Source organism: Streptomyces sp. NPDC018029 (assembly GCF_044327655.1).
In the GTDB taxonomy this organism is placed as follows: domain Bacteria; phylum Actinomycetota; class Actinomycetes; order Streptomycetales; family Streptomycetaceae; genus Streptomyces.
In genome coordinates this window covers 1-57106 of the sequence record NZ_JBIRFV010000006.1, presented here as the reverse complement: position 1 = coordinate 57106, position 57106 = coordinate 1, and the positions used below count along the sequence as shown (strand labels likewise).

Genomic DNA, 57106 nt, shown 5'->3' with positions numbered 1-57106 from the left:
AGGGACGAAGGCACGGTCGGCGAGGGCCACCTCCGCAACGGTCCCGACGAGCAGGCAGACATGAAGGGCGATCATGACGGGGTAGTGGCGTTCCCCGTACTCGATGCCGCCGCGGTCGATGGCCCATCGCGCGTTGCGGCGGGCAGTTGTCAGTTCGACCAGGCGCACGACGGTCACCGCGGTCACGAGAACGTACAGACTTACGGGGATCGTCACCCAACCCAGGGGCATGTCGGATCGTCCTTCTCACTCCCGGACAGCGGAATCTTCGTCTTACGCGTTCGCGAGCCGGTCGAGGCGTTCGGCCAGGGCGCGGTATCTGCCGGCACGGTCCTCTGATGCGTCCATGTGCGCGGCGATCTCCTCCTGGGCGCGCTGTCCGACCGGTGTGAGTCCGGAGGTGTCGAGAGCGCCGAGCATGCGGACGAAGGGAAGGGCGATGTCCTTGTAGTAGGTCTCCGGTGAGAGGATGCCCGACCTGGCCAGGGAGCTGACCAGCCGGCCGAAGCCGGGTGCGGCGTGGCCGGGGGGACGGAATGTCTTGAGCACTGTGGCCACAGCCTGCAGCGTGCGGTCGGGGTGCATGCGCATACATGCCTGGAGGGCGGTCCGGTAGAAGAGCATGTGCCGGTTCTCGTCGTGGGCGATGCGCTGCATCAGAGCCCCGCACACCGGCTCGTCGCACAGTCGGCGGATCCCCTGGTAGCTGACGCGGGTGCCGAGTTCCTGGAGGGTGACGTAGACCAGAGAGGCGATGAGGTCGCCGCGGTAGTCGATGTCGTAGCCGTGCTGCACATGCGCGGCGCGGGCGTCCTCCAGAAGCACCGGGTCGGCGCTGCGGGTGACCACGAGGTAGTCACGGATGGCGGTGCCGTGCCTGGCTTCCTCCATGGTCCATCGATTGACCCAGACGCCCCAAGGTCCGTCGAGCGACAGCATTTCCCCGATCACCCGGTGGTAACTGGGCAGGTTTTCCTCGGTGAGCAGAGTGTAGAGAAGGCCGTCCCGAGCGGCCGCCTTCAGTTTCTGCTGGGAGGAGTCCCATGGCTCTCCCTCGAGGAGACCGTCGTAGTCACGGCCCTGGCTCCACGGGACGTACTGGTGCGGGTACCAGTCGACGGTCGTCCGGAAATGCGTGTCGAGAGCGTCGGCAACCACTGGTTCGAGGTCGATCAGGATGCGTACGTCTGCGGGGATGGCGGGCACGGTCCGTGACACCTTTCTTGTCAGGCGGTCGGCAGGTTTCGGTGGCGGCGGGCGGCCTCTACCAGCGGAGGAGGACCAGTTCGATGGCGAACCCCGGTCCCATGGCGGCGACCAGGCCGGGTGTGTTCGCGGGGGGCGGTGTCTCCATGGCCGCGTGCAGGATGTCCAGTACGGAGACCGAGGAGAGGTTGCCCCGCTCGGCCACGGAACGCCTGGTGAGCTCCAAGGCGCTGGGCTGCAGGCCCAGGGCTTGCTGCACACCGGTGAAGACCTTCGGTCCGCCACCGTGGATGATCCAGCTCGCGATCTGGTCCGGCGACAGTTCATGCCGCGCGAGGAGCCCTTGGACGGCCGTGGGCAAGTGCTTCTCAGTGAGCGTCGGGACCTCGGGCGACAGCAGGATCCGGAAGCCGTGGGAGCCGATGTCCCAGCCGAGGACGTCCTCGGTGCCGGGGACCAGCAGGCTGTGGGTGTCCACCAGCTCGGGCCCGGCTGTGCGGCCGCCCCGCCGGGCTCCGAAGGCCACGACGGCGGCCGCACCGTCCCCGAAGAGGCTGCCGGCGACGATGTTCGCGACGGAGCCGTCCGCGCGCTGGTGCGCCAGTGTGCACAGTTCCACAGCGAGCAGGACGGCCACTTGGCCGGGGTGGGCCAGCAGGTAATCATGGAGCCGGGCCAGACCTGCGGCGCCTCCAGCGCAGCCGTTGCCGAACAGCGGGATGCGTTTGACGTCAGGCCGTAGCCCGACCCGGTGGGCGAGCCGGGCCTCCAGCGACGGCACGGCAAGGCCGGTGACGGTGGTGCTGATCACCGCGTCGACCTCCTCGGGCCGGACGCCTGCGGTGCGCAGCGCGCCGGTCAGCGCCTGTTCCCCCAGCTCCATGGCGGTGTCGAGCCAGATGCGGTTCTGCTCGGTGAAGTCCTCCCGGTGGGCGAGCTCGACGAGCTTCTCCAACGGCAGGGACAGCGAGCGGGTCTCCACACCCGAGTTGGCGTGGATTTTTCGGAGTACCAGAGCGCCCGTCTCGGACTCCAGCAGCGTCGTGCGGGCCAGGGCGGCCAGGATCTCCTCCTGCCGGTACTGATACGGCGGGAAAGCCGTCCGGATCGCCACCACCTGTGGGCCGGCGGCCCCCGACTGCCGGGTGCGGTCATGCGTCGCCTGACGCGTCGGCATCAGCTTCCGCCTTTCTTCACAGGTGTAGTGATCAACAACGGGGGCCTGATGCGGGCCGGGGCCCACCAGTTCGCCGGGCCGAGGGCCGCCATGACGGCGGGCACCAGGACTCCCCGCACCAGCACGGCGTCCACGAGCGCGCCGAGTGCGACGCCGATGCCGATGAACTTGAGCAGGGCGACGTGGGAGGTGGCCATGGCCGCGGTCGAAATCGCCACGGCTGCCGCAGCGGACGTCATCAGCCGGCCGGTGCGGGCGACGCCCTCGACGATCGAGGTGCGGTTGTCGCCGCAGCGGTCGTACTCCTCGCGGATACGGCCGAGCAGGAAGACCTCGTAGTCCACCGACAGGGCGAGCGTGATGAACAGGACGAACAGCAGAGTCGAGGCGTCCAGTGTTCCCGTCGCCGTGAAGTGGCCGAGTACCGCGCTGCCGTGGCCGTCCTGGAAGAGGACGACGAGCGCGCCGAGGCTCGCCCCGAGGCTGGCGGTGGCCACGAGCAGGGCTTTCAGGGGGGCGACCAGCGTGCGGGTGAAGGCGCCGAGGAGGGCCAGGAGCCCCACCGTCAGCAGAAACAGGCACCACGGGAGGGCGTCGAGGACGGCGTCCGCCGTGTCGACGACCTCGGCGGCTCGCCCGCCCACCGCCACGCTGCCCGGGGCGGAGGTCTGTCGTACCTCGCGCACCACGGTGTTCGCCTCCGGCGTGCCGGGGGCGGCGGACGTGGCCGCCAGCAGCACGAGGGCCTCACCGGACGGAGCCACACGCACCACGCGGACGCCGGTGATGCCCGGGACACGGCTGAGTCGGTCGCCGTATGCAGGGTCACCGTCCGTCGCCCGTGGTCCGGTGACGACCACGGTGAGGAGCCGCTCCGGTGGCGCGGTGAACTCGGCGCGTACACGCTCGGCCGCGACGGCGGCCGGAGCCGACGAAGGCAGCGTGCGTTCATCCACGACGCCGAGCTGTGCGTGGGTGAAGGGCAGGGCCAGCAGGGCAAGGAGCAGCACCGCCAGGCCGCCCGCCAGGAGGGGCCGTGCGGTGACCGTGGACGTCGTGCGATGCCAGAAGCGACTGACGTCCCCGGTACGGGCACGCCGCCACCGCGCCAGCGGGTCCCACGCCTGGGCCCGGGGGCCGAGCAGGCGCAGACAGGCGGGCAGCACGGTCAGGGCGACCAGCGCCGCCAGTACGGTGACGATCATGCCCGCCAGGGACAGTGCGCGCAGCATCGGCACCGGCACCACCAAGGCGGTGGCGAGGCATACGGTGACGGCGGCGGCGGAGAACGCGATCGAACGGCCGCTGGAGCGGCGGGCGGCCGCCAGCGCCGTGTGCAGGTCCGCGCCCCGCGCGGTTTCCTCCCGTACGCGGGCCAGCAGGAAGAGGCTGTAGTCGACGGCCAGGCCGAAGCCGATCGCCGAGGCGGCGTTCACCGCGACCCGTGACACGTCGGCCACCTGCGCGAGCAGGCCCAGGACCGGGATGGTGCAGCCGATGGCCAGCGCGGCCACGACGACGGGCAGCAGCGCGGACACCACGGACCCGTAGGCGAAGACCAGGACGATGAAGAGCACCGGCGCGGCCAGCAGTTCGGCCCGGCTCAGATCGCGCTCGATGGTCTCGTCGATCTCCCGGTTGGCCCACACCTCTCCGCTGGGCTCCACCCGCATCCCCGGGACGGCCGAGCGGGCGGCCGCCACCACACCGGGCGCCACCTGTCTGCGTTCCTTGTCCGTGCCCTTCAGCCGTACGGCGACCAGCTGGGTCCGTCCGTCCTTGGAGCGCAGCCATGTGTCACCGGTGGTCTGTGCCGACCACACGGTCTTGACGTCGCGCTGCCCGGCCAGCTTCTCCGTCACCGCTGTGGTGCCGTCCCGGACGCCGGCCTCGCGTTCACCGCCGCCGCGCTGGGAAACGGCCAGGAGCAGATCGGGCGTGGGCACGCCGAGCCGCTCTGCCTGCCGTCCGGCACGCGTCGCCTCCGTGTCCGTCGCGACGGCGCCGCCCGTGCTCAGCGCCGACAAGGCAACCGGGGCAAGTGCCCCCGCGCACACCGCCGCCAGCAGGGCGATCACCACCACGAGCCAGGCCCGGCGCCGCACCGCATCCATCCGTGTGCCTCCGTCCCGCATCCGCCGGAGACGGCGTCCGGCTCCCACTAGGAAGCCGTGAACAACAGAACGGCGTTCTGGCCGCCGAAGCCGAAGGAGCAACTGATGCCCACACCGCCGCGCGTGGGGCGGGGACGGCCGGCGACGATGTCCAGCTTGTCGTCCCCGTTCTGGCCGTCGAAGTTCGCCACGGGCGGCACGGCCGCATGGCGCAGCGCCAGAACCGTGTACGCCGCCTGGATCGCCCCGGCCGCCCCCAGCGCGTGCCCGATCACGCCCTTGGACGCGGTGACCGGCGGCCCGTCGTCACCGAAGACGCGGACGAGGGCGCGTGCCTCGGCCGCGTCGTTCAGCGGGGTGGAGGTGCCGTGCGCGTTGACGTGGCCGATGTCCCCCGGCCCGCACCCGGCGTCGGCGAGAGCGGTGTGGATGGCGCGGACCGCGCCGTCGCCCTGCGGGTGCGGGGCGACGGGATGGTGTGCGTCGGCGCCGGCACCGTAACCGCGCAGCAGTGCCAGGACGGGAGCCCGGCGGGCCCGAGCCGCGCACGCGCGTTCGAGGACGAGGATGCCGGCGCCCTCACCCAGGACGAAGCCGTCACGTTGCGCGTCGAACGGCCTGCTGGCCAGGGCCGGTTCGGCCCTGCGCCGGGACAGTGCCCGCATCCGCGTGAAGCACGTGGCCGTCATGCGCGAGCGGGCCGACTCGCTGCCGCCCGCCAGCACGATGTCGCAGGTACCGGATCGCAGCAGGTCCCGGGCGACGCCGAGCGCGGTGGCACCGGACGCGCAGGCGCTGGCCGTGGTGAAGTTGGGGCCGCGCACGCCCAGGTCGATGGCGACCTCGCCCGCGGCCATGCTCGGCACGCTGCGCGGCAGCGCGAGCGGCGAGACCCGCTCCGGCACCCCGGCGCCGAGGTGGCCGAACTCAGTGACGTAGGTACTCAAACTGTTCGACCCGACACCCAGCACGACACCGACCCGCTCCGCTTCCCAGGTACGACGATCGAGGCGCGCGTCGGCGACGGCCCGCCGGGCGGCGACGAGGGCGAACTGGATGAAGCGGTCCAGGCGCCGCGCCGGCGCCCGGCCCAGCTCCGTCTCGGCGTCGAAGTCCGTCACCCGGCAGGAGAAGTCGACCGGCAGCCCCGCCAGGTCGGGGTCCGTCGCGGCCAGCGAGCGCCCCCGGCACAGGGCCGCCCAGTTCGCCTCCGCCGTGTGCCCGGCCGGAGTCACCAGCCCCAGCCCGGTGACCGCGATCTCAGCGCGCATGCTCGAACGCCCGAGCCGCCTCGCCCAGGGTCGAAGACGGGCGCAGGTCCAGGGTGTTCTCGGGCAGGACGATCCCGTACTCCTCCTCCGCCGCCACCACCAACTCGAACAGCGACAGCGAGTCCAGGCCGAGACTCTCGAACGTCATCCTGCCGGAGAGCTCACCGGCATCCGCCTTCACATCAAGGTGGCCGGTCAGCAGGGCCACCAATTCCTCGGGAAGGTCCGACTCCGTCGCGTTCTCCGCCGCCTGCGTCATGCCTGGGTCTCCTGTTCCTCGCCGCGAGAGGGCCCTGCGGCGCGCTGCCCGCGTACATCCGTCTGAAGGCCACGCGCGGGAACCTTGCGTCTCAAGCCACCCCACGTGCCGACCGAGCCGGTCCTACGCCTGCCGCCCGGCCGCACCCAGCTTGAACTGCGCGCCACTGTGTGAACACCAGCGACGGGTGGAGGGAACGATCTGTCACTCGTTAGGCCCCGTAAGGCCGTTCCAGCCATGGCCATCCAGGACCAGTACTTGCAGGCGGGGTCTTCCGGCGCCGGTCCGCGCCGGAAGACCCCTTACCCACAGGGATCTCAGGCGCGGAGGGTCACCAGAACGATGCCGGCCGTCGCGGCGCCGAATGCCACGGCAGCGAGGCCGTGGGAAAGCCGGTGTGCGCGCAGTACGGGGAGGAGCCGGTCGGCCGCGAACCTACCGGGTCCGGTCAGTGCCAGGCTCGCGGCGGCGGCGAGGAGCAGCAGTTCGAACTCGATGCCGGCGGGGCTGAAGAATCCGCCGCCCCACTTGACGGCGACGACGTTGAGCATGACGCCCACGACGCCCGCCGCGGCGAGCGGGGTGAGCAGGCCGATGACGAGCCCCAGGCCGCACAGGGTCTCGGTGAGCCCGGCGATCACGGCCATGGTGTGCGTGGCCTCGTAACCGTTGCCCGCGAAGAACCCCGCGGCGCCGTCCAGGCCGCCGCCGTCGAACCAGCCGAAGAGCTTCTGGGTTCCGTGGGCGGCCATGGTCAGGCCGACCGTCCAGCGCAGCAGCAGGAGCCCGAGGTCACTGCCGGACCAGGAAGGCGCGGGAAGGGATGTGGCGTCGTTCGGGGACGTGGCGCCGGCAGGTGTGCTGTTACTGGCGAAAACGGACATGAGTGTCTCTCCTGTAGGGAAGGGCGTACGTGAGGCTGCTGCTCCCGGAGGCGCAGCGAAGCGACGCCGACCAGCGCTGTCGGGCACTGTCGGCTTGCGGGTGGAGAGACCCGTCTACGTTCTGATGATCTGGATTCCGTACAGGTCGACCGATGTGACGTCCTGGTGCGAGGTTCCGGCGAGGACCGGGACGACGTGCGGAGGGCTCGGCGGCGTGGACGTCGACTTGGGGGTGTGCGACCCCGGCGGGTCGGGACACGGCACGACTCCGCCCCTCGGATCCGCCGGCTGCCCCTCGTGGCAGCCGCGGTCCTCGGCCTGGGAGTCGGCCCGAGGCGCGACGGAAACGGCGGTCGCGCGGCGTGCGGTCTCGGGTCCGACAGAAGCGGAAGCCGATGCCCCGTCGATGCCGAACAGGGGAGCCAGGAAGACGAAGATCAGGGCGATCAGCGCCACGCGGACGGCGTGCCCCCGGGGTCGTGCCGTCCGCGTCGTCATGCCCCGGCCGGTGCGGGGACGGCGCGGGCAGCTCTGGCTCATGGCGGACACGCTACTAGCCTTGAACTTTCAAGTAAAGCGGCGTGAAGATCGGCGGACTCGTCCGCGATGCTCACCGCTCGGGCCCGGAGCTCTGCTGCGACCGGCTGAACGCCGCTAGCCGCTCGTGCTGCTCGCCTACGCTGTCGGTCATGAGTCGTTGGGAAGAGTTGACCGGTGGGACGTCCGGAGAGGACTACGCCGCCCGGTTTGCCGCCCTGGCCGGCAGCGGCAGGGACATGCACGGTGAGGCACGGCTGTGCGCCACGCTGGTGCCCGCCGGAGCGAGGGTGCTGGATGCCGGGTGCGGTACCGGCCGGGTCATGATCCGGTTGGCGGAGCTCGGGTATGACTGTGTCGGAGTCGACCTCGACGCTTCCATGCTGGCCGTGGCGCGCAAACAGGCACCCCACCTGCCCTGGATCCAGGCCGACCTGGCCACGTTCGACCCGGCTGAACTTCATGGTGGCGCGGACTTCGACCTCGTGGTGGCCGCCGGCAACATCTTCCCGCTCCTTGCCGCGGGCACGGAGGCCGCGGTGGTCAGCCGCTTGGCCCGGAGCCTGCGCCCGGGCGGCCTCATGGTCGCCGGATTCGGCCTGGACGAAGCCCACCTGCCGGTATCGCCCACCCTGACCCTGCCGGAGTACGACGCCCACTGCGCCGCGGCCGGCCTCACCTTCGTCGACCGCTTCGCCACGTGGGACGCCCACCCCTACGAGGGCGGCGGCTATGCCGTCAGCGTCCATCGGGCGCATCACGGCTGAAAGGGAACGACCGAGAAACCGTCAGCGCCCGACGGTTCCCGAGCTTTCGGGGTGCGCCGGGGCGGGGGCTCCGTCGAGCTGAACGGGATTAGCCGGCCCAGTAGTGCAGCAGGGCCCGGACCGCGCGTCGCGGTCCGGGCCCTGCCCCATGTGGTGCCGCCCCGCGGCGGCGGTGCGTCAGTTCTGTGCGGTGTCGTCGCTCGCCTGCCCGGCGTCGCCCTCGGCCGTGCCGACCTTCTCGCGCATCTTGCGCACCAGCTCCGCCTTCTGGTCGGCGGCACCCTGACGGTCGAGGTTCCGGTGCGGACCGTTGTTCTGCCGCTCGGCGCGGGACAGCCTCTTGCGCTTGCCGCCGCCCATGCCCACAGGGTTGTTGATGTTCTTGCTCACAAGTTCTCCCAAAATGGTGTGAAGTGCCTAAGTATTCATCGGAGGGGACGGGCGCGGCCCCGTCGAAGGACGTCAGCGGAAGCCCGTCACGCTCTCACTCGTAAATCGGCGTCTGGAAGAACATGGCCAAGACGTTACCTGGTTCCGTCGGCCCCGCACACCAAGTTGTTCGTGCCTAAGCGAGCCGATCCGACCCCCGTCGACACATGGCCCCTGTCATCCGGTGTGGACTTTCAGTGCTGTGCGGATCGCGGATTCGAGGGCTCCTTCGATCCATGCGGGCTTGAGGGAAGTGTGGCAGCCCGCGAAGTGCAAGGGGCCCTCGGAGGCAGGGATGTCGGGGAAGAGTTCGGTGTGCTGACCGGGAAGGAGGACGGATGCTTCCCCGTAGGCGTAGGGGTCGCGCATCCATGACTGGGTGCGGCCCTTTCCCGTGTAGAAGATTTCGGTGCGCTGGCCGTACACCTCCTGAACACCGGTGAGCGCCAGGGGGTAGCGCTCCTCGTCGTCGTAGGCGTCCCACTTCAGGGCGTCGTCGGACCAGGTGTAGGAGGCGAGCAGAACTCCACCCGGACTGCCGGGAACGGGGTGGGAGGGTTCATAGATGAAGCGATTGGGATTGTCGGTGATCGAGCCGCCGCCGATGACCCGCGCCGCTTCGGGTTGGTTTCGCTGGGGGGAACGGTGCGCTGCGTAGTGGATGCGCTGGCGCTCGGAGACCTGGCCCTCGGGGACGGAGGGGTGGGCGCCGAGCAACGAGCCGTCCGTAGGCGCTTTCCCGGCACGGTATGCCTCGTACAGACCGGGGCGTACGGCGTCGAGTTCGCGTTTCCAGTCCTGTTCGCTGAACTCCCACCAGCGGCGTGAGAACTCCAGGAGCACCTTGGTGGCCGCGTCGTAGTGGAGTTCGGTGATGGCGCGCCGTTTCCGGTAGGAGATGGCGGGTGTGAAGGTGACGTGGCGCAGCCCGGAGAAGGGCACGGTGATGATCGCCTCGTCGCCGGTGAACTCTTCGGTCACGGGCCGGCTCGTGCGGCTCTCGGAGACGGTGTGCACGGTGACGCCGCCGCCGGGCCGGTAGTCGATGCGCACGGCGCGCCGGTCCAGGTGTACGAGATCCCTCACTTGCTCGTAGAGGGCGTCGACGAGAGTGGCGGTGCCTCCGGGCAGCTCGTAGAAGGCGGTGCCCGGGCTGATCAATGCCGCGGAGAGGAAGCTGTGGAGGAAGGAGAGATGCAGGCGCGAGGTGAGGTTCTGGACGGTGCCGATCAGGTCGATGGTGTTCTCGTCGAGTCCGGCTCGTTCTTTGAGGTAGCGGTACATCGACCAGTGCCCGTACGTGTGGAGCACTCTCGCCCAGCCTTCGACGAGTTCGCGGCCGCTCTTGCCGTCGACCAGTGCTCTGGCCGGTGCCAGTGCGGCGCGCAGCAGGTCGGCCGCCGGGGTGTTCTCATGTCGCGCGGGGACGCCGAAGGAGCGGTTGATCCGCCGGGGCCTGTCCTGATAGTCGGAGCGGCGGGCGCGGATGCCGTTGACGTGGATCCATGTGCGGTTCGCGGGCTTCCCCGAGGCGTCGATGTCGATGAGGTGGAAACGTCGACGCTCGAGGCCGAGCGCTTCCATCAGCCCGGTGACCAGAGGGTGGCTGTCGGGGATCCGCATCGCTCCGGCCTCCGCGTACTGAGCGGGGTCGGCGAACGGCTGGTCGGCATTCTCATGGCCACCGGCGCGGAACGTCTTGATGCGCCCGCCGACCCGGTTGGCGTTGGCTTCGAGCACGGTGACGTCGTGCCCGGCCTCGCGCAGGAGGTGGGCGGCCACCATGCCGGCCGGGCCGGCCCCGATGACCAGAACCTTCCTTCTCACGCCCCCACGGGGCAGGCCCTTGCGGAGCAGGATGTCGGTGTACGCGGGGGTGAGGGGCCTGTTGTCCTCGTCAAGGACGAGGATGGCCCGGGCGACTGCCAGGCAGGTCTGCCAGTCGGCGCCCCCGGCCGGCGTGGAGGGTGCGGCCAGGGGCGCGAGAGCGGGCGCGGCGGCCGCCTGCGGGGCGGAGCCGATGAGGCCGGCAGTCAGAGTGGTGCTGCCGGCCGCGGCCATGACGGCGCGCCTGGAAGGCTGTGCGTTCATGGTCACAGCCTCGCCCGGCGACCGTGTTGTCCTGGCCGGGACACCGCGCCGGAGAGCGCGGGTCACCCGGTCGGACACACGTCCTTCCTCACAGGCCTGACTCCGCGCAGGATCCTGCCCGGCGACCGGGCCGACCCGCAACGCAAAAAGGCCATGTTCCTGGCCATCTCGCTTCTTGGGGACCCGAGCGGCGCAGAGCCGCCACCCCGGCGCTCAGGACTCGTCGTGTGTGCCGGCCGACAGAATGATGATCTGGTCGTCCTTCGTGTAGCTGACCCGTTCCGCCTTGTCAGGGTTGATCAGAACCCCGTAGTCGGGAGGCAGTTGGGCCCGGGCGCGAATGCGGTGGCCGAGGGCGATCTCACCGCACCGGGCGGCCGCGGCGGTCACCGTGAAGAAGTCGGTGTCCGCCCCGGTCCGTACATAGCAGGCCATGGGGCGCAGGCTGATCTGGACGCCCCGCGGTCCGAACAACTCGTCGAAGATCTGGCTCAGTCGGGGGTTCTCGGAGAGCTGGGCGAGGCACAGGCTCACCAGCTCGCTGCTCACGATGAAGTCGTCCGCCTTCGCCGCCCGGGCCAGGGCGCGGTTGCGGTCGTCGGCGATCTCCGTGGCCAGGGAGAAATCGTGGGAGTGCCGGGCCGCCAGATCGCGTAGCTTCAGCAAGGTGGTGAGGGTGCGGGCATCGGAGCCGCGGGGGTCCCGCTCGTTCGGGCAGACGACCATGACGTGGTCGTAGGCGCCGAGGCCGGCGGACTCCAGCACCTCCCGACGGGTGGTGTCGGCCTGGCGGAAGGACACTTCGGGGACGCTGTCGCCCGCGCCCGTGAGCACTTTCTCGGCGCCGGTGAGAACTTTCGCGGCGCCGGTGAGGTCGGTATCGGCGATCACGTCCACCCGGGATCCGGCAGGCAGCTGCGTCTGAAGCTGGCGGACGATGTCGGGCGCGTGTCGACTCCAGCCCACCATCAATACCCGGCGGCCCGGCCGCTCGGGGACATCGGGGGGTGAGATCGCCGTCTCGTCGACGACGGGCACCGTTTCGGACAACACCACTGTGCCGTCGTCCTCGCTGATGGCGACGATCTGGTCCTGTGTGCGGAGCACTGTGTCGTGGCGGGGGTTGAGCCGTACGCGGCCGGACGCGTCCATCAACCCGATCACGCACGAGGTCCGGTAGGCCCCCAGCGTCTCCCCGAAGGTCCGCCCGACCAGTTCGGGCTGCGGCTGCATGTAAATCTCATCGCCTTCGAAGTCCAACAGGTCGGTATAGACCGCGGACAGGCCGCACTGAAGGCTCATCTGCACCATCAACCGGGAGATGAACCCCTGAGCGCTGATGACATGGCAGGTGGCACCGCCGGCCAGGCGCGCCACGGACAGGTTCTGTGCCTCCTGGACGCTGGCCACGATCACCGGTGCGGCACTGGCCCCGCTCCGCCCCCGAGGAGCCTGGCTACTCCCCACGGCCAGCAGCGACTTGACGACCGCGATGTCAGGGTCGTCACCCTCTGGCGGGATCACGATGATCGAGCGTGCGGTCGAAGGATTGACGATCGCGATGTCGACCGGGTCGGTGGGGTCACCGCTGCGGCACACAACTCTGGTGGTTGCGGTATGTCCCACCCGTTCCCGGATCGCGGCTTCCATCTCCGGGCGGTCCTTCTCCGCGAGGATGGCCACACAGGCACGGCGCCGGCTGCGATTGGCCTCCACCAACTCGCTGAGCACGGTGTAGACATGGGGAGACCAGCCCAGTACGACCGTGTGCCCGCTCTCGGCGACGGGTGAGCGGCCGCGGCGCAGGCGGGCCAGCTGGTTCTGGAGCCCCGCGCTGATCACCGGGATGAGCGTGCTCATCAGGAAGATCCCGCCGAAAGCCATCAGCGCCGCAACGGCCAGGAACGGAGCCGGACCCCTGTCCCTGGCAATCACCGCTGGGCTGATGACCCGCAGGAAACCGGACCACAGCCACGATTCCCCACCCTGCGAAAACGCCCCCGTCGGAGCGAGCAACAACAGCAGCGCCCCATTGAGCAACACGAGTACACAGCAGGCAATGGCCAGCACTCCGATGAGGGCCGGCGTTCCGCGCGCCATGACATTGTCGAATCTGTACTGCAACCGCTGAAGCAACGTCGCCCCTCGACCTCGGCCCCGACCCGCGTCTCTTCCGCCACCCGAGCTCAGCCCAGCTTGCGCCCCACCCCGAGGCTTGATCATTCGGCATGGGCCCGATCGCCCGCTCGGACGATGTCGTTCATCCATCCGCCCCACACCGACGACGGAGAGGCCGACCGCGTGGCGACCTCGTTGGAGTCGTGGGTGCAGCGGTGTGCTGGACCGGCTGTCGGCACCCCCGACCCTCGGACCGGGCCGTTCGGGTGACCGGCCCGGGGCCTGGCGAGGAGAGGAGACGGGGCTTCCCGAAGGGCCCCTGATGCGCTACCTGACGGCTCTGGAAACGTTCGACCGGCACTTTCCCACGCCGATGAGGTGAGGTCGGCACGAGGCCACAAGGGTGATTGTCATACCGCAACGGAGACAGCGGGCGCGTTCCTTTCCGTGGGCAATGCGGTCCTCGTCGAGCATGGCGGCATGCGTATCCGCTGGAGGAAGGCGTTGGTGTGGCCCTTGCACGTATCCGCACTGCTGATTCTGGCCTGCGCTGTCGCGGTGCCCGGTGGAGGACGCGCGAAGGCCGACGGCGCGGGGAACGGCGGTCTGGCACTGCAAGTGAACGTCAACTCCCGGCCGGGCACCGGGGCACTGCATCCCGGCATCCGGGTCGGTGACCCCGTTCACAAGGTCTACCGCCTGATCAATCGTACGGGGGCCGACCTGTTGAACGTGCGGGTGACCGACCCTGCCCTCCCCCGGGGCGTGGCCGTCAACTGCGGGGGACGGCACACGGTGGCGATGCTGCGGGGTCTCAGCTCGGCCACGTGCATGGCCGAGACGCGGGCCGCCCCGGGCGTCCAGGCAACGGACGTCACCGCCGTCGGTGCTGTCCGCGCCATGAACACGGAGTCCCGGGCCCGCGCACGGGCGGGATACCGGGGGGTGGGAGGAGTCCTGGCCCTCGTCCAGACGGTCGAGGTGGCCCCGCAGCGGGGCGTCATCAATTACACGGTGACGAATCGGGGCGACCTCACCGTTCACCAAGTCCGCGTCAGTGACGCGCTGCCGCAGGCGAAGGCCGTCGACTGCGGGGCCGGCCGGCCGGTGGTGCCCCAGATCGCTCCCGGGCGCTCCGCTTCATGCCGTTCCATCGCCCACGCGGCGCCGGGCATCTATGAGAGCAGGGGCTTCGCCGAGGCCAACGACCTCACGCGGACGCTGGGACGTACCGGCGCGCTGGTCCCTCCCCCGCGCCTCACGGCACACTCCTCGGTGCGGTTCACCCTGCGGGCCGCTGCTGTTCGGCCCCCGCCTCCCCCTCCGCCCGGCGCCCGGACCGGGCAGCGGACCGCTCCTCTTCCTCCCGGCGCGCGACCTGTCCCCGCAGTGCCCGCGCCCGGCCCGCTCCCCGTTCCCCCGGAGGCCCGGCTCGCGCCACCGCGTCTCTCCGTCGCACCCCCGGGGATCCCACGCACCACGCCGGGTCTCTTCCTCGCGCCACCAGCGGCGCCGCCCGCTCCGCCGGGGCCGCCGGGGCCGCCGCTCGCCCCGCCGGGTCTCTTCCCCGCTCCCCCAGGTACGGTCCCGTTCGCGCCACCGGGTCTCTTCCCCCTGCCTCCGGGCACGGCCTCTTTCGCGCCACCGGGTCTCGCGCGACCTCCAGCCGCTGCGGTCCGGCCACCTCTGCTGCAGCCAGTGGTCCCGCCGCCTCTCCTGGACCCCGATACCTCCAGCGTGACACCGGTGCGCCCCGAACACACCGCCCAAGATGTGGAGCTCCTGGACCGCCTCTATCGTCCAGGACACGGGCCCACCGGGACCGGCCTGGTGGCCCTCCTGTTCCTGATCGTGTTTCCGGCGGTCCTGGCAGCAGTCCTGCTCGGCTCGCGCCTGAAGTGACGCACGGACGCCCCGGTAGCCGCGCCGTACGCAGAAGGAGCGCTCATGACCGAAACGATCGCGCTGGTCCTGGGTGTGTCCATGCTCGCGGCCGCGAGCGTGCTCCTGCGTCACCGCTACTGGCCGAACGACGACGCCGAGCCGCGGGAGGACGTGGCCGAGTACATCGCCATGATGGTCGGCGTCCTGTACGCGTTGCTGCTGGGACTGTCGCTGGTGTCGGTCTGGGAAGGTAGGTCCAGCGCGGAGGAGCACGTCCAGAACGAGGCGAACGCGGCCCACGAGATCTACCAGCTCGCCGGGGGCCTGCCCGAGGCCGACGCGGTGCGTCTGCGCGAGAGTGTGACGCAGTACGTACACCACGCGGTGCGCACCGAGCTCCCTGCCATGGCGGCAGGAGAACCTCCGGGGCAGGAGGGCTGGCGTCTCCTTCAGAATGTGCGCACTGCGAACCGGGCTCCCGCCGACGCGAAGGCAGTGGAGCAGGTCACCGTGCAAGAGGTGGCCAACCAGGTCTCGGTCATGGGGGACGCGCGCCGGGGCCGGGAAGCTGACGCACGTAACGGTCTGTCACCGGTCCTGTGGTTCGGCCTGCTGAGCGGCGGAGTGCTCACCATCGCCTTCATGTTCATGTTCGGGATCCAGCGCAGCGTCTCCCATGTCGTCATGGTGATGGGTCTCACCGGCCTGATCACCCTGACTGTTCTGCTCGTCTACCAGTTGGACCAGCCTTTCACCGGCCTCATGGCAGTCGACTCCTCATCCTTCAACCGGTACTTCCCCGGCGCGTAGCCGATGTGCCTCCGGGACGTCGCGAGGGTTCGCTGATCAGGCCGCCGTTCGCCGTGACACCGAGGCGGGCCAGGTTCGACAGCGTCCGCGCCACCGGGGCCGCGGCGCCTACAGCCCACGGCCCACAGCCCACGGTGGGCGACGCAGGGCGCGTGTCGAGGCCGCTGTCGCCGACCACCCTGACTACTCGTCAGGAAGGTCAGCAACCTCCGAACTTGCAAAACCCGCCGCACGCGACCGGTGTGCCGGTCCCCCCCCCGGGGGGGGAGCCCGTCGGCCACCACGGGATGACCTGGGTCAGGCTCGGACGAGTGAGTCGATGAGCCCGCCCCATGCGGGGCCGTCCCACGAGATGATGACGTGGGTGCCGTCCTTGAACTCGAGGGTCCCTCGGGAGCGATCGGGTTCCTTGGTCTGGCAGTTCAGGGTGATGACCGTTTCTTTCTTGTTCTTGTTCGGCTTGAGGGTGCCCGGGCAGGCGAGCTTGCCCGTGGTGGTGACCTTGTTTCCGGCGATCGTCATCGTCGCGATCGGGCTCTTATTGATCGGCTTCCACGTCCCGTCCATGCCGGCGGCTTCCGGAGCGGCGCTCTTCCTCTCCTCCTGCTGCGGCTTCTTACTGCTCTGGGCGGCCGGCTTCTTGGCCTCGTCGTCCTTGGAGTCGCTTCCGCCGCAGCCGCTCAGCAGCATGGCGGAGAGCCCCAGTGCTATCCCGGCGGTGGTCTTGCGCATCGAGTTTCCCCTTCATGACGGCGTCGCCGCACCGTCTTGTACGTTCGCAAAGTCTGTACTGCCGGTCGCGAGCTCAGCCCGAAGTCACGTCAGCACCATCACGCACGCTATCGCCTGGCCTGCAGGCGCGACCGCCTTGGTGGGTTCGTCAGGCAGCAGTTGCGGCGCGTGATGGAGGAGACTGCAGTGTTCCTCGCATACGTTGCCGGACTGCGCGTGACATCGGCGTGCGGGTGATCAGCTGCGGTCTGCGGCGCTGTTGTCGGTGATCGCTCGGAACAGCTGGCGAGCCCGCTCGCAGAACTGCTCGACCTCCGTGATGTCCGGCTCGTCTCCGTCCACCAGCATGCGGGCCTGGAGTTGCTCGGACCGCAGCCCGCCGTAGCGGGCCCGCACCTCAGCGGTCACCGGCTGGACCGCGATGTGCAGGTGCTTGCGCGCGTCGCGGCCGTGCGACCACATGCAGACGTAGGTCTGCTCGGGCCGGCACAACGTCTCCACGACACGAGCGGTATCGCGCAGCAGGGGGCCGAGTTCCGCCGCTGCCATATCGTCGAGCTCCGCGATGGCCACGACGTGCTCCCGCGGACCGACGATCAGGGTGCCGAGATTCATCGGGCCGACGACGTGGTTCACCACCCAAGCGGCGGTCTCATGCAGGACGCCCCCCGGGTAACTCCCGGCGCCCGGTCAGCAGGTCACACCCAAGACACCCCGTCACATCCACGCGCACCAGCCTATACAGAGCCCGCAGCGACGATGTCGATGGCCAACTTGGCTGCCGAATCTGCAGGTTGGCCTGCGCGTGCGATGGATCTCCCGCAGCGCACGCTGGGGACATGAACGGTGCCCTGATCGTCGTGCACCCGCCATCCGGCACGGGAGGCCGGCGTGGGTGACGTGGCGGGCCGGGCGGGCGCACCACTACGAGGCAGCCTGACGCTGCTCTGGTGATGTGCCGCGCCGGAACGCGGGTAACCGACCAGCAGCGGCCACGGTGGACGGAGCGTGGCTCGCCACCGACGGAGGAGGCCAGGCTGTGGAGCACGTGTACTTAGCCGCCGATAACCCCACGCCGTTCTGGCCCACGGGGGCAATCATGCTCGTCGTCATCACGCTCATATCCGGATCGATCGGAGTCTGGCGAACCCGCAGGATGAAGAGGGGCAAGAGGTACTGATCGCGACCGAAGGGCCGAGCCCGGGGCCTCCTGGCTGCCTAACGCTCCGGGGTGGCCGCCAGCGACGGCACGTGGACCGCCGCCGGAGCCCCCCTACGAGAAGGTGGCCCCCAGGATCCTCGACTGGGCGCAAAGCCCGGCCTCGGAGCGGCGCACCAACCAGTTGACGCTCGAGGACCTCAAGGCGATACAGCGCGGCTGACTGACCGTGCCGGCACGCGCAAGCCGCGATCCGCAGTCGGGCCGATCACATCTGGGATCGGCCCAACCCTTGGGTCCGGGCTGCGCCCGCTGGATCTCGATGTCGAGGTCCTCAGCTGGGCGCCACCGACCGCCCCGTCCGGATGCCTCCGTGCGGTGGGTGTGCTTTGGGTGGCACCTTGCCGAGACCGAGCTCTCGCACCGGGCGGCCATCCGCGCGCGGGTCGGTGTCAGGTCCAGCTCACGACCGTCCGAGGGTCGGTGAACCCCATGATGAAGGAGACAGTCGTACGGTTGCCGGTGTTGGCGTCCACCGCGTGCACGAAGGCACCGTTGAAGGCGTAGATGTCACCCTCGCGTATCTCCAGGCGCAGCTCCTCGAAATCCGCCAACGCCTCGGCCGCGTAGGGCAGCCCCGTCCGCTCGATGCCGAGCGAGTGTCGGGTCTCGTCGTCGGGACGGATGTTCCAGATCACCAGCCGCCCCCCGTCGCTGTGTTCCGTGCACATGTTCACCGCGCAGATCTGGTGGTCCAGGACCCGCTGGATCTCGAAGCCGACCTGTCGTGGGTCCTTGCACTGCGCTTCGTCCTCGTGCGGGTCGAGGGAGAAGTCCCCCTCCTTGTCCCACGCGCGGATCAGTGCGGCGCACGCCGAGCGGCCGTTCGTCCGGGCCACCCGCAGGGACGCGCCCTCCTCACGGAGGGCCTCGTTCACGCCCTGGCGGAACAGGTGCCAGGGCGAGTCCGGGGCGTCGATCACCTTTCGGACGTGCTCGGCCACCTCGGCGGCCTCGCCGAGGTAGGTGTCGGTGTCCTTGTTCCAGTGGTAGGCGCCGACATAGTGCGACGGCTCGCCCTCGCGGTGCTGCCGGGCCGGGCTGGCCCAGAACCGTTCGGTCAGGCTTTTTCGCGCCGCCGGAGGGATGACGTCCCGGAAGATCACTCCGAGCCTGCGGCCGTGCAGGACGTCCAGGACGAGTCCGTAGTCCAGTTCACCGCGCTCCTCGAAGCGGAAGAACTCCTTGTCGGCCTGACGTCCACTCAGTCGTATGGTGCTCTGGTGCATTTGTTCTCTCTCTTTCACGCGTACACCACTGCCTTCACTTGAGCCAGGGTGGGGAGAGGGTGAGCGGGCAAGGCCCCTGAATCAGCTCTGCTGTTCGTATTCGACGAAGAGGGTCCGGGCGAGGTGGGCCCGGTAGGCCTCGGCCTCGGCGTCCGTCGTGTGCCGGGAGATCACCATGACCGGGTAGCCGGAGAAGTCCGGGTAGGGGCGCAGCACTGCGCCGGGGCCCACTGCCTGCACCACGTAGTCCACTCTCGGGTCGTCACGCACCGAGTCCAAGCCGCACACCTGCTTGACTCGCCCCCCGTCGCCCACTGGCACCTGATAGGCCGCCACGTGCCCGACCGGTACGGGCTCCGCACGCCAGCAGAGCGGTTCCCTGCCGATGTGGATGCGCAGCGCCTCAGCGGCGAGGTCGACCCCGCTGCTCAAGTGGACCAAGTGGTGCATAAATCCCCCGCCACCGATGCGGGCGCCCATCTCCAGCAGCACCGGCCGCACCCCGCCGACCAGTCGCAGTTCGGTGTGCGTGGTGCCTTCCGTGACCCCGAAGGCGTGGTGGGCGCCGATCACCTCCGCCTCGATCGCGGCGAGTACCTCGGCGGGCAGCTGGGCGGGGGCCCGCAATGTGGTCTCCTCGAAATAGGGCCCCACCAACTGTCCCTTCCAGCTGATGCCGCAGACCCGTACCCGCCCCTGGTGCACGAGGGATTCGGCGGAGACCTCGGGCCCGTCGAGATACTCCTCGACCAGTACGCCGGTCTCCGGAGCCGATCCGTCGGCGGCGCCCAGGTGGTGGGTCTCGATGAGCTTCCAGGTGCGGGCCACAGCTTGCTCAAGGCCGTCCCTGTCATCTACACGGATGACCCCGAGGCTGGAGTGGCCGTTCGCGGGTTTGACCACGACGGGGAACCGCAGGGACAGCGCGTCGGTCCAGGCGTCCGGAACGTCGACGACCACGAAGCCCGGGACGCCGAGGCCCGTTTCCAGTAGCCGACGGCGCATGCTGCGCTTGTCGCGGACCACGGCCGCCGCCTGCTCGGTGAGGCCGGTGAGACCCAGCTCCCGAGCTGCGCGGGCCACGAAGGGCACGACCCTCTCGTTGCCTGCCATGATTCCGTCGAAGGGTTCCCGCTTGTAGCGGTCGGCGAGCGCGGCCAACGCGCTCTCCGGGTTCTCGTCGATGTCCAGGGGCAGCAGTTCGACCACCGCCTCGGCCCGCTCGGCGGACTCCGCGGAGTCGTCGCCCCTGGGGACGAGGATCAGGTCGATACCGGCACGCACGGCTGCCTCGAAGACCCAGGGATACGAGGACAACTGGCCGACGAGAACGAGCTTCGGGCGCTGTGGCATGGTGGTTCTCCAAGATTCGGTTCCGGGACGGGTATGGACGGGGTGCGTCAGCGGGCGGTGGGTTCGTGGCACGTCGGAATGCGTCCGTGCCAGCCGCGTGGCCGTCAGGCCGAGCACATGACCGACCCTTCGCTCTGCCGCGCCGCGAACCGGCGTATCCCGGGCTCCCACTCGTAGGAGAACCGGCCATTCGCGCACGGCCGCCGTGCGCGCAGCAGATAGCTCTCCGACAGCTCCTCCAGCAGATCCTCGGCCTGCTGGTCGCCGATCCCCAGCGACGCAGCGACAAGCGCCGGGGTGAGCCGGTCGGGGATACCGGGAGACAACAGCGTGTAGGCCGGCCCCCTCGACGCGGCGGGCAGCATCGCGAGCGTCCGGTCGAAACCGGCTCGTATGCCGAGCGGATCGTTGTCGGCGCTCCCGGACGCGAGGACCCACGCGGCGGCCTGCCGCGCAGTCCAGTGCGGACGGCGGCGCAACTGCGCGGCGACCGCGAAGAGCGCGCCCGGCAGCCCCTGGCACAACCCTGCCAGCCGTCGCAGCCCCGCCGGGTCCCTGGTGGTCCGGTGGCTCGGCACGGCGGATCCCAGCAGGTGCAGACAGTCTTCGAAGGGCAGTCCCGCCAGTTCGACGTGGACCGCCGACGACGACACGAACAGCCGCCGTCTGCTGGCGATGAGCACTCCGCAACCACTCCCGGACGGCAGCAGCGGCGTCAGCTCCCGTAGGTCGCAGACGTCGTCGAGCACCACCAGAACGCGCCGGTCGGCGGTCCAGCTACGGAACAGCAGGCTCAGGTCGGTGGTCCCCAACCGCAACTGCTCCTCCGTCGCGCCGAGTCCGCGCAGGAACGAACGGAGCGTCTCGGCGGGCCGCACCGGTCGGTCGACGCCGTCACGCAGACGGGCGTAGAGCCTTCCGTCCGGGTAGTGACAGCTCACCTGGTGCGCGGCGTGCAGGCACAGCTCGCTCTTCCCCGTGCCGGGAGCGCCCCCCACGATCACGACCGGCCGGTCCGTGCCTGTCCGACCGGCCAGCACCGCGGTGACACGGACCAGTTCGTCGGCGCGTCCTGTCAGGCGTTCGCGTGGGGCGGGCAGATGGCAGGGCGCTCGGGTGTCGGCAGTCATGGCCGTGGACCGCCCGGTGGGACGCAGTAGTCGCTCGTCCGACGTGAGCACGGCCGTTTGCAGGGCCTGGAGTTCCGGGGAAGGGTCGAGGCCCAGGTCGGCGGCGATCCGCGTGCGTGCCCGTTGGTAGACCTGGAGCGCCTCCGCCCGGCGGTTCAAGCGGTAGAGAGCCGTCATCAGGTTGCGCTGGGCCCACTCGTCGGTGGGCTCCCGTCCGGCCATCGAGGTGAGCTCACCGAGCACCTCGTGGTGCCGGCCGAGGTTCAGGTCCGCCTCTATCCGCAGGTGGTGCGCGCTGGTACGCAACTCCTTGAGACGGACCGCCTCGACCCGCAGGGCGGGACCCTTGCGCACATCCACCAGGGCGTCGTCCCGCCACAGCCGCAGCGCCGCGGCGGCCGTGTCACGGGCCCGTGCGAAGTCCTCGTCACGGAACTCCGCGCGGGCCCGGGCGACCAGTGGTTCGCACCGGAAGACATCGACGTGGTCGGCGGGCACCGACAGCTGGTAGCCGCCGTCGACCGTGCCCAGCAGTGGGCCTGCCGCACGCACCGCGCCGCCGCTCCTCGGGTTGCCGAGGGAGAACCGCTTCCTGAGCTGGTACACGTACGTCTGCAGAGCGGTGTGCGCGCTGGCCGGCGGATCGCCGTCCCACAGTTCGTCCATGAGTTGCTCGAAGCGCACCACCCGCCCTGTGTTCAGCACGAGCAGTGCCAGTGTCTGCCGTACTTTCTGGGCGGCCGGCGCCAGGTCGACGCAGTGATCGTCCCCATAGGCCTGGAGCGGCCCGAGAAGGTTGACTCTCATGAAATTCGCCTTGCCTCATGTTCCTTCGGCCCCGTCGGAGATGTCCCGGCCCGTATGGGGCTTCACTGCCGGTGTGCGGCTCCCGGTCAGGCGTTCTTGGACCCCGCCGACGCGGCCAGCGTCGGGTGGTGCCTGGCCACGATCTCGGGGAAGGAGCGGACCAGCCCCTTCATGACGTTGTCGCCGTACAGGGCGAACAGCGGGTTGTCGGCGTCGGCGACGACTCCGCCGGAGGCCGCGACGTAGGGGCTGGGCAGCGGTTGCATCGTGGCGTCCAGCCGGGGGTTGTAGAAGAAGGGGATGGAGTATCGGTCGACGCCCGGGGCGGGCCGGATCACCCGGTGCTTGGTGGCACGCAGGTAACCCCGGGTGGCCACCTCCAACAACTCGCCCAGGTTCACCACGAACGCGCCGGGTATGACCGGGACCTCGGCGAACCGGCCGTCCTCGACCGCGACCTGGAGACCGCCGGTGTCGTCCTGGACGAGCAAGGTGAGCAGGCCGAGGTCGTTGTGTATGCCGGTCCCCTGGCCGTTGCCCGCCTCCTCGTCGGTCCGCGCGGGACCGGGATAGTGCAGGAGCTTGAGGTGGATCTGCGGGTCCGGGTCGACCACGTCGTCCAGGAACCCGGCGGGGGCATCGAGCGACTCGAGCAATAGCCTCAGCAGCCGGTGCGACAGGTCGGTCAGCCGGGTGATCCAGGATTCGACGGCCGGCCGCAGCTCAGGCATCGCCCCGGGCCACCGGTTCGGGCCGATCAGGCACTGGTGGGCGGGATCGCCGGGCGCGGGCGGTCGCGCGGGCTGCTCGGGCCCGATGTCCAGCTGTAGGCGTTGGTCGGGGATGCCCTTCGTGTGTTCGCGTCCGAGCTCCGAGTAGCCCCGGAAGAGCGGCGAGTCGAGGATGTTCAGCGCGAGCCGGTCGGCCTCGGGGAGGGCGAAGAACCGGCGGGTCAGGTCGAGCATGTCGTCGGCATCGTCGACGCCGTGGCCGACGAGCTGGAAGAAGCCGACCTCGTGGACGGCCACGCGCAACCGGTTCAGGAACTGTGCGCGTGCTTCTTTCGAACCGGTGGCGTCACGGAGGTCGAGCACCGGAAAGGTGTCGGTCATGGCAGCTCCTTCGCGGGGCTCGTGCGGTAGGTCGTCGGGTCGGTCACGCCGGCGTCTCGGAACGCTTCCTGCCGGTCCCAGCAGGAGGCGCACCGGGCGCAGTGCCGCGCACCGCCTCGCATGCAGGTCCAGGTCTCGGTCCAGGGGACGCCGAGCTCCTCCCCGAGCGACACCACGCCGCTCTTGCGCAGCTCGGCCAGCGGTGCCAGCAAGGTCAGTTCGGGGTGTGCGTATCCGCAGGTCGCGATCTTCTCCATGGCCAGGAAGGAGTCGAGGAACGCTGTATTGCTGTCGGGGGCGGCCTGCGCGTCGTCGATGACGCCGATGGCCACCGCTTCCGCCTTCTCGGCGACGGCGAGCGCGAAGGCGACGGACAGCAGCAGGGCGTTGCGGTTGGGCACGACGTTAGGGCTCTCGCCGGGCGACTCGCTCTGCTGGTCCGGCACGTCGACGGCCGGGTCGGTGAGCGAGGAACCGTGCATGAGTCTGCCGACGGGGCTGAGATCGACGATGTCGTGCGGTGCCCCGAGCGTCCGGGCCGCCTTCGCGGCGAACTCGTGCTCGATGAGATGGCGTTGTCCGTAGTTCACGGACAGCAGGTGGAGTGTGTGGCCTTGTGCCTGGAGGTGGTAGGCCATGGTGACCGAGTCCAGGCCGCCGGACACGATGGCGACAGTTTTGGGCATGCGTCACCTTCCGGTGGGTGAGAAAGGAGGGGGCACGGTGGCGGTCAGGCCGCCGGTGTGGCGGGGACGGACAGCCGGCTCGTCCGCCGGCCTCTCCGGTAGGCCAGTTCGACGTGGGCCCGTGGGGCTGCCGGCCGCGTCGTCACGGTTCGCTCCTCGCTCCACCCCACCAGGCGGTACTCGCCTCCGCCCAGGGGCACCAGCGGGAACAGGTGGTCCCGGGGGGAACGAACGGCCAGGCCCGTATCGGTATCGACGATGCTGAAGGTGGCCTGCGGCTGCGGGCCGGTGAGTGACCCGAACTCCTCCACCTCCAGCAGGTGCGCCGGCGCGTCGAAGGAACACCGGGCAACTTCCCGCTCGGCGTCGGTGAGTGCCACGGCGGGCCGGTTGTGGAGCACGTCCGAGCCGTTGAAGTAGTCGGCCCAGTCGGCCGGGAACAGCTGTGCCAGCTCGGGCGTGACGAGCACGTCCACGACAAGGTGCACCCGGTGCTCGGTGCCGAGGTTCTGGATCTGGTGCATGCGGCTGAAGTCCCCGAACCAGAACTCACCGGGCTGCCACTGATGGGTCACTCCGTCAAGAACGAGGGTGGCCTTCTCGTGGGTGATGACCGGGATGTGCAGCCGGGCGACACCCCAGTCCGGGGCGAACTTGTGGTCGCGGTGGGGGTATCCGACGGTGTCGGGTCCGAGATCCATGAACCGGGCCGCGAAGAGGGGCCCCGGAATCGAGCGCAGGACCTCCCGCACGTACGGCATGTGGTCCAGCCACTCGGTGTCGGCGAACTCCGCGCCTCCGGGGCCGCCCGGGTCGGTCCGCGTCTTGTCGCCTCCGGGACTGCGCACCGCGAGGCAGCGCCAGTCCTCTTCGGCCTGTCTGACCACGACCCCGTCCCGGTACACGCGCTGTTGGTCCCAGAGGTGGTCGCGCGCGGTCATCAGGTCGGCCACCAGCCGGTCGGCGTCGAGTACGGGGAGAAGACGAACCGCTTCCGCGGGCGTCGAGGAGCTGTACGTGTTCATCGTTGTCCTTCCATGTCGACCCGCGGTCGAACGGCTGGTCACACCCGGAGCAGGTCGAACAGCTCGGCCCGGAGCCCGGCGTCCGTGCTGAACTCCCCGCGGTACGCGGTGGACGTCATCTGCGCGGGCGCCTTGATGCCGCGCATCGACATGCAGAGGTGCTCACCCTTGGCTATGACCGCGACGTCCGGAGTGCCGCTCAGCGTGCTGATCTCCAGCGCGATCTGGTCCACGAGACGCTCCTGTACCTGGAGCTTGTGCGCGTACTGATGGGCGACCCTGGCGAACTTCGACAGGCCGAGCAGCTGGCCCGTCGGGCGGTACGCGATCGTCACCGAGCAGTTGAACGGCAGGAGGTGGTGCTCGCACAGCGACCAGACCTGAATGTCCGAGACGACGACGAGCTGGTTCGTGCCGATGGACTCGAATAGCGTGCCGAGCGAGCCCGGCTCGTAGTCGATGAACTCTCGCCACCAACGAGCGAACCGCGCGGGTGTGTCGCGCAGTCCGTCGCGGTTCGGGTCCTCGCCGATCTCCTTCAGCAGTTGGCGGGCGATCCCGATCAGCGGGTCTTCGGTCGTCTTCGAAGCCGATGAGCCATTGTGTACATTAAATTCCGTCACCGACATGCGGTCACCTTTCGTCCGGGATGCTTCGAAATCACTGGCCTCACGGCCGGTACTCGGCCCACGTCTTGGGCGTTTCTGATATACGCACGCAGGCCAGCTCGGGAAACTCCATCGACCATGTCTTGTATATCCAGGACGCCATGTTCTCGGCTGTCGGATTCTCGTCCATCACATCGTTCAGGTGGCGATGATCGAGGTGGTTGTCCAGCCACGCCTTGAACGCGGAAAGGTCTCCGTAGTCCCGGACAAAGCCCACCGGCAGGAGATCGGCATCCTCGGACTTGAGTTCAAGCTCGATCACATAGTTGTGCCCGTGCATGCGGGCACACTGATGCTCAGGAGCAAGGCCGGCGAGCTGGTGACTGGCCGAGAAATCGAATTTCTTCGTTATGGTGAATGCCATCTGTCCGGGTTCCTTTTTTCTCTGCTTGTACCGCTGTTCACACACCGCGTTTTTCGTCCCACAACAAGGTGTGCAGTCTGGTGGTCAGGTTCCAGCCGCGCTCTATCACCGCGTCGGCCAACTCGCTCAAATGCTTGGTGACCTCGTCGGCGGTACGCCCGATCGGCATGATCCACACCGAGGGCAGCTCGAAGGCGGCGACCAACTGGGCCACTTCGTCGAGATCGCGGGTGTTGCGGCAGACGAACTTGAACGTGCTGCCCGGAAGTGCCGCGAGGCTGGTGAGCGCGTGAGGAACGATCCTGCGCCGCAGGAGATCACCCGAGTGCGACAGTTTCGGCGAGACGTTGAACCTGACACCGGCGGCGACAAGTTCGGGGTGCGCGGCGTGCGTCCCGTTGGTCTCGATCTCGATCTCTCTGCCGCGTCCGGTCAGGGCCGCCACCAGAGGGATCAGTCGCTCCTGCTGGCCCAGGGGCTCTCCGCCGGAGATCACGATCAGCTCGGTGTCGAATCCGAGCAGCTCCGCGAGGACGTCCTCGACCGGGCGGCGGTGCAGTTCCTTGCGCGGATCGTGGGCAACCCCGCTCTCACCGGCTCCTGTCCAGTCCCACGTGTAGGGCGTATCGCACCACGAGCACGACAGGTTGCACCCGCCGAGTCGCAGGAAGGCGCATCTGCGTCCCAGTGACCGGCCCTCGCCCTGGACGGTCGGACCGAAGATTTCATTGACTACGAGATCCATGGCCACCGTCTCCTATGCGTGGGACGGCGCGATGGCGGCGGGCTTGCGTGCTTCCACGATGAACCAGTGCCGGCTCAGGCGGACTCCCTGATCGGTGGCCATCGTGGCGACATAGCGATCGAATGCCTCCTTGTCGGCCGCCGTGTCGTAGGTATCGACGATCGGAACTTGGTGCAGAAAAGTGTCCAGGTCGTCCGCCGAGTGGTAGAACTCCTCGAATCGGAAAGCCTGGTTCGTGGTCACGACAAGACCCGCGTCCGACAGCTCTTGTGCCGGCTCCTCCGACAAGGGCCTGCCGTTCCAGCTGCCGAAGTTCTGGCCGCGTCCGAGTGTTTCCTTCAGCTCGCGCGCGTCCTGCTCACCGATTCCCATGTACAGAAAGGAACCGCCGGGGCGGAGCACTCGCTCGAACTCACGGGCAATCAGCGGACCGCGACGGGAAGTGACCACGTCGATGGAGCCATCGGGCAACCCCGTGTCGGTGGCATCGCGCAGCTCGAACGTGACGTGTTCAAGGCCCGCATCCGCTCGGTGCCGTGCGGCGCATTCCAGCATCGCCGGCGACAGATCCATCCCGATGACGGAGCTGTACGCAGAAGAGACGCGCAGCAGACTGCGGCCGTCGGCACATCCGACATCCAGCAGCTGGGCGTTCTGCGCTCCAAGTGCGGTCACCAGTTCATCGAAGACGGCGTCCGGACGGCCGTCGGGGAATATGTCAGTGCTCCGTGCGTTGCTGAAGTAGCCGCCGAACCGCTCGGCCACCCGCGAGTAGAACTCCGCATCCATCATTCAATCCGTCCTGCTTCATTGATTGGGCAGCCTTTGATGTAGTGGACAACCCGCGATGGAGTCACCTCGGCTTTTCGCTTTCTCAGAATGCGATTTCCGCGGTGCCGCCGTCCAGGTCACTCTGTGCCCAATGACTGTTCACTCCTGTCCGTCGAGTGCCTCGGCGAGGCCTTCGACGGTGGGGTTCCTGAAGACCAGGACCGGAGGGACCCGGCGCCCCAGTCGCTCGCTGAGCCGGCCCGCGACCGCGGCGACGGTCAACGAGGTGCCACCGACGTCGAAGAAGTCGTCCTGCGGCCCGAAGTCCTCCTCGACGCCCAGGCACTCGCGCCACACGTCGGCGACCAGGAGCTGCTGCCCGGTGAGGGCCCGGCCGGTCGCCGGGGCTGCGGCGGACGCCGGGCAGGGAGCGGGCAGTGCGTTCCGGTCGACCTTGCCGTTCGGGGTGAGCGGCATCGCTTCGATCACGGTGTAGCTCTGCGGCATCATGTACGGCGGCAGTCGCTCCGCGAGATGGGCGCGTAGTTCCGCCGGGTCAGGGGCGGGCCGGCCGGGGTGTTCGAGGATCAGGTAGGCCGCGAGCTGGTCGACGGCCGCGCCGGTCCGGCGCACGGCCACCACGCAGTCGGCGAGGGCCGGATGGCTCTGGAGCGCGGCCTCGATCTCGCCGGGCTCGATGCGGAAACCGCGTACCTTCACCTGGTGGTCGTTGCGGCCGAGGAAGACCAGGTTTCCGTCGGGCAGCAGCCGGACCACGTCGCCAGTGGCGTACATACGGGCGCCAGGCTCCCTGGCGTACGGATCGGGCAGGTACGCCGATGCCGTGCGGCCGGGCCTGCCGAGATATCCGCGGCCGACCGCGCCGCCGCCGACGTACAACTCGCCCCGGCAGCCCGGCGGGACCGGACGCAGCCGCGGGTCCAGTACGTAGAGATGTGCGTTGTCGGTCGCCCACCCGAACGGGACGCTCGGGAGGTGGCTGTGCCGGTCAAGCAGTTCCTCGGTGATCGGGCAGAACGCGGAGGTGACGGTCGCTTCGGTGGGCCCGTACTCGTTGAAGACCTGGCAACCCGGCGCGGTGACGGACAGGACGCGGCGGGCCACGTCGTGCGGCACGGTCTCGGCGCCGGTGAACACCAGGCGCACGGAGGCGAGTTGTGGCGCGGGATCAGCACCGGACTCCAGGAGGATCCGCATCTGCGAGGGTGTCGCGTTGAGCGTGGTGATGCCGCGCTCGGCGACCTCTCGCAGGAACTGCTCGGGGTCGTAGGCGGCGGTGGGGCTCGCCAGGTGCAGTTCGGCGCCGGATATCAGGCACTGGAAGATCTCCCAGACCGAGTTGTCGAACGCAACCGAGTGGTTGAGCAGGGCCCGGTCCCTGCCGGTGAGCCGGCACAGCCGCTGATTCCACTCCAGGAATCCGGTGATGTTGGCGTGGGTGATCGCGACGCCCTTGGGGTTGCCGGTCGAGCCGGATGTGTAGATCACGTAGGCGAGGTGGTGCGGTTGCGGCTCTGCGGCCGGACCGGCATCCGTGACCGGCCCGTCGTCGGCCCCGGACTCCTGGTCCACCGCCACGAGACGCACGCCGTCGCAGAACAGGGCCGAGGCGGGGTGCTCCGGGTCCGCGACGACCAGGCGTACACCCGAGTCGGCCAGCAGATACCGCAGCCGCTCCGTCGGGTGGCCGGGGTCGAGCGGTACGTAGGCTCCCCCCGCCTTCAGCACCCCCAGCAGGGCGACCACCAGCTCCACCGAGCGTTCCAGGCAGACGCCGACCAGGCTTTCGGGGCGTACTCCCCCGGCTCGTAGTTCCCGGGCCAGGGCCGAGGCCCGCTCGTCGGTCTCGGCAAACGTCAGCGACCGGCCGTCGCCCACGACGCACCGCGCGTCCGGCGTGGCACGCACCTGGCTGTCCCACCGGCGGACCAGCGTGGTCGGCTCGGGCAGCCGGCCGGCCCGGTCGCCCAGGGTGAGGGCGTCGCGCAGTTCGTCGGTCGGGACGATCTCCACCTCGGACAGCCTGGCTGTGGCGCCGGACACCATCTGCTCGATCACCCGCAGGAAGTGTCGGCCGAGACTCCGGACGAAATCGGCTTCGAACAGGTCGGTGGCGTACTCGATGGAGATGCTGAGGTCGCCGGCCCCTGTCGCATGGTCCGTGACGTCGAAGGCGAGGTCGAAGCGGGCGGTGCCCAGCCGTCCTTCCAGCTCCTTGCGGTCGTACAGTTCGGTGACGTGACCGGCCACCGGCTCTTCGTGCAGGGCGAGCAGTACCTGGAAGAGCGGATTACGGCTCAGGTCGCGCTCCGGGGCCAGCTCCGCCACCAGCTTCTCGAAGGGCATCTCCTGGTGCTCGTACGCCTGCCGTGCGACGTCCCGGACGCGGCCCAGCAACTCGCGCCAGGACGGGTCGCCCGACAGATCGGTGCGCAGGACGACAGTGTTCACGAAGTAGCCGACCACGCCCTCCAGTTCCGTGCGCGGCCGAACTCCTGTCAGGGTTCCGACGGCGATATCGGTCTCGTCGGCGTACCGGCCGAGCAGTACCTGCAGCGGGGCCAGCAGCCCCATGAACAGGGTGGCCCCCTCGGAGCGGCACAGCGTGCGCAGCCGGTGCGCCAGGTCGACGGGGACGCGCAGGAGTTCGCGGCGACCGCGATGGCTCGCGACGGCCGGCCGTGGGCGGCTGGTCGGCAGCTCCAGGACGGGCACGCCGGACAGCCGGGTGCACCAGTGGCCGAGCAGCCGCTCCAGCTCGGAGCCGGTCAGTCGTTCGCGTTGCCAGGCTGCGTAGTCGGCGTAGGTCACGGGCAGCGGTGCCGGGGCGGGGCGGCGGCCGGCGGCGAGCCCTGTGTAGAGCTCCCCCAGTTCTCGCACCATGAGGTCCAACGATGGCCCGTCGCACGCTATGTGATGGAACGTCAGCAGGGTGATGTCGCGGGTCGGGGTGCGCAGCACGTCCGCGCGCAGCAGCGGTGGGTGGTCGAGGGCGAAGGGAGCGCGGATCCGCTCTGTCATCAGCGCGTCCAGGTCCTCCTCGGCGACGTCGGTGCGGCGCAGCGGTACCGGTCCCGGCTCGTGCAGTTCGGGGTGGGCCCGGCCACCGACGGTGACGAAAGCCGTGCGCAGCGCCTGGTGCCGGCGCACGAGGGCGGACAGGCAGTTCTGCAGCAGCGTGAGGTCGACGCGCCCGCCGGGCAGTCCCAGGGCGACCGGCAGGTGGTAGGCGGGTACGGCGTCGTTCAACTGCTCGAAGAACCAGATCCGCTCCTGGCCGAAGGAGAGCCGGGAGGTCGCGGCCGTGGGGATCGGTTCGTCCCGCGAGGGCGCCATGCCGTCCAGGGCGGCGGCGAGCATGACGGGGGTCGGATGCGTGAACAGCGACTGCGTGTCGACCGGTATGCCGAGCTCCGCGCGCAGCCGGGCCACGGCTCGTACCGCGCTGAGCGACTGGCCGCCGAGGGCGAAGAAGTCGTCGTGCGGGGACACGTCGTCGAGCCCGAGCACCTCGGCCCATACGCGGCGCACCGCCGCGGTGTGCGGCGGCAGCGAGGTGCCGTCGGGCGCCGGTTCGCCTGCCAGAGCCGGGCTGTGCGGAACCCGCCGCACTGCGGTCCGGTCGGCCTTGCCCGCGGGGGTGCGGGGCAGGGCGTCGAGCACCGCGTAGCCCTGGGCCACCATATGGGCGGGCAGCCGCCGTGCGAGGTGGGCCCGCACCTGGCGGGGCAGGTCCTCGGGTGGGGTCCGCGCGTCGTGCGCGGGCACGAGGTATGCCACCAACTGGTCCCCGCCCACGGCCTCGCGGTCGACGACGACGACCACGTCCGCAACGAGGGGGTGGCTGCGCGCGCAGGCCTCGATTTCGCCGAGCTCGATGCGAAAGCCGCGCACCTTCACCTGGTGGTCGTCGCGCCCCAGCACTTCCAGGGTGCCGTCGGTGGACCAACGGGCGAGGTCGCCGGTCCGGTACAGGCGCCCGGAGGCATCCGCGAACGGGTCGGGCACGAACCGGTCGGCGGTCAGCGAGGGCCGGCCGACATAGCCGCGTGCCACACCCGCGCCCCCGATCCACAACTCGCCGGTGATCCCTGGTCCGACCTCCCGCCCGCTCTGGTCGACGACGTGCAGCCGGGTGTTGGACAGGGCCGTTCCGACCGTGATCCGGTCGGCCACGGTGTCGATGCGGGCGGCGGTGGCCCACACCGTCGCCTCTGTCGGCCCGTACAGGTTCCACAGGGTTCCGCCGGTGGCGAGCAGGTCGCGGGCAAGCTGCGGATCGAGCGGCTCACCGCCGGACAGCAGTACTCGGCCGTGCCCGTCCGCCCAGCCGGACGCCAGCAGAATCCGCCAAGTGGTGGGGGTTGCCTGGACGACGCCCACGTCCGCGTCGGAGATGGTGGCGGCCAGCAGCTCGGGGTCGGCGTTGGCGGCGTGGGGGGCCATCACCACCGTCCCTCCCCGGGTCAGCGGCCCGAACAGCTCCAGTGCCGAGATGTCGAACGACAGCGGGGTCAGCGCGAGTACCTGCTCGTCCGCCTTGAGGCCGAGGCGGTCGGCCGCACTCTCCAGGAGTGAGGCGATCGCCGCGTGGTCGACGGCCACCCCCTTGGGCAGGCCGGTCGAACCGGAGGTGTAGATCACGTACGCCAGATGGTGCGGGCGGACCACCTGGTCCGGCGGTGTGTCGAGCGCTTCCGTGGCGAAGTCCTCGACCAGCAGGACGTCGGCAGCGCCGGACGCCACAGCCTGCGCCCGATGGTCCGCGTCGCACAGGCACCACTTGGCCCCCGAGTCGGCGCTCATGTATCGGAGCCGGTCGGCCGGATAGTTCGGGTCGAGGGGCAGGTACGCGGCGCCCGCCTTCAGGATGCCCAGCAGGGCCGCGACCATCTCCAGCGAGCGGCCGAGACAGACGCCGACCAGGTCCTCCGGTCCGATGCCGCGTGCCCGCAGCCCGGCGGCGAGCGCCGCGGCCCGGCGGTCCACGTCGGCGTAGGTGACGCGGTGTGCTCCCGTGACGACGGCGATCGCGTCGGGGGTCGCGGCCGCCTGCCGCTCCCACAGGGCGACCAGGGTGGTCGGGGCCATGAACAGATCCTTTCTCAGCCCCGTGCGGGGAAGGTGAGCGTGATCATCTGCGCCAGGTGCCGTTCCGCGCCGCGCACATACAGGTGGGGAGCGCCCGGGAACAGGTGCAGGGTGAAGTCAGCCGAGGTGTGCTCGCGCCAGCCGGCGAGCTCCGCCCCGTCGACGCTGTCGTCGTCTGAGCCCGCCAGCACGGTCAAGGGGCAGGGCAGGGGTGCCTCTCTTCGGTGCGTGTACGTCTCGCAGAGAGTCAGGTCTGCACGGAGCACCGGCAGCAGCAGCTCCCGCAACTCGGCGTCCAGGACGTCGAGATCGCTTGCGGCGAGCAGTTCGTCGTCCGGCAGCCCGTGCCGCGGGTCACGGTCCGGCAGGCCGGGGGCCCGCATGCCCGACAGGAACAGGCGCTCGGGCAGAGGAGCGCCCAGTGCGCGGAGTCGCCGTGCCGTCTCGAAGGCGATCAGGGAACCCATGCTGTGCCCGAAGAAGGCGTACGGCAGGTCCGAGTGGCCCGCGATGAGCGGCGCGAGCGCGGCCACGGCGTCGTCAAGAGACGTCAGGGCCGGTTCGGTGAACCGGTTCTCCCTGCCGGGCAACTGGACCGTGCAGACTTCGACGGTGTCCGGTAGGTGCGCCGCCAGCCGGTAGGCGGAGGCGCCTGCTCCGGCGTGCGGGAATACGAAGAGGCGCTGTCGTGCGGTCCGGTCACGGCTGCCGAGCCCGCGCAGCCAGACCGCCGCGAGGTCGGTGGCCGTCATCGTGAAGCTCTCGCCGAGCGCGGGGTCAGGTCGGTCCACACCTGTTCGATGTGGTCCAGGCACTGCCTTCGGGTGCCCTGCGCGCCGGTGGCGGTCCAGCCGGCGGGCAGCGCACGGTCGGCGAACCAGACCGAGTACTGCTCCTCGTGGTTCACCACGACGACATACTGGTCTTCGGTGGATCCGGAAGTCGGTGAGACGGTCATACGTCAGGCCTCCGCCCCGGTGAAGAAGTCGGTCACGCGGTGGCCCCGGCCCGCGGCGACCACCCGGTCGTGCACCCACTTGCCGACGGCGAGATCGAGTACGCCGAGTCCGAACGGCGAGAAGACCGCCGGCCGTTCGTGATGTCGGACCAGTCGCCCGCAGAGCAGGTCGGCGAGGGTGCCGTCGATGAAGTCACGGTTGCCCGTGCGCAGTTCCGTCAGGTGCAACGAGGTGCGTTCGCGTACGGCGTGGTCGACGTCGTCGGTGAAGTTCTGTGCGGTGAGGATCACTTCGGGGGTGAGGTCGCGCAATGACAGGTGGAGGACCACCGGGTTGTGGGCCAGCAGCCGTGGATCATGGACGTGGGGTTCGGCTGCCACCGTGGTCAGCACCACGAGGTCGCAGTCGGTGAACGCGTCCTCCACCTGGTCGGCGACCACGACCTCGGCCTCCGTGTGCTCGGCCAGAGCGGCACCGAAACGGCCCGCCGCCGCCGTGTCGAGGTCGAAGAGCCGAAATCCCTCGATCACCCAGTCGAGATCGCGCAGGAACCGCCATACGTGCCGGGCGATCAGACCCGTTCCCACGATGCCGACGCGCCGGGCGCGGCGCGCGCCGAGCAGGGTCTGCGCGCCGAGCACCGCGGAGGCCGCGGTCCGCGTCGCCGAGACGATCGAGGACTCCATGCAGGCGAACGGGTAGCCGGTGGCACAGTCGTTGAGCGTCAGCGTCGCCGAGGCCCGGGGGATCCCGTGCCGCGTGTTGTCCGGGAAGCTGGCGATCCACTTGTTGCCCGCGATCTCGAACGCCCCGCCCAGGTAGGCCGGCAGGGAGATGATGCGCGACCGGTCCTGGTGCGGGAAGCGCAGGAACGAGCTGTGCGGGTTCGAGCTCTGCCCTGCATCGTGTGCGAGGTAGGCGGCACGGACGACCTCCAGGAGTTCCGGGCGGTGGCGATCCGTCTCGGCGGCGATGTCGCCCGCACCGATCACGGTCAGGGGCGGTGGGACTGCGTTGGTCACGGAGTGGTGCTCCTTCATTTGACGGCCAGGTTCTCGACGCCGGGAGGCTGTGCCGCTTCGGCGCCCAGTTGCCGCAACCACATGGGGTCATAGACGGTCCCGGCATAGGCCTGACCGCGGTCGGCGGCGATGAATGCGACCCGGGGACGACGTGGTCCGGGACGGTGACGTGCGAAAAAGTCCTGAACGGCGGCGTAGACGCTGCCGGTCGAACCCCCTGCGTACAGGCCGTACTCGGCGGCCAGCACGCCGCACGCCTCAGCGGTACGCGTCTCGGAGACGATCTCGACCCGGTCGATCAGCGCCTGACCGCACAACGGCGGCACGATGCTGGAACCGATGCCGGGGATACGCCGCTTCTTCGGCGGCCCTCCGAAGATCACCGACCCTTCGGCGTCCACCGCGACGACCACACAGCCCGGATGTGTCTCCTTGATCCGGTGAGAGAGGCCGGCGATCGTGCCGCCCGTGCCCACACCGACGAAGAGGTAGTCGAGCCGGCCGGCCTGCGCGAGCAGCTCAGCCCCGGTGAACCGGTAATGCGCCTCCCTGGCATCCGGGTTGGCGTACTGGTTGGGCCAGTAGACCGAGCCCAGTTCGACGAGCACGTCCTGAACCCGGGACAGCCGGCTTTCCAGATAACCACCCGTCGTGTCACGGATCGACACCTTCTCCACCCGCTCGCACAGCAACTGAAGTTGGGCTTCGGTGGCCTCATTGCAGTTCGGGTCGATGACCGGGACGAACGAGATGCCGAGCATTCGGCAGTAGAAGGCCAGGGCCAGTGCGAAATTGCCGGACGACGACTCGACCACCGTGGTGCCGCGCGCTATGTCCCCACGGCCGATAGCCTTTTCCAGGATCCACAGCGCCGAACGGTCCTTGCTGCTTCCGGCGGGATTGCAGAATTCCAGTTTGGCGACGAGGTCGCACCGCTCATCCCGCAGCGGAATCAGCGGAGTTCCCACAAGACCCCTGCGAATCCGGCTTATCTGTTCGATCAGGGACTGATCAGCACGCCTGTGAAGCATGGGCCGAGTGTGGCACGGGAGCTATTCGGGCGACTCAACCACGACTCAATCGCGACGCGCCGAGGCGCTAGCAGTAAGGCTCCCAGAGCTCGTCCTCCAAGGCTTCGGATATCGCGGGAGAGGAGTCGCGCAAGCCGGTGAGCAGTGCGCGGTTGTGCTCGCGGATCTCGTCGTCGTACCCGGCCAGCGGGCTGTCCTCCGACAGGTCCAGCAGCCACAGCGGCCGGAGTGTCGCGCCGCGCAGTGCCTTTCCTTCCGCGGTCCCGGTGCCCGCGTGGAGTCGGCGCACCCCTGGGAGCCTTGCCTGCATGTAATAGGTCAGGTTGAAGTACTCGGCGGCCGACGCGAGTCGGTCGTGGTCGAAGCCGAGCGCCCGCAGGTAGACGGTGTCGCCCCAGCGGTAGTACAGGCAGAAACCGACAGGCGGTTCGCCGGGGCGCGAGCACAGCACCACTTCGGCGCGCGAACCGGCGAGATCGCCCTGCTTGCGGAACGACTCGGCCACCGCGGCAGCGTCGACGGTGTTGCCGTAGCGCAGCAACGAGCGGACCAGCAGCCGGGCCACGTCCCGCCAGGACTCGGCGAGCGTCCGGTGTTCCACCTCGTATCCGACTCGCTCGAACTTTCGTATCTCGCTGCGGATACGGCGGGCCCGGTGCGCCGACATCGAGGCCACCCAAGCCTGGTGGCCACCGGGCGGGATCTCGATCCAGGCGTCGGTCTGCAACGCGACCGGGGCGGTCCGCACCCCCGCCGCGCGCAGCGCCCGCACGTCCTCGGTGGTCAGGTACATCGCCACGCGGGCGATCTTCGAGTCCTCGTGCAGCGGGGAGCGCAACGTCCGGATCGCGTCGAGCACCGCGGCGGCGGCCTCGGTGCGATCGGTTCCCTCGCCGGTCAGCAGGTGCGTCAGGTAGCCGCGGCGCTGGCCGATGAGCAGACCGCCGGGCTCCGGTGCCGGCAGGCCGCGCGCGGTGAGCACATCGTGCCACCGCAGGTGCGGGTTGGGCTCGTCGGTCACCGCTGCCACGGGGATCGCGGCCCGGCCGCCGCCCGGGGTGTCCACGTGGAGTCCGCCGGAGACCGATCCGGGGTCGAGGGCGCACAGCCGCAGCCACAACGCGGACGAGTAGAACCTGCCGCCGGCGAGCCGGTCCCACTCCGTGTCCCCGAGCCCGCCGGTGGCGTCGGCGAAGGTGTCCGTCATGGCGGTCATGTGGCGCCTCCCATGGTTTCCGTCCGACCGTGCCCGCGAGTGCACCGCGCGATCGGACTCCGAGTGTGCCGAACAGAAAAAGGCAACTGGTGCCGAGCCGAATTCCCCGGTCGACACAATGCGTTCCTTGACCGGACGCTCTGTTGGCAGAACCATTTCTTTCGGGGCGCTCAAGCACTCTAGTGTTAACACAGGAATGCCGTGCCCATGAGGGACGCCAGCGGGTGATTGAGTCGTGGTTGAGTCACGCATGAGATCGCGGTGAGAAGGTGATTGCTACGGGCCGAGAGGCCTGTTCACCATCGAGCAGGAGTGGGGATTGATGTCGGCGGAACGGGTAACGGCTCAGTACAACGAGGAGTTCCGCACCCCGGGCAGTGAATTGCCCGGGGTCGCCGCACACGTCAAGGACTTCCGCACGCTCGCACCGTGGCATGGCGAGTATCTGCCCAGACCCCTCTTCGTCGCCGAGCGCGAGATCCGCGAGTTCGCCGATGACCTGCAGAACCTCATCGACATACTCTTCTCGTTGCCGGACCGGATGTTCGGCGGTGATCTAAACGCTTTCCGGTCGGTGCTGGGCATCAATGACGCCCACTGGGAGGCGATACGGCAGTTCGGTGACGTGCCGCCCCCCTCTTTCGGCCGGGCCGACATGTACCACGACGGCACCTCGTTCAAGCTCCTGGAGTTCAATCTGGGGAGCGAGGCCGGCGGCTGGGGCCTCGCGAGTGAGATCTCCCGGGCGACGATGGAAGTCGGCGCCTTCGCCGACTTCGCACGCCGGAACCGGCTCGGCCACGTGGACCCCATTCGCGCCGTGGCGGAGGCACTGCGTGGCTTCGGCGCCCGGGTGGCACCCGGCCGTGAGCCGGTGGTGGCCCTGCTGGAATGGCGCGGTGGTCTGGCCGACTACGGCGAACTCTGGCGCAACTTCCAGTCCGCACTGCTCTCGGTGGGCCTCGAGATCCTGGTGGCCGAGGTCTCCGACGTGCACGAGCGCGACGGGGCGCTCCACCTGGGGGACACGAGGATCGACGTGGCCTACCGCGCCTTCGTCCCGGACCAGATCGCCGAGGAACCCGGCGGCTGGGACCTGATCGCGCCCCTGGTGCGTGCGCACCGGGCGGGCGGAACGCTGCTGTGGACCCCGCTCTCCAGCAACATGTATGCCAACAAGGCCTGCATGGCGCTTCTTTCGGACCCCGCGTGGCGCGGCTTCCTCAGCGCGGCCGAGTGCCGACTCGTCGACCGGGTGCTCCCCTGGACCCGGATGATCAACGCTGACGTGCTGCGGAACGACGCCGGTCTTGTCGACGAATGTGTGCGGCGGCGCGAGCACTTGATCCTGAAGGTCAACGCGCGTGGCGGCGGAGCCGGCGCCGTGGTGGGCTGGCAAACGGACGAGGCCGCTTGGCGGCGGGCTCTTGAGGACTCCGCAGCTGAAGGATGCGTCGTACAGCAGCGAGTGGTCCCCCGGGCCGAGCCGGTGGTGGACCCGGTATCCGGGGAAACCAAGGTATGGCATGCGGCCTACGGCTTGTTCTACACCCCGCAAGGCTGTGCGGGCTCATTCGCCAAGGTGGTCCCTGCCGGTTCGGGCGGCATCATCTCCATCGCGGCCCACGCCGAGGCGTGCAGCGCGGCCGTCTTCCATCAGAGCGACCCGTCCGTCGACGCGGCGGAGTAGAGCGCTCATGCTGCCGCGGCTTCCCTCTCCGCCCTCCACGTGGCGGCGCATCCAGACGGCTTGGGGTCTGCCGGACCTCGTGGGACAGGGCCGCTTCGTCACGGCCCATCTGATCGACAGCCTGGGCAACGGGTTGGTGATGGCGTTCACCGTCGTCTTCTTCGTGAAGACGACGTCGCTGCCCCTGGTCGCCGTTGGGGCCGCACTGACCACAGGCCAGTTGCTCGCCCTGCCCGTGCCGCCCGTCATCGGGCCCCTGCTGGACCGATACGGCCCGCGCGCGGTGGTCGCTGCGGGCAACTGGCTTTCAGTGGCCGGGTTCATCGGTTTCCTGTTCGCGCACGCGGTCTGGCAGATCGTGGTGTGGCAGTTCGTGGTGCAGCTGGGTGCCACCGCCTTCTGGATGGGCAGCAGTCCGCTCGTCGTGCTGGTCACCCGGGGCGTCGAGCGGGCCCGTTGGTTCGGCTTCGTCCGTGCCCTGCGCAATGTCGGCGTCGGTTTCGGCGGCGCCGTGTCCGCCGTGGCGCTGAGCATGGGAACCGTCGCCGGGCTGCGGGCGGTCATGGTGATCAACGTGGTCAGCTTCGCCGTCGCGGGCTGGCTGGTGATCACTCTCCGGGCCGCGGACACGGACGCGGTGGCCGGCGCCGGGCCCGCGGAGCCGGAGCGGACGGCCGGCGAACCCGCCGGAGGGACCTCGGGCGGCTATCGCGCCGTGCTGAAGGACACCCAGTACCTGCGGTTGGTCGCCGCGAACATCTCCTTCGTCTTCGCCTCCACGGCGCTCACAGTGCTGCTGGCCGTATACGCGACGGACGATCTCGGGGTCGGCGGCTGGATCGTCGGTGTGTTCGTCGTGCTGAACACGGCCATGGTGGCGCTGCTCCAGACGCTCGCGAGCCGGTGGATCGAGGCTCACCGGCCGACGGCTGTGCTGGTGCTGGCCCTCTTGTTCAACACAGCGGCGTTCATCGTCTTCGGCACGCTGCTCGTGCTGCCGGGGCGGGCGGTGATCGTCGGGCTGCTGATCGCGATGGTGCTCTACACCGTGGGTGAGATCCTCGGCTCGCCGCCGACCGGAGAACTGAGCGTGGTGATGGCGCCCGAGGAGTTGCGGGGCCGCTATCTGGGGGTCTACCAACTCTCCTGGTCGGTCGGCGGTGCCCTCGCCCCGGCGCTCCTCACGGCGCTCTCGCAGGGCGGCGCGGCGCTGCCCTGGGTGTTCCTCGCCACGATCAGCCTGCTGGCCGTACCGCTGGTGCTCGGGCTCGACGGTGAGGCGTCCACCAAGCCGGGAAGTTAGCGCTTCCGCGAGGCCGTGGGCACGATGCCGGCGATCGGGTCAGCGGCCCACGTGGTGGCCGCCCTCCGCCGGAAGCACCGCCCCGGTGGTCCAGCGGCTCTCGTCGGAGAGCAGGAACAGGGCAGCCCGGGCCATGTCGTCGGCCGGGGCCACATGGTTCATCGGTGACATGGCGGCGAGATGGTCCTGGACGGCGGCGGGGAGCATGTCCCACATCTCCGTGCGCGTGGAACCCGGCGCCAGGGCGTTGACGCGCACATCGTGCGCGGCGAGCTCCAGGGCGGCGCTCTTGGTGAGGCCGTGGACCGCCCACTTCGAGGCGACGTACTCCGAGATGCCCGCCACGCCGACCATGCCTCCGATGGACGAGACGTTGACGATCGATCCGCCGCCGTTGGCGAGCAGAGCACGGATCTCGTGCTTCATCGACAGGAAGACGCCTCTGGCATTGACCTCCATGACCCGGTCGTAGACGTCGGTGGGCTTGTCGTGCACGGGGGTGCCGTCACTGGTGACGCCGGCGGCGTTCAAGGCACCGTCGAGGCGGCCGAACCGCTGGACCGCGGTGGCGACCGCCGCCTCGACGGAGGCTTCGTCGGTCACATCGAGGGGGACGGCGACAACATCGGTGTCCTGATTCGACGATTCGGCGGCCAGCTCCTCCAAGCGGTCGAGGCGCCGCGCGCCGGCGATGACGGTCGCCCCTTCGGCGGTGAAGCGCCGTACGGCGGCCTCGCCCATGCCGGCGGACGCACCGGTGATGAGAATGACCTTGCCCTCCAGTCTCCGGGCCCGGAGGGTGAGCGGTGCGGGATTGCGGTGGGAACGCGTGGTCATGCGAAGGCTCCAAAAAGGGCGGCAACGGGTGAGGAGACGGTCGTGGACATGCACCACGTCTGCGACGACCGCTCCCCTCGACGATGAAGGCCGCCCGACTCCAGTACCAGAGACCGCGTTTGGCTAGGACCGGCAGGGCGACGCTGCCCTGCCGGAACTGGGTGACCATGGACGCATGAAACGCAAGGAACTCGCCCGTTGTCTGCGCGGCTGGCGCGACCGCCTCACTCCGGCGAGCGTCGGACTGCCCCCGGGAGGGCGTCGACGCGCACCCGGTCTCAGACGCTCGGAGGTCGCGCTGCTCGCCGGGCTCTCCGTGGACTACCTCGCCCGCCTCGAACAAGGACGAGCGGGCAACCCGTCGCCGTCGGTGGTGGAGTCCCTGGCCCGGGCGCTTCGCCTGTCCGACGACGAGAACGCGTACTTCTTCCGGCTCGCGGGGCACGCCGATCCGCGCGTCAACGGCATCAGCAGACACATGTCGCCCGGGGTGCGACGCATGCTGGACCGGATGACCGACACCCCGGTCCTCGTGCTGGACGCCGCGTGGCAGGTGGTCGCCACCAACCCTCTGCTCACAGCCCTGTTGGGAGAGCTGTCCGCGGGCACGGCACGCGACCAGAACCTGTTGTGGCGGCACTTCACCGGCGTCCCGTCCCGCGTCGCGACCTCCGCCGCCCAGGATGCCGCTTTCGAGTCCGCGGCCGCCGCGGACCTGCGGGCCGCCGCCGGACGCCACCCGGACGATCCGCTGCTGCGCGACCTCATCGCCGACCTCCGCCGAGCGAGTCCGCGTTTCGAGTCTCTGTGGCAGGAACGCGCCGTGGCCCGCCATGCCTCCAGCCGCAAGACGATCCACCACCCCCAGGTGGGTCCCCTGACACTCGATTGCGACGTCCTCACTGTCGAGGGCAGTGACCTTCGTGTCGTTCTTTACACAGCCGTCCCGGGGTCTTCCGACGATCACGCGCTCGAACTGCTGCGGACCATCGGTACCCAGTTCTCGCAGAGCGCGGCGTAGCCGTTGCTTCCCGCCGGTCCGGCGTGGAGCCGGGCCGCAGGGAGAGGCGCGGCAGGAAGTAGGCGACGAGCGGTCCGATGCCGAGGGCGTACACCGCCGTGCCGATGCCGACGGTGCCGCCGAGCAGCCATCCGCCCACCAGGACCGATGCCTCGATGAGGGTACGGGCGACGAGGAGCGGAACACCCAGCCGCGCGAGTCCGGTCATCAGCCCGTCCCGGGGGCCCGGCCCCCAGCCGGCCCCGACGTACAGCCCGGTGGCCACCGCGGTGCCGACGACGCCGCCGAGGAGGAAGAGCAGCCGCCACGGCCAGGGGTGTGGTGCCGGCAGGATCCGCAGCGTCTGGTCGAGGACGGGGCCGACGAGGGCGGCGTTCGCGAGGGTGCCGATGCCGGGGCGTTGCCGCAGGGGGATCCAGAGGACGAACACGGCGGCCGAGACCAGGACGACTACGAGCCCGAGAGTCAGCCCGGTGGTGCGGGCGACGCCCTGGGTGAGCACCGTCCACGGGTCCGTTCCCAGGCTCGCCCGGACGAGTAGGGCCGTGCTGGCGCCGTACAGGGCGAGACCTGACAGCAGGAGGGCGGCGCGCCGCGCGATCCGGTCTCCGGCGTGCCTCATCGCGTACCGGCCTCCAGCAGGACGGCGGCGGCGTCCGCGGCGTCGGCCACCGCTCGCGCGGCGGCCTGCGGCCCCTCGACGACCACCCGCCCGGCCACGCCGTCGATGAGCAACAGGAGTTGTGAGGCGATGGGTTCGGGCGCCGTTGTCCCGGCCTCGGCGCACAGCGTGATGAGCAGTTCGCGCAGCCACCGCTTCTCCCGCAGGACAGCCTGCCGTACGGGATCCTCGGGGTCGACCACCTCGGCCGCGGCGTTGAGGAAGGCGCAGCCCCGGGCGCCCTTGGAGTCGTACCGGCGAGCCAGCCAGGAGAACACGGCTGTCGGCCGGGCGGCCGGATCCTCCACACCGGCCAGCCACTCCGCCAGTTCCGCGGCCGCCTCGTCGTGCCGATGCCGCAACGCCGTCGCGGCGAGGTCGCTCTTGCCGCTGAAGTGGGCGTACAGCGTCGGCTTCGACACACCGGCTTCCTGCGCGACCGTGTCCACCCCAGTGGCTGCGAAGCCCCGGTTGTAGAAGACCTCCTCGGCGCTACTGACGAGCTGGCTCCTGGCACTCCTTCGAGGACTCATGAAACTTAACTTACCAGTAAGGCAAGTTTCACGGCGGCCGAGTCACCGGCCGCCCTGCTCACTGGTCGTCGACCGCCGCGCCCTCGTCCGGTGCGGCACGCTCGGTGATCCTCGTGGCCACCCCGCTCCTCAGGACCACGTCCGCCGCGACCGACCCGCTCTTGGTGCTGCTCTCCAACTCGGCCAGGAAGCAGCGCGTCGTGGCCCGCGTGCTGTGCTCGCCGCACAGCACGCCTGCGCCGTACACCCCGGTGCTGCGCGCGACGTAGAACTGCTGCTCCTTGCCGTCGGCACTCACGATGTACTTCTCCGGTGCCAGGTACTCGACAGTCCCGCCCGCGAAGGTGCCGCTCACACCTGCGCCGCCTCCGGCAGGGCCGTCGTCCGCGACGGAGTCGTCGGCCGCGCCGTCGTCCGCCGCGGAGTCGTCGTCGGCCGAGTTGCCCGCGTCGGTGGTGACCGTGGTGGAGGCCGTGCCCGCCTTCGTATCGGCGTCGTTCTCCTGACAGGCCGTGAGGGTGCACGCTCCGGCGACGACGACTGCGGCGACCAGCAGGCTTCTGGCACGACGGGTGTAACGCATGGTGTCTCCTGTACGAGATTGGTGCACCTGAAAGCGGTGAGCTGACAAGGCAGTTGGGTTTGGGGGCTCCTCGTCGTGCCTGAAGGTGACATCGACGGAGGGGACAAGGCAGGTGGGCGGGTGCCCCGTACCGTGCTGCGCGCGTCAGCGGCCTGCTCCGGCCACCGGTCCTCGTCTAGTACATGAAGTAGGAGGAGATCTGGTTGTCCCACTCGGGTGTAGCCACCCAGCTCTGACGCGGGCCGATCTCCAGCCACTCACCCCGGTAGTTCGCGTCCTTGAAGACGCGGACGCGGTAGTCGGAGTCGTTTACGATCGATGAGATCTTGTCGTTCTTCCCGGCAGACAGCGCAGGCGTCCATACCGGCCGGTTCTCCAACAGCCCGCTGAAGTCGGCCTCGTCGAAGACACACACGGGGGTCACCGTCGGAGTCGGCCGGGGACACACCTCGGTGCCCGTCACGGCGGAAGCTGCCGGTGCTCCGGCCAGCAGCAGCGCACCGGCCAGCGCACCGACGCCGATGCCGGCGCCGAATCCCTTGGTGCGGAACATTCGCATCACTCACACCTCTGCGTCTAGGAGCTTTCGAACCTCTGGACGGACGACAACCTACGCATCACATACGGCGGGATGGGACGCTACGAGCCATGAACGAGCAGCATCTGATCAGCGAGTGAGCAACGCACCGGTCGGGGCCGGCCCCTTTTCCCGCACGTCCCGCTTCCCGAGCGTCCGGTTTCCGACACATCCGGCTCCTGCTCAGTCGGGCACGTGTCCCTGCGTCTCCCATAGCCACACCCGTTCGCGTACCTCGTCGATCCCCCGCGCCAGATGACGGCGGTACGTACTGAACGCCATGTTGAGACGGCGTGCCGCGGCCTCCTGTGTGAACGAGGACTGGAAGGTCGACGTCAGTACGGAGTGCAGGTGGCTGGTACGGGGGTTCGCCCGGAGCCGCTGAACCGCCTTGTCGAGCACCTCCTGCAGCGCCGTCACCGCATCGGGGCCGGCGGACGACTCGATGATCCTGAACCGCAGCAGCGGGCTGACGGCGAGCGCGTCGCGGTCGAGCCAATTCCGCAGCGCGTCACGGACGGCGGCGTCGGCCTCCTCACGCGTCAGAGCGGCATCGGCGCTGCGAGGTCCCTCCGCCGGTTTCTCCGGAGGTCCGCCCAGCAGACGGGTGTCGATGCCATCTGCCCACTCGTCGACCCGCACCGCCCGCCAGTCGTGGCAGAAGAGTCCCGGTACCCGCCCGGACCGTCCCGGCAGCAGGAACATGTCCATGTAGCTCATCAGCGGCGCCCAGAAGTCCGGGTCCGCCATGACCACACACGACCAGGCACAGTGCCTCACCCGCAGGAGTTCGAAGATGATGCGCATGTGCACCAGGTCCCATGCCCGGGACGGACGGTGGGGGGTGTGCCGATGCACCATGAAACGGGCGACACCGATGTGTTCTCCCTGGCGGGGTGGCGCCAGGGCGCTGACAGCGTCCCATGCCTCCGCGGTGACGGGATCGGCCCGCCGCGTGACCTCGTCGGGTGACTCGACGCGCAGCCAGACCATGAAGCCCAGGAGTTCGTTCGAGCTGTGGCGGCGGTGCACCTTGAACGCCTCGGGCTGCCTGCCCAGCCAGTATTCGACGACGGCCGCGCCCTGCTCGCCCTCGATCTCGCGTGCCATCCTCACCAGCTCGGCGGCGTCCTCTGGACGCGCCGTGTCCTCGTAGGCACCGCCCTCGTCACGGCTGCCGTGGAACTTCCGGATCCAAGGAGCCCTGGAAATGATGTAGTTGTAGGCGCCCGTCGCCCTCAAGGCCTCGTGCTCGGGCGCGTTACGGATGCGTTCGACGAGGTGGCGGCGGAGCGTTCGGTGCATCACCATGTACCGCTCCGGGTCCCGCCAACGGAAGTCGCTGTCCAACGAGTCGCGGATGACGTCGTGCGGGTACACCCCGAACCGGCCGGAGCGGACGAACGGCAGCTGCCTCAGCCATGCGAACAGCTCGGTGGCGTCTTCGTCCGGGAGCACCACCCGCAGCAAGTCCTCGGTCGTGTCCAGCGCGTGGCCGCAGATTTCGAGTGCGCGGCGGTGGGCAGGGGAAGGCAGCTCGCCGACGAGGTGTGACAGCAGTTGCTCGACGACCGTGCGGGACGGCGCCCAGACCGCGCCGTCCGTGCTGCCGTGAGCGGCGACCTCGGCGGCCAGCCGCAGGGCGAGCGGGTTGCCTCCCGCGAAGCCGAGGAGCTCACCGTGCGCGGCCGGGTCGACGCCCTGTCCCGCCAGCAGCGCCTCGGCGTGTTTCCAGTCGAGTTCGGCGAGCGGCACGACTTCCATGAGGTCGCTCCACCCGAGGTCCGCACGCCACAGGGGGTCCGGCGGCACTCGGCCGGCGAAGACGACGAGCGCGCCCGCGGGCAGGCTGGGAAGGAAGCGGTTGCGTACCCACTCCTCCATGTCCCGGCACCGCTCGAAACCGTCCACCAGGAGTACGCAGTCGTCCTGCGAAAGGGCACCGGCCGCCGCCTGCGCGAAGGCGGTCGGGGAAGGGTGGGTCGTGCGGATGTCGACGGTCATGACGGGCCTGCCCGCGCCGCTGGCCTCGACCGCGTAACGCTGGAGCAGAGCGCTCTTGCCTATGCCGCCCGGTCCGTGCACGACGATGACCGACGGTGCGGACGGCCCTCCCGTCAGAGCCCGCCTGAAGAGTTCGACCTCCTTCTCGCGGCCGACGAAGTTGTGCATCCTCGCCGTGGCGAGTCTGTCAGCGAACCGGTCTCGCCGGTCCGGGGCGTGCGGGCGAGTGCTCTCACCGGCGGAGCGGGAGGCGGAGTCTTCCGTCGCCATTCCGTTCCTGTCCTTCCTCACTGTGCACCGCGCCGGGCTGGATCGCCGTCAGCGGCTCGATGTCTGTTTGCGCTGGAGCAGGGGCACCCGACGGGTAGCCGACAAACCGGTATACGGGCCGACGGCCCTCGGCTTCACACCATCGCTCCCGTGTGACACGCCGTGAACAATGCAGCACACAGGCCGTGTCACACGTCGTGATGAGGTGTGCCGCGGCGCCACATTCACGCTCTGACGTCCGCACCCGCCCTCGTACAGATCGATCACCTTATAGGAGCAGAAGCACCTTTCTTCCCGTCGCCGGCCCGCTCCGGCTGCCGCGCGCGGGACCGGCCTGACCGGAGACGCCACCGGAGACGCCACCGGGGCGGACGGCGAGGCGAAATGCCCTCCTTGACATCCTTTACGACGTCCATGCCAGGTCATGCTCATCCATTCGCCAACTACTGCCCACTTCCGCCCACTTGCCGGCCGGAGGCGGGTCACCGGCCGGCCGGGTCTTCGATTTCCCGTCATGCCGACGCCCGGGCCCGACGGCGAACTGGCCTGCCAGTCACGCCAGTTCGCCGCCTTCGGATGAGCCGCCCGGACGAGGCGTCCTCCTGCCGGATCACCTACGGGGCATCGGCCGAGGCTCCCGTGTCACACGCCGGGCGGGGTTGCCGCGGTGATGGCTCGCCGAGTGTCCTCTGTGATGAGGTCCAGGTTGAGGGCGGCGGCCGCCTTCAGTCCGGCGGCGGCCGAGCCGATGGCGGTCTCCGTGAGGCTGGTGACGTTGCCCGCCGCGTACACACCCGGCGTGCTTGTCGCTCCTTGCCCGTCCGTCACCACGTGACTGCCCGCGAGCTGCCCGAAGAGCCACAGTTCGGCGGTCTCGACGTCCAGGTCCGCCAGCCCGTCGACGCGTGCGGTGAAGCGGGGGGCGACCACCAGGCGGGTCAGACCCACTTCCCGTCGCGGCCCGTCGGCCAGTACGACACCCCGCAACCGGTCTTCGTGCACATCGAGGTGGTCCACCCGGCCCTCCACGATCCGCACGTTCCTGGCAGCGAGACGTGCGCGCGCCGCGTCGTCGAGCGGCGGCCCGGTGTGCGTGAGCAAGGTGATGTCGCCGCTCCACTGGCTCCACAGCAGCGCCTGCTCCACCCCCACCGGGCCGGTGGCCAGGACGCCGATCGCCTCGTCCCGCACCTCCCAGCCGTGGCAGTAGGGACAGTGGAGCACCTCGCGCGCCCAGCGCTCGGCGAGACCGGGCACGTCGGGGAGTTCGTCCACCAGGCCGGTGGTCACCAGCAGGCGGCGCGCCCGTACGACGGTGTCGTTGTCGAGTACGACCTCGAAATTCCCCTCCGCGGCGCGCTTCGCGGCGACGACCGACGCCTGGACGATGCGCGTACCGAAGCGGGCAGCCTCGCGCCGGGCGAGAGCGAGGAAGTCGGCCGGAGCGATGCCTTCGTGGCCCAGGTAGTTGTGCATGCTGTACGCGGGGGCGTTGCGCTGCTGCCCGGCGTCGACGAGCAGTACGGTACGGCGGGCGCGACCGAGAGTGAGCGCCGCGTTCAGGCCGGCCGCGCCGCCGCCGATCACCACGACGTCGTGGACCCCGTCGGTGTGCTCGTCCGTCGTCTGCCGGTGGGTACTGTGCGTGAGTTCCATGATGTTCCTTTCGCTTGGCGGTGATCTTGAGGGCGGAGAGCGGCCGCGCCCTAGGCACCTTGCCGACCCGGCAAGATGTGGGGGTGAACCACGGTGAGCTGGAAGAAGTGCTGCGCTCGGTCGGCGGGCGGCTGCGGACGCTGCGGCAGCAGCGCGGTGCGACGCTGGACGACATCAGCGAGCGCACGGGCATCTCCGCGAGCACGCTGTCGCGCTTGGAGTCGGGGCAGCGCAAGTACACGCTCGACCTGCTGCTGCCGCTCTCGGACGCCTATGGGCTGCCGCTCGACGAACTGGTCGGCGCGCCGCCGAAGGGTGACCCGCGTATCCACCTCCGACCGGTCGTCGTGTCCGGGCAGGACCAGACGGTGCTGCCCCTGACCCGCCACTACGGCGGCTCGCACGCCCACAAGCACGTGCTGCCGACTGGGGCGACGACCGCCTCCGGCCACGGGCTCCACACCCATCAGGGCCACAGCTGGATCTACGTCCTGCACGGGCGACTGCGCGTCACCGTCGGCACCCGACAGGTGGTACTGGTGGCCGGGGATGCCACCGAGTTCGACACCCGGCTGCCGCACGCGCTGGCCAACGCGGGTGAGCAGCCCGTCGAATTCCTGAGTCTCTTCGGCGCCCAGGGCGAGCGGATGCGAGTGGTCACCTCGTGGCGGGAGACGACCGCGGACGACCATCCCGGGAACGGGAAGGACGGGTAACGGTCAGGACGGCCGCCGCGGCCAGCAACAGCGCCACCTGGCGGCCGCGCAGGGACGGCACGGCCGTGCCGTCCACGGACAGGGTCATCTGCGCGAGCACCGTGCCGATCACCGAACTGGACAGACTGGTCCCCACGAAACGCATCAGCGCGTTGAGGCCGTTGGCCGCGCCGGCCGAGCAGCGGGAGCAGGCGGAGCGCCTGCTCGGCCTCACCTTCGACGGCCTGAGCGTCCGTTCCTGAGGCGTGCGGGCCGGGCACGGCCGACCCGCACGCCCTGATCCCTCGCGCGCTCCTGCTCCTTCGCTCCTTCACTCCTTCATTCCGATCGCTTCCACCGGACGCGTCCGCAGCATCAGCCGTGCGGGCAGCATCGCCCCGGCCACCGCCAGTACGGCCGTGGAGCCCAGGATGGCCAGCCAGCCCAGCACTGGAGTGGTCGGCGTCGGAGTGCCCGTCAGGGCGGTCGCGACCAGCATCAGCGGGGGCAGAGCCAGTACGGCACCCACCACGGCGCCGACGGCGACCACCGTCAGGCTCTCGCGTCGCATCATGGCGAGCACCTGGTTGCGATCCGTGCCGGTCAGCCGCAGCAGGGCGAACTCCCGCCTGCGGGCGGCGGTGTTCATGGCCTGGGTGTTCACGACCGTGATGGCCGTATAGGCGATGATCAGGCCGACCACCAGGTAGTTCACCCAGGCGGTCGCCCGCTGCTCCTCGACCTGGGCGTCCGCCGCCAGGGCGCCGCTCAGGGCGGTGCCCGGGTAGTCGCGCGCCAGCGCCGCGAGCTGCCGCGCCGCGGCGTCGGCGGACCCTGCGGCCGACCGGACAAGGACGGACCGGTCGACGGCCTCCGTGGTGTGGGACAGCAGCAGATCGTGGTCGAAGGTGAGGTCGGCGAAGCCGAAGCCCCGGCCGTACACGGCGATCACCTTGCCGTCGAAGGCCGTGCCGTCCCCCAGGTACAAGTGGGCCCGGTCGCCGACGCCCAGCCCCAGCCAGGAGGCCGCCGTCGCGCTGAGGGCCACCGTGTCCCGCCTCAGAGCGGACAGGTCGCCGTCCCGTTCGTCCAGGTCGAGTGTCTCCGCCAACGCTCTCGGCTCGACGCCCTGGGCACTCAGTGACACGGCCTCCTCCTCCCCGAGCAGCGAGCCCACCCCGACGGCCTTGGAGCGCACCACGCCGGTCGCGGCCGCCACCCCGGGCAATTCCGCTGCCCTGCGCGCCAGTTGCGGCGACATGCCGGACGGAGCGGTCAGCACGTGGTCGGCGACCGTGCCGGAGCGGATCTCGTCGGCCGACTGACTCAGTTGGGTGGTCTGGGTGAACACCACCGTCGCGGCGAAGGAGACGGCCAGGACGAGCGGGGTGACGGCGCCCGCCGTCCGGACCGCCGCGCTGCGGGTGTTGGCCGCGGCCAGCCACCCGGTGACGCCCGTCCGGCGCAGCAGCGGTGCAAGCAGGCCGATCGCCGCGCGGGTGAGCAGCGGTCCGAGCACGGCGGCGGCGACGGCGAGCAGCAGGACAAGGGAGTTGGCGAGCCCCACGAGGGTCAGGAAGTCGGCCCGGTATCCCAGGCCGATGCCGCACACCGCCGCGGCCAGGGCCAGCAGCACGCCACCGGTGACCACGCGCCCCCGGCCGAGGCGGGCGGGCTCGGACGCCGCCTCTCCCAGGGCTTCACCGGGCCGGACGCGGGCCGCCCGCCGGGCCGCGACGAAGGCCGCCACCACGGCGGTCAGCACGGTCGCGACGACGGCGACGAGGAACGGGAGCGGACCGATCACCGGCCGGAAGTCCGGCGGGACGATGCCCCGGCCCGCGAACTGCGCGCTGAGCCAGTACACGACACCGGCACCCAAGGGGCACCCGAGCACACCCGCCACCAGGCCCGCCACCGCCGACTCGGCGGCGATCATCGTGTGCAGCTGACGCGGTGTGGTGCCGATCGCCCGCAGCAGCGCCAGCTCGCGGCGGCGATGGCGTACGGCGAGCGACGTCGTGGCACACAGCACGAACACGGCCACCAGCAGGACGTTCCCCCCGATGCCGGTGGCGAGCTCGACCACGCGCGCGGCGCCGACGGCGACATCGGTGAACTCGGCCCTGCCGCGGTCACCGCCCGTGTACACGGTGACGGACCGCTCTCCCTTGAGGGTCCGCTCGATGTCCGAGGCCGCCGCGGAGGGTGTGGTCCCGGGGGTGGTCAGTACACCGAAGGCGTACACGTCGCGTGCGGTGTCGGGGGCCAGTCGGTCGAGGGCGGCGTCGGCGGCGAACAGCACGGACTGCCGGGGGGTTCGGCCGCCGTCGAGCGCGACCAGGCCGGCCACCTCGAACGTGACGGGAGCCGCGTGCGTCATGAGCCGTACGGAGGAGCCGGTCCGCAGTCCGCTGCGGGCGGCGAGGTCGGCGTCCAGCACGACCTCGCGGGCGCCGCGCGGCTGGTGGCCCGTGACGAGACGGAAGCCGCCCAGTGTGCGGCTGCCCCAGTCGTGCAGCTGCGGCGACGCGCCGTTGTGACCGGTCACCGGCCGGCCGCCGGCCAGCAGCCGGACCGCGGTGCCCCGGTCCGGCACCACGGACGCGACGCCGTCGACCGCGGCGAGGTCGTCGGCGAGGTCCGCCGGCAGCACGAGGCGTTCGGGCAGCGGCTGGGAGCTGCGGTAGGTCGAGCCGTCGGCGGACTTCACGTCGAGTTCCGCGTGCTGTCGCCCGGCGACGATCAGCGGTGCCTTCTCGTAGCGTTCGGGAGGCGGAGCGGAGCGCAGCCCGGACTCCAGGAGCACTCCACAGGCGCTGATCACCGCCGCGCCCAGGAGCAGGGCGACGAAGGTCGCGGTGAACGGCCCCTTGCGGGCGCGGAGCGTCGCGAGGGCGAGGCGCAGCATCAGCGGACCCTTCGCAGCTCGGACATCACGCGCTTGACCTGGTCCGCGGAGGGCCGGTCCACACGGTGCGCCACGCGTCCGGCCTCCAGGAAGACGACCCGGTCGGTGTGCTGGGCCGCCACGGGGTCGTGGGTGACCATCACCACGGTCTGGTGCAGGTCGGTCACCGCCTGCCGGAGCAGGTGCAGGATGTCCTGGGCGGTGTCGGGATCGAGCGCGCCGGTGGGTTCGTCGGCGAAGACGACCTCCGGCCGGGTGATCAGAGCGCGTGCGATGGCCACTCGCTGCTGCTGCCCTCCGGAGAGTTCGGCGGGTCGGCGGCGCAGCAGCCCGGTCAGTCCGACACCGGCCGCGACGCCGTCGAGCGAGGCACTGTCGGCGGCGGCACCGGCCAGTCGCAAGGGCAGGGTGATGTTCTGCTCCACGGTGAGGGACGGGAGCAGGTTGAAGGCCTGGAAGACGAAGCCGATACGGGTCCTGCGGTACGCGGTGAGCTCTCTCTCGCCCAGTTCGGCGAGGTTCTGGCCGTTGAGCTGCACGACGCCGGAGGTGGGCCTGTCGAGGCCGGCGGCACACTGCAGGAAGGTGCTCTTGCCCGAGCCGGACGGGCCCATGACGGCGGTGAACGTGGCGGCGGGGATGCCGAGGCTCACCTGGTCGAGGGCCATGGCCGCCGACTCGCCGTCGCCGTAGCGCTTGGTCACCTGGGTCAGGCGTACGGCGCTATCAGTGGTGGCGGCGGGGGTGTCGGCCGGTGTGTGCCGGCGGCGTGCTCTGAGCATGAAGGGCCTCGTCGAGTGAGGTGGCGGGTGGTGCCTCAAGTCCATCGGCCACGAGGCGCCGACTTCTCCGCCCTCGCGTCGAATCCTGCCCTCCGCCCGTCGGGGGAGGCGAGGCGAGGGCTCCGCCGAGAGGACGAGCGGGACCGGCCGCCGCCCGGGGCGGTACTCACCTCTCCTCCTCCCTGAGGAGGGGCCGCCAGGGAGGAGGAGCGACGGGTGGGTCCGCCTTGCGGACGGCGGGGACGGGCAAAAGTTCGCTTTAAAGTTGAACGATGAAGGTGACAGGCTCCCTCGCGGGGCGCGGCGTACCGGCCGCGTTGACGGACATCGTGCTGGCTCTCCTGGCCGTGGGGGGATGCCTCTCGCTGCCCTCGGTGATTCCCGCGGACAGCCAGGGCCTGCGGGCGCCGGACGCCTGGTGGTTCGTCCTCATCCTGCTGGTCGCGCTGCCCATGACGGTGCACCGCCGCCTGCCGCTCGGCACCTTGCTGGTGACGGCGGCGGCGGCGAGCACGATGCAGGCGCTGAGGTACGTTCCGCAGCTGTCGGGACCCGAGGGCACCTCGATCGGGCCGACGTATCTGGCCGTCGCCACCGCCGTGTTCCTCACGGCCGTACGCCGTGACCCCTGGATCACCACCGTCGTGGCAGGAATGTTCATCCCGCTCGACTCCCTGGTGGAGGGGCTCATCGCGCCGGCGGGGCACCGGGTCACCACATTCCTGACCCAGGCCGTCATCCTGCTGGCGGCCTGGGCGCTGGGCCGCCTCGCGAAGGCGCGTGCCGCGATCAGGGACGAGGCCGTGGCACGCGCGGCGGCGCTCGAACGGGAACAGGCCGCCACCGCCCGTGCGGCGGTGATGCACGAGCGGGCCCGCATCGCCCGGGAGTTGCACGACATCGTCGCCCACAACGTGAGCCTGATGGTCGTGCAGACCATCGCCGCCGACCGGGTCCAGGACCGTGACCCCGGGAAGGCCCACGAACTGCACGCGACGGTCGAGCAGACCGGTCGGGACACCGTCACGGAGCTGCGGCGGCTCCTGGACGTGCTGCGGACGGACGAGGAGGCACCGGCCGACCCCTCCAAGGAACCGCCGCAGCCGACCGTGGACGGCCTCCCCTCGCTGATCGACTCCGTGCGGGACACGGGCCTGGACGTCGAGTACAGCGTGCTCGGCACACCGCTTCCCCTGCCGGCCGGCTCCCATCTGACGGCCTATCGCGTCGTCCAGGAAGCGCTGACCAATACGATGAAGCACGCCGGTCCGACGCGGACCCGCGTACAGCTCATCTGGGGGGACGGACCGGAGCGCCTCACCATCCGGGTCTGCGACGACGGCCCGGACACGGCCGCCGGGCGGGTCTCGGTGGCACCCGCGAACGGCAGCGGGCACGGCCTGGTCGGCATGCGGGAACGGATCGCCGCCGTGGGCGGCACCCTGCACACCGGTACGCGGCCCGGCGGCGGCTTCTGCGTCCACGCCGTCCTCAAACCGTCCTGAAGCCTCCCGGCAGCATCCGTGCGCCCGTTCCGACCATCAGCACCGACCATCAGCACCATGACAAAGGAATCGAACCGATGCGGCGTATCAGCGTTCTGCTGGCCGACGACCAGCCCATGATCCGGACCGGTTTCCGGCTCATCCTGGAAGCCGAGGGGGACATTGACGTCGTCGGGGAGGCGTCCGACGGCCGGGAGGCCGTTGCGGAGACCGAGCGGCTGACGCCCGACGTCGTCCTCATGGACATCCGGATGCCGAACATGGACGGCGTGGAGGCCACCCGGCTCATCACCCGCAGTGTTCCGGCCAGCCATGTCATCGTCCTCACCACCTTCGACCTGGACGCCCACGTCGTGGACGCGCTGCGGTCAGGGGCCAGCGGCTTCCTGGTGAAGGACGGTCCCGCCGACTCCCTGGTGGAGGCGATCCGGACGGTGGCCACGGGCGACGCCGTGCTCGCTCCTCGCGTCACGCGCCGGCTCCTCGACCGGTTCGCCGGCATGCCGGCGGAGACCGCACCCGCCGTGCCGCCCCGGCTCGACGCGCTCACGGCCCGCGAACTCGATGTGCTGCGCGCATTGGCGCGCGGCCTGTCGAACGCGGAGGTCGGCGCGGAGTTGGGCATCGGCGAGACGACCGTGAAGTCCCATGTCGCGCGCATCCTGGAGAAGTTCCAGCTGCGCGACCGTGTGCAGGCGGTGGTCATGGCGTACGACTGCGGCCTGGTGACACCGCGCTCGGCCCCCGCCCCAGACGTCCGTTGACACTCCCGTCCTCGGCACCCGGGCGCGGGCCCGCCGGGCCGGAGGAGGGGGCCATGGCCGCCCGTGGGCGGATCTGAGCAGAGGCGAGCAGTCGCCGCGCCCCGGAATGAGCAGCCACGACACGCATGATGAAACGACGAGGTCCGGAACAGGCCGCCGGGTCTGCGACGACCGGACTCGTGCGGGCACTGTCGCGTCCCTGACCACACGGGGCGCTCCGCTCAGGCCCCTGTTCTCTCTGCTGAAGGTGTTCCATGCGCATCCTGTTCTCCGGCACGCCGGCCCACGGCCACCTGCTGCCGCTGCTCCCCCTGGAGAAGGCGGCCCGTCAGGCCGGTCACACCACCGCGTTCCTGACCCACGCCTCCCTCGGCGACCTGGTGGCGCCCGCCCCCGTCCTCGCGGCGGGCGCCACGCTCGAAGAGACCCTGGGCGAGTTCCAGCGGCGCACCGGGAAGAACGCCGCCACCGACATGAGCCCGGCCACCGCGGGCGAGTTCTTCGGCGGCACCCGTGTCGACCTCGGCGCGGACGACGCCCTGGCAGCGGCCCGCGACTTCGCCCCGGACCTGGTGATAGCGGAGACCGCGGACTTCCTCGGTCCGCTGGTGGCCTCCCGGCTGGGCGTGGCGTGGGTGTCCCACGGCGTGGGCATCGCCCTGGACGCGCCCTTGGCCGATGCCATGTGGGCGACGGCCGCCGCCCGCGCGGCGGAGCGTGGCATCGTCCTGGCCCGGCCGTCGGCGACGGTCGATCCATGGCCCGACTGCCTCCAGCGCGACGACTGGGAGCCGGCACCGGACCGCGTCACCATCCGCCCCCAGGCCCACGGGACCGAGACCGCGACCGATTGGCGGGCTCCGTCCTTCCCCGGCCGTGAGCACCTCCCCCGCGTCCTCGTGACGCTGGGCACGATCATCGACGACACTGACGCGCTCACCCGGATCGTCGCCTCGCTCACCGAGCACGACGTGAACGTCGTGGCCGTCCTTCCGCCCTCGGCCACGGACGAGACGCTGCCCGTCGGCGGGAGCGGCGTCCACGTGACCGGGTTCGTCCCCATGGCGCTGCTGCTCCAGGGTGTGGACGCGGTCGTCTCCTCCGGTGGTGCCGGAACGGTGCTCTCGGTGCTCGGTGCCGGCGTCCCGATGGTGATCCTGCCCATGGGTCTCGACAAACCCCTGAACGCCGAGCGAACGGCCGCGCTGGGTGCCGCGGCGGTCATCGGCTCGGCGGAGGAAGCCGGTGAGGCGGTCGTACGGGTGGTGCGGGAGCCGTCGTTCCGGGTCGCCGCCGGGGCGGCCGCCCGGAACATCGCCGCGATGACCCCGGCCGCCGAGGTCGTGTCGCTCCTGACCGACCGCCGTGGCTGAGCCCCTCCCGGGCGCGGACAGGAGGCCGGCCGCCGGGCGAACCGACGACGGAAAGCCGGCAGAGGAAAGAGGAAGAACCATGTACGCGATCCGTCAGCACGCCTTCGGCGCACCCGACAAGCTGGTGTACGAAGAGGTGGCCGCACCGTCGCCGGGCCCGGGCGAGGTCCGTTTCGCCGTGTCCGCGGCGGGGGTCCACCTCATGGACACCGTGCTGCGCGCGGGGCGCGAGATGGGGATGGCGCTGCCGCGCCTGCCCATGACACCGGGCCGGGAGGCGGCGGGCGTCGTGGACGCGGTCGGCACGGGGGTCGACGAAGCGTGGCTCGGGGCGCGGGTGGTGGCCTATCTCGGGCACGAGCGCAACGGCGGTTACGCCACGCATGCCGTCACGGCGGCCGACTCCCTGCACCGGATTCCCGACGGGCTCGACGACGACGCAGCCGTCGCCATGATCGGAACCGGGCGGACCGCGGTCGGCGTCCTGAAGCAGGCCGCCCTGTCGGCGGAGGATGTCGTCGTGGTCACGGCGGCCGCCGGGGGCCTGGGCACGCTGCTGGTGCAGGCGGCACACCATGCGGGTGCCGTGGTCGTGGGCCTGGCGAGCGGTCAGCAGAAGCTCCACGTGGTGCTGGAGCAGGGCGCGGACGGTGCCGTGGACTACACGCTGCCCGGCTGGGAGGAGCGACTCGACGAGGTGCTGGGCGGCGAACCGTCGACCGTCGTCCTCGACGGGGTGGGCGGCCGGCTCGGCCGGGCCGCCGCCGAGTCGCTCGGCAGGGGAGGACGGCATCTGTACTTCGGCTGGGCCTCCGACGAGGGCCGGTTCACCAGCTTTTCTCCCCCGGAGTTGGAGCAGTACGGCATCACTTCCCGGTTGGCGGTGGGTCCCTCGCTGTTCGGGCTGCCGGGCGGTATCAGAGGGCTGGAGGAGACGGCGCTCCGGTGGGCGGCGGACGGACGGCTCAGCCCGGTCGTCCAGTCCTTCCCCCTCGCCCGTGCGGCACAGGCCCACCACGCCCTGGAGACCCGCGCCACGATCGGCAAGGTGGTTCTGCGGCCGGAGACCGACGCGCGTTTGTGACCGAGGGGCGGGGCAGTCGGGGGGGGGGGCGCCCCGGGGGGGGGGGCCCCCCCCCCGCCCCCCCCCCGGAGGGGAACCCCCCCCGCCCCGGCACACCCAGAGCCCCCAAAAAAACACAAACCCCAAGGG

General features: G+C 70.2%; 49 protein-coding genes (1 of these 49 cut by a window edge). 12 read left to right on the top strand and 37 right to left on the bottom strand.

What is annotated here, in order from left to right; translation table 11 throughout:
- The 8 genes from ACH4D5_RS19540 to ACH4D5_RS19505 all read right to left on the bottom strand — a co-directional run.
- Positions 1–231, bottom strand: partial view of an isoprenylcysteine carboxyl methyltransferase family protein gene (locus ACH4D5_RS19540; protein WP_398303876.1) — the 5' end (the start) only. The gene continues 336 nt to the left of window position 1, outside the view; 231 of the gene's 567 nt are visible here — the first part of the coding sequence; the start codon lies at positions 229–231; its stop codon lies off the left edge, out of view.
- A 42-nt stretch (positions 232–273) separates the two neighbouring features.
- Complete coding sequence (locus ACH4D5_RS19535; protein WP_398303874.1) at positions 274–1206, bottom strand: acyl-ACP desaturase; 933 nt, start codon at positions 1204–1206, stop codon at positions 274–276.
- 58 nt (positions 1207–1264) lie between these two features.
- Complete coding sequence (locus ACH4D5_RS19530; protein ID WP_398303872.1) at positions 1265–2383, bottom strand: type III polyketide synthase; 1119 nt, start codon at positions 2381–2383, stop codon at positions 1265–1267.
- Positions 2383–4497 carry an MMPL family transporter gene (locus tag ACH4D5_RS19525; protein WP_398303870.1) on the bottom strand — a complete coding sequence of 705 codons (2115 nt, stop codon included), beginning with the start codon at positions 4495–4497 and terminating at the stop codon, positions 2383–2385. The genes ACH4D5_RS19530 and ACH4D5_RS19525 overlap by 1 nt, the downstream gene beginning before the upstream one ends.
- A gap of 47 nt (positions 4498–4544) precedes the next feature.
- Positions 4545–5768 (bottom strand): beta-ketoacyl-[acyl-carrier-protein] synthase family protein, encoded by a 1224-nt coding sequence (locus tag ACH4D5_RS19520; RefSeq protein WP_398303868.1) that lies wholly within the window; start codon positions 5766–5768, stop codon positions 4545–4547.
- Positions 5758–6027 (bottom strand): acyl carrier protein, encoded by a 270-nt coding sequence (locus tag ACH4D5_RS19515; RefSeq protein ID WP_398303866.1) that lies wholly within the window; start codon positions 6025–6027, stop codon positions 5758–5760. The genes ACH4D5_RS19520 and ACH4D5_RS19515 overlap by 11 nt, the downstream gene beginning before the upstream one ends.
- A gap of 317 nt (positions 6028–6344) precedes the next feature.
- Entirely contained in the window at positions 6345–6911 is a 567-nt protein-coding gene (locus ACH4D5_RS19510) for a DoxX family protein (RefSeq protein ID WP_398303864.1), read from the bottom strand.
- A 114-nt stretch (positions 6912–7025) separates the two neighbouring features.
- A complete protein-coding gene (locus tag ACH4D5_RS19505) occupies positions 7026–7451 on the bottom strand; it encodes a hypothetical protein (RefSeq protein WP_398303863.1) in 426 nt (141 codons plus the stop codon).
- Positions 7452–7600: 149 nt separating this feature from the next.
- Here ACH4D5_RS19505 and ACH4D5_RS19500 point away from each other — a divergent pair, with 149 nt between their 5' ends.
- Positions 7601–8215 (top strand): class I SAM-dependent methyltransferase, encoded by a 615-nt coding sequence (locus ACH4D5_RS19500; protein WP_398303861.1) that lies wholly within the window; start codon positions 7601–7603, stop codon positions 8213–8215.
- A 177-nt stretch (positions 8216–8392) separates the two neighbouring features.
- On the opposite strand, the gene ACH4D5_RS19495 is transcribed toward ACH4D5_RS19500, so the two are convergent.
- From ACH4D5_RS19495 to ACH4D5_RS19485, 3 genes are all read right to left on the bottom strand, one after another.
- Positions 8393–8605 carry a DUF6243 family protein gene (locus ACH4D5_RS19495; RefSeq protein WP_398303859.1) on the bottom strand — a complete coding sequence of 71 codons (213 nt, stop codon included), beginning with the start codon at positions 8603–8605 and terminating at the stop codon, positions 8393–8395.
- 216 nt (positions 8606–8821) lie between these two features.
- Positions 8822–10735, bottom strand: a complete 1914-nt coding sequence (locus ACH4D5_RS19490; protein WP_398303857.1) for a flavin monoamine oxidase family protein — start codon at positions 10733–10735, stop codon at positions 8822–8824.
- A 213-nt stretch (positions 10736–10948) separates the two neighbouring features.
- Entirely contained in the window at positions 10949–12835 is a 1887-nt protein-coding gene (locus ACH4D5_RS19485) for a potassium transporter TrkA (RefSeq protein WP_398303855.1), read from the bottom strand.
- 1764 nt (positions 12836–14599) lie between these two features.
- Here ACH4D5_RS19485 and ACH4D5_RS19480 point away from each other — a divergent pair.
- Positions 14600–14755 (top strand): hypothetical protein, encoded by a 156-nt coding sequence (locus ACH4D5_RS19480; protein WP_398303853.1) that lies wholly within the window; start codon positions 14600–14602, stop codon positions 14753–14755.
- 45 nt (positions 14756–14800) lie between these two features.
- Positions 14801–15547, top strand: coding sequence for a hypothetical protein (locus ACH4D5_RS19475; RefSeq protein WP_398303851.1), 747 nt, complete (start codon positions 14801–14803; stop codon positions 15545–15547).
- Between the two features lie 297 nt (positions 15548–15844).
- Here the strand turns inward: ACH4D5_RS19475 and ACH4D5_RS19470 are convergent, their stop codons facing one another.
- The 18 genes from ACH4D5_RS19470 to ACH4D5_RS19385 all read right to left on the bottom strand — a co-directional run bounded on the left by ACH4D5_RS19470 (position 15845) and on the right by ACH4D5_RS19385 (position 36728).
- A complete protein-coding gene (locus tag ACH4D5_RS19470; protein WP_398303849.1) occupies positions 15845–16279 on the bottom strand; it encodes a hypothetical protein in 435 nt (144 codons plus the stop codon).
- Positions 16280–16516: 237 nt separating this feature from the next.
- The gene (locus ACH4D5_RS19465) at positions 16517–16918 is read right to left on the bottom strand and encodes a hypothetical protein (protein WP_398303847.1); all 402 of its coding nucleotides are present in this window, start codon (positions 16916–16918) and stop codon (positions 16517–16519) included.
- A gap of 972 nt (positions 16919–17890) precedes the next feature.
- Positions 17891–18727: a hypothetical protein gene (locus ACH4D5_RS19460; protein WP_398303846.1), complete on the bottom strand. Its 837-nt coding sequence runs from the start codon at positions 18725–18727 to the stop codon at positions 17891–17893.
- An 81-nt stretch (positions 18728–18808) separates the two neighbouring features.
- Positions 18809–20080 (bottom strand): ATP-grasp domain-containing protein, encoded by a 1272-nt coding sequence (locus tag ACH4D5_RS19455; RefSeq protein WP_398303844.1) that lies wholly within the window; start codon positions 20078–20080, stop codon positions 18809–18811.
- A 104-nt stretch (positions 20081–20184) separates the two neighbouring features.
- On the bottom strand, positions 20185–22017 hold the full coding sequence (locus ACH4D5_RS19450) for a BTAD domain-containing putative transcriptional regulator (protein WP_398303842.1): 1833 nt from the start codon (positions 22015–22017) through the stop codon (positions 20185–20187).
- Between the two features lie 86 nt (positions 22018–22103).
- The gene (locus tag ACH4D5_RS19445) at positions 22104–23129 is read right to left on the bottom strand and encodes an isopenicillin N synthase family dioxygenase (protein WP_398303840.1); all 1026 of its coding nucleotides are present in this window, start codon (positions 23127–23129) and stop codon (positions 22104–22106) included.
- Positions 23126–23815, bottom strand: a complete 690-nt coding sequence (locus ACH4D5_RS19440) for a 7-cyano-7-deazaguanine synthase (RefSeq protein WP_398303838.1) — start codon at positions 23813–23815, stop codon at positions 23126–23128. Before ACH4D5_RS19440 ends, ACH4D5_RS19445 begins: the two co-directional genes overlap by 4 nt.
- Before the next feature lie 44 nt (positions 23816–23859).
- Entirely contained in the window at positions 23860–24840 is a 981-nt protein-coding gene (locus tag ACH4D5_RS19435) for an aspartyl/asparaginyl beta-hydroxylase domain-containing protein (RefSeq protein WP_398303836.1), read from the bottom strand.
- Positions 24841–24878: 38 nt separating this feature from the next.
- Positions 24879–25469: a GTP cyclohydrolase I gene (gene folE, locus ACH4D5_RS19430; protein ID WP_398303834.1), complete on the bottom strand. Its 591-nt coding sequence runs from the start codon at positions 25467–25469 to the stop codon at positions 24879–24881.
- 40 nt (positions 25470–25509) lie between these two features.
- Complete coding sequence (locus ACH4D5_RS19425; RefSeq protein ID WP_398303833.1) at positions 25510–25872, bottom strand: 6-pyruvoyl trahydropterin synthase family protein; 363 nt, start codon at positions 25870–25872, stop codon at positions 25510–25512.
- A 37-nt stretch (positions 25873–25909) separates the two neighbouring features.
- Entirely contained in the window at positions 25910–26617 is a 708-nt protein-coding gene (locus ACH4D5_RS19420; protein WP_398304841.1) for a 7-carboxy-7-deazaguanine synthase QueE, read from the bottom strand.
- Between the two features lie 12 nt (positions 26618–26629).
- Positions 26630–27409, bottom strand: coding sequence for a class I SAM-dependent methyltransferase (locus tag ACH4D5_RS19415; RefSeq protein WP_398303831.1), 780 nt, complete (start codon positions 27407–27409; stop codon positions 26630–26632).
- 138 nt (positions 27410–27547) lie between these two features.
- On the bottom strand, positions 27548–32500 hold the full coding sequence (locus ACH4D5_RS19410; RefSeq protein ID WP_398303829.1) for an amino acid adenylation domain-containing protein: 4953 nt from the start codon (positions 32498–32500) through the stop codon (positions 27548–27550).
- 14 nt (positions 32501–32514) lie between these two features.
- Positions 32515–33291, bottom strand: a complete 777-nt coding sequence (locus tag ACH4D5_RS19405) for a thioesterase II family protein (RefSeq protein WP_398303827.1) — start codon at positions 33289–33291, stop codon at positions 32515–32517.
- Positions 33249–33458 (bottom strand): MbtH family protein, encoded by a 210-nt coding sequence (locus ACH4D5_RS19400; protein ID WP_398303825.1) that lies wholly within the window; start codon positions 33456–33458, stop codon positions 33249–33251. The genes ACH4D5_RS19405 and ACH4D5_RS19400 overlap by 43 nt, the downstream gene beginning before the upstream one ends.
- Before the next feature lie 3 nt (positions 33459–33461).
- Positions 33462–34499 (bottom strand): 2,3-diaminopropionate biosynthesis protein SbnB, encoded by a 1038-nt coding sequence (gene sbnB / locus ACH4D5_RS19395; protein ID WP_398303823.1) that lies wholly within the window; start codon positions 34497–34499, stop codon positions 33462–33464.
- Positions 34496–35449, bottom strand: a complete 954-nt coding sequence (gene sbnA, locus ACH4D5_RS19390; RefSeq protein WP_398303822.1) for a 2,3-diaminopropionate biosynthesis protein SbnA — start codon at positions 35447–35449, stop codon at positions 34496–34498. Before sbnA ends, sbnB begins: the two co-directional genes overlap by 4 nt.
- Before the next feature lie 130 nt (positions 35450–35579).
- Positions 35580–36728: a GNAT family N-acetyltransferase gene (locus tag ACH4D5_RS19385; protein ID WP_398303820.1), complete on the bottom strand. Its 1149-nt coding sequence runs from the start codon at positions 36726–36728 to the stop codon at positions 35580–35582.
- A 322-nt stretch (positions 36729–37050) separates the two neighbouring features.
- Here ACH4D5_RS19385 and ACH4D5_RS19380 point away from each other — a divergent pair, with 322 nt between their 5' ends.
- Positions 37051–38418 (top strand): hypothetical protein, encoded by a 1368-nt coding sequence (locus tag ACH4D5_RS19380; RefSeq protein ID WP_398303818.1) that lies wholly within the window; start codon positions 37051–37053, stop codon positions 38416–38418.
- A gap of 7 nt (positions 38419–38425) precedes the next feature.
- Positions 38426–39721 (top strand): MFS transporter, encoded by a 1296-nt coding sequence (locus ACH4D5_RS19375; protein WP_398303816.1) that lies wholly within the window; start codon positions 38426–38428, stop codon positions 39719–39721.
- A gap of 39 nt (positions 39722–39760) precedes the next feature.
- On the opposite strand, the gene ACH4D5_RS19370 is transcribed toward ACH4D5_RS19375, so the two are convergent.
- Positions 39761–40558 (bottom strand): SDR family NAD(P)-dependent oxidoreductase, encoded by a 798-nt coding sequence (locus tag ACH4D5_RS19370; RefSeq protein WP_398303814.1) that lies wholly within the window; start codon positions 40556–40558, stop codon positions 39761–39763.
- 175 nt (positions 40559–40733) lie between these two features.
- Here ACH4D5_RS19370 and ACH4D5_RS19365 point away from each other — a divergent pair, with 175 nt between their 5' ends.
- Positions 40734–41579: a helix-turn-helix transcriptional regulator gene (locus ACH4D5_RS19365; RefSeq protein ID WP_398303812.1), complete on the top strand. Its 846-nt coding sequence runs from the start codon at positions 40734–40736 to the stop codon at positions 41577–41579.
- 618 nt (positions 41580–42197) lie between these two features.
- Here the strand turns inward: ACH4D5_RS19365 and ACH4D5_RS19360 are convergent.
- The 5 genes from ACH4D5_RS19360 to ACH4D5_RS19340 form a co-directional block, all read right to left on the bottom strand.
- Positions 42198–42773 (bottom strand): TetR/AcrR family transcriptional regulator, encoded by a 576-nt coding sequence (locus tag ACH4D5_RS19360; RefSeq protein ID WP_398303810.1) that lies wholly within the window; start codon positions 42771–42773, stop codon positions 42198–42200.
- A 58-nt stretch (positions 42774–42831) separates the two neighbouring features.
- A complete protein-coding gene (locus tag ACH4D5_RS19355; protein ID WP_398303809.1) occupies positions 42832–43356 on the bottom strand; it encodes a hypothetical protein in 525 nt (174 codons plus the stop codon).
- A gap of 175 nt (positions 43357–43531) precedes the next feature.
- Positions 43532–43915, bottom strand: coding sequence for a peptidase inhibitor family I36 protein (locus ACH4D5_RS19350; protein ID WP_398303807.1), 384 nt, complete (start codon positions 43913–43915; stop codon positions 43532–43534).
- Positions 43916–44116: 201 nt separating this feature from the next.
- Positions 44117–46207, bottom strand: a complete 2091-nt coding sequence (locus ACH4D5_RS19345; RefSeq protein WP_398303805.1) for an AAA family ATPase — start codon at positions 46205–46207, stop codon at positions 44117–44119.
- A 642-nt stretch (positions 46208–46849) separates the two neighbouring features.
- Entirely contained in the window at positions 46850–47863 is a 1014-nt protein-coding gene (locus ACH4D5_RS19340; protein WP_398303803.1) for an NAD(P)/FAD-dependent oxidoreductase, read from the bottom strand.
- Positions 47864–47946: 83 nt separating this feature from the next.
- Here ACH4D5_RS19340 and ACH4D5_RS19335 point away from each other — a divergent pair, with 83 nt between their 5' ends.
- Together ACH4D5_RS19335 and ACH4D5_RS19330 are read left to right on the top strand one after the other, a co-directional pair.
- Positions 47947–48579, top strand: a complete 633-nt coding sequence (locus ACH4D5_RS19335; RefSeq protein WP_398303801.1) for a helix-turn-helix domain-containing protein — start codon at positions 47947–47949, stop codon at positions 48577–48579.
- A gap of 65 nt (positions 48580–48644) precedes the next feature.
- Positions 48645–48821, top strand: coding sequence for a hypothetical protein (locus ACH4D5_RS19330; protein ID WP_398303799.1), 177 nt, complete (start codon positions 48645–48647; stop codon positions 48819–48821).
- A 68-nt stretch (positions 48822–48889) separates the two neighbouring features.
- On the opposite strand, the gene ACH4D5_RS19325 is transcribed toward ACH4D5_RS19330, so the two are convergent.
- Both ACH4D5_RS19325 and ACH4D5_RS19320 read right to left on the bottom strand, forming a co-directional pair.
- Complete coding sequence (locus ACH4D5_RS19325) at positions 48890–51469, bottom strand: FtsX-like permease family protein (RefSeq protein ID WP_398303797.1); 2580 nt, start codon at positions 51467–51469, stop codon at positions 48890–48892.
- The gene (locus ACH4D5_RS19320; protein ID WP_398303795.1) at positions 51469–52251 is read right to left on the bottom strand and encodes an ABC transporter ATP-binding protein; all 783 of its coding nucleotides are present in this window, start codon (positions 52249–52251) and stop codon (positions 51469–51471) included. Before ACH4D5_RS19320 ends, ACH4D5_RS19325 begins: the two co-directional genes overlap by 1 nt.
- A 272-nt stretch (positions 52252–52523) precedes the next feature.
- On the opposite strand from ACH4D5_RS19320, the gene ACH4D5_RS19315 reads away from it, so the two are divergent.
- From ACH4D5_RS19315 to ACH4D5_RS19300, 4 genes are all read left to right on the top strand, one after another.
- The gene (locus ACH4D5_RS19315) at positions 52524–53756 is read left to right on the top strand and encodes a sensor histidine kinase (protein WP_398303793.1); all 1233 of its coding nucleotides are present in this window, start codon (positions 52524–52526) and stop codon (positions 53754–53756) included.
- A gap of 77 nt (positions 53757–53833) precedes the next feature.
- Positions 53834–54520 carry a response regulator gene (locus tag ACH4D5_RS19310; RefSeq protein WP_398303791.1) on the top strand — a complete coding sequence of 229 codons (687 nt, stop codon included), beginning with the start codon at positions 53834–53836 and terminating at the stop codon, positions 54518–54520.
- A 254-nt stretch (positions 54521–54774) separates the two neighbouring features.
- Entirely contained in the window at positions 54775–55893 is a 1119-nt protein-coding gene (locus tag ACH4D5_RS19305; RefSeq protein ID WP_398303789.1) for a glycosyltransferase, read from the top strand.
- A gap of 79 nt (positions 55894–55972) precedes the next feature.
- Positions 55973–56977, top strand: a complete 1005-nt coding sequence (locus ACH4D5_RS19300) for a zinc-binding dehydrogenase (protein WP_398303787.1) — start codon at positions 55973–55975, stop codon at positions 56975–56977.
- Positions 56978–57106 lie beyond the last annotated feature (129 nt).

Coding starts and splice junctions, on each gene's coding strand:
- ACH4D5_RS19320 (WP_398303795.1), bottom strand. CDS start 52,251: ATGCTCAGAGCACGCCGCCGGCACACACCGGCCGACACCCCCGCCGCC.
- ACH4D5_RS19355 (WP_398303809.1), bottom strand. CDS start 43,356: ATGCGTTACACCCGTCGTGCCAGAAGCCTGCTGGTCGCCGCAGTCGTC.
- ACH4D5_RS19420 (WP_398304841.1), bottom strand. CDS start 26,617: ATGGATCTCGTAGTCAATGAAATCTTCGGTCCGACCGTCCAGGGCGAG.
- ACH4D5_RS19360 (WP_398303810.1), bottom strand. CDS start 42,773: ATGAGTCCTCGAAGGAGTGCCAGGAGCCAGCTCGTCAGTAGCGCCGAG.
- ACH4D5_RS19325 (WP_398303797.1), bottom strand. CDS start 51,469: ATGCTGCGCCTCGCCCTCGCGACGCTCCGCGCCCGCAAGGGGCCGTTC.
- ACH4D5_RS19500 (WP_398303861.1), top strand. CDS start 7,601: ATGAGTCGTTGGGAAGAGTTGACCGGTGGGACGTCCGGAGAGGACTAC.
- ACH4D5_RS19435 (WP_398303836.1), bottom strand. CDS start 24,840: ATGAACACGTACAGCTCCTCGACGCCCGCGGAAGCGGTTCGTCTTCTC.
- ACH4D5_RS19510 (WP_398303864.1), bottom strand. CDS start 6,911: ATGTCCGTTTTCGCCAGTAACAGCACACCTGCCGGCGCCACGTCCCCG.
- ACH4D5_RS19345 (WP_398303805.1), bottom strand. CDS start 46,207: ATGGCGACGGAAGACTCCGCCTCCCGCTCCGCCGGTGAGAGCACTCGC.
- folE (WP_398303834.1), bottom strand. CDS start 25,469: ATGTCGGTGACGGAATTTAATGTACACAATGGCTCATCGGCTTCGAAG.
- ACH4D5_RS19425 (WP_398303833.1), bottom strand. CDS start 25,872: ATGGCATTCACCATAACGAAGAAATTCGATTTCTCGGCCAGTCACCAG.
- ACH4D5_RS19450 (WP_398303842.1), bottom strand. CDS start 22,017: ATGAGAGTCAACCTTCTCGGGCCGCTCCAGGCCTATGGGGACGATCAC.
- ACH4D5_RS19530 (WP_398303872.1), bottom strand. CDS start 2,383: ATGCCGACGCGTCAGGCGACGCATGACCGCACCCGGCAGTCGGGGGCC.
- sbnB (WP_398303823.1), bottom strand. CDS start 34,499: ATGAAGGAGCACCACTCCGTGACCAACGCAGTCCCACCGCCCCTGACC.
- ACH4D5_RS19370 (WP_398303814.1), bottom strand. CDS start 40,558: ATGACCACGCGTTCCCACCGCAATCCCGCACCGCTCACCCTCCGGGCC.
- ACH4D5_RS19340 (WP_398303803.1), bottom strand. CDS start 47,863: ATGGAACTCACGCACAGTACCCACCGGCAGACGACGGACGAGCACACC.
- ACH4D5_RS19400 (WP_398303825.1), bottom strand. CDS start 33,458: ATGACCGTCTCACCGACTTCCGGATCCACCGAAGACCAGTATGTCGTC.
- ACH4D5_RS19365 (WP_398303812.1), top strand. CDS start 40,734: ATGAAACGCAAGGAACTCGCCCGTTGTCTGCGCGGCTGGCGCGACCGC.
- ACH4D5_RS19310 (WP_398303791.1), top strand. CDS start 53,834: ATGCGGCGTATCAGCGTTCTGCTGGCCGACGACCAGCCCATGATCCGG.
- ACH4D5_RS19305 (WP_398303789.1), top strand. CDS start 54,775: ATGCGCATCCTGTTCTCCGGCACGCCGGCCCACGGCCACCTGCTGCCG.
- ACH4D5_RS19525 (WP_398303870.1), bottom strand. CDS start 4,497: ATGGATGCGGTGCGGCGCCGGGCCTGGCTCGTGGTGGTGATCGCCCTG.
- ACH4D5_RS19445 (WP_398303840.1), bottom strand. CDS start 23,129: ATGACCGACACCTTTCCGGTGCTCGACCTCCGTGACGCCACCGGTTCG.
- ACH4D5_RS19380 (WP_398303818.1), top strand. CDS start 37,051: ATGTCGGCGGAACGGGTAACGGCTCAGTACAACGAGGAGTTCCGCACC.
- ACH4D5_RS19410 (WP_398303829.1), bottom strand. CDS start 32,500: ATGGCCCCGACCACCCTGGTCGCCCTGTGGGAGCGGCAGGCGGCCGCG.
- ACH4D5_RS19350 (WP_398303807.1), bottom strand. CDS start 43,915: ATGCGAATGTTCCGCACCAAGGGATTCGGCGCCGGCATCGGCGTCGGT.
- ACH4D5_RS19520 (WP_398303868.1), bottom strand. CDS start 5,768: ATGCGCGCTGAGATCGCGGTCACCGGGCTGGGGCTGGTGACTCCGGCC.
- ACH4D5_RS19515 (WP_398303866.1), bottom strand. CDS start 6,027: ATGACGCAGGCGGCGGAGAACGCGACGGAGTCGGACCTTCCCGAGGAA.
- ACH4D5_RS19505 (WP_398303863.1), bottom strand. CDS start 7,451: ATGAGCCAGAGCTGCCCGCGCCGTCCCCGCACCGGCCGGGGCATGACG.
- ACH4D5_RS19315 (WP_398303793.1), top strand. CDS start 52,524: ATGAAGGTGACAGGCTCCCTCGCGGGGCGCGGCGTACCGGCCGCGTTG.
- ACH4D5_RS19375 (WP_398303816.1), top strand. CDS start 38,426: ATGCTGCCGCGGCTTCCCTCTCCGCCCTCCACGTGGCGGCGCATCCAG.
- ACH4D5_RS19475 (WP_398303851.1), top strand. CDS start 14,801: ATGACCGAAACGATCGCGCTGGTCCTGGGTGTGTCCATGCTCGCGGCC.
- ACH4D5_RS19485 (WP_398303855.1), bottom strand. CDS start 12,835: ATGGCGCGCGGAACGCCGGCCCTCATCGGAGTGCTGGCCATTGCCTGC.
- ACH4D5_RS19415 (WP_398303831.1), bottom strand. CDS start 27,409: ATGATGGATGCGGAGTTCTACTCGCGGGTGGCCGAGCGGTTCGGCGGC.
- ACH4D5_RS19460 (WP_398303846.1), bottom strand. CDS start 18,727: ATGCACCAGAGCACCATACGACTGAGTGGACGTCAGGCCGACAAGGAG.
- ACH4D5_RS19470 (WP_398303849.1), bottom strand. CDS start 16,279: ATGCGCAAGACCACCGCCGGGATAGCACTGGGGCTCTCCGCCATGCTG.
- ACH4D5_RS19300 (WP_398303787.1), top strand. CDS start 55,973: ATGTACGCGATCCGTCAGCACGCCTTCGGCGCACCCGACAAGCTGGTG.
- ACH4D5_RS19490 (WP_398303857.1), bottom strand. CDS start 10,735: ATGAACGCACAGCCTTCCAGGCGCGCCGTCATGGCCGCGGCCGGCAGC.
- ACH4D5_RS19440 (WP_398303838.1), bottom strand. CDS start 23,815: ATGCCCAAAACTGTCGCCATCGTGTCCGGCGGCCTGGACTCGGTCACC.
- ACH4D5_RS19385 (WP_398303820.1), bottom strand. CDS start 36,728: ATGACCGCCATGACGGACACCTTCGCCGACGCCACCGGCGGGCTCGGG.
- ACH4D5_RS19455 (WP_398303844.1), bottom strand. CDS start 20,080: ATGCCACAGCGCCCGAAGCTCGTTCTCGTCGGCCAGTTGTCCTCGTAT.